Below are 57,671 nucleotides of genomic sequence, written 5' to 3'. Positions count from 1 at the left end.
TATCTGGTGGAAAATTATGACGGCTGGGTTTCGCGTGAGGTCGTCGGTTTCTTCACCAAATTCAGCGAGACGGTCTTCCGTGAGTACAAGGATCTGGTGACCTACTGGCTCTCCTTCAACGAAATCGACAGCGTCTTCCGCCACCCATTCACGACGGTCGGTGTGATCGAAGAAAAATACGCCGACAAAAAAGCCGCTGAAGAAGCCATCTACCAAGCGCTGCACCACCAGTTCGTGGCCAGTGCGCAAGCGACCAAGCTGTTGCGCGAAATCATCCCGGGTGCGCAGATGGGCGCGATGCTGACGAAGACGATGACCTATGCGGAAACCTGCGATCCGGATGAGGTGCTGATGGCGCAAAAAGCCAACCGCGACAACCATTTCTATGCGGATGTGCAGATTTTCGGGGAATATCCGAAGCATGTATTGAATTACTTCGAAGAGAACGGCTTCCAGATCGCTTGGACCGATGAAGACCTGCAGCTGTTGAAGGATTACACTGTCGACTTCCTTTCCTTCAGCTACTACATGTCGATGGTCGTGTCAAAAAACGCGGCCCAGCGCGAAAAAGTCGGAGGAAACCTGATGACCGGCGTGAAGAATCCGTATCTGAACACCTCCGAGTGGGGCTGGCAAGTCGATCCGGTCGGGTTGCGCATTTCCCTGATCGACCTCTATGACACGTACCGCATTCCGCTGTTCGTCGTCGAGAACGGCATCGGCTCGACCGATATGCTGACCGCAGACGGCACCGTCGAGGACGATTACCGGATCGCTTATTTCCGCGACCATTTCGAACAGATGAACTTGGCCATCAAGGACGGCGTCGAGCTGATGGGGTACACAAGCTGGGGCTGCATCGACATCGTCAGCGCTTCGACTTCCCAGATGACGAAACGCTACGGCTTCATCTATGTGGATGCCGACGATCTAGGCAACGGCACCTACAACCGCTTCAAAAAGAAATCCTTCCATTGGTACAAGGATGTCATCGAAACGAACGGAGCCAGCCTGTACACTGAACTGCAGCCTGCAACAAAATAATCACGAGAACCATATCGTGTGGTTCGACATGCCATCCGATATGGTTTTTGTACGTTTGGAAAAATTGTACAGCCGCTCGGATGGGCGTATAATCGAGTTGAGGAAACTATCTGATAACACAATTGTGATGTGCGTCTGTTCTGGTACAGAAAAGAGGGAAAACAGTATGAAGAATCGATTTCTTCCGCAAACGTCCAAAGGCAAATGGTCCGTGAGTCTATTTGCTGCTTTCCTTGTGCTGGGGATTGCAGGGAACCGGATTTCCAACGCGACAGTAAATGCCATCGAATATCCCAATCCGATCAACAGCCCCTTGTTGGGGAGCGTGATCTATCTTGCTTTTACGGCTGCGATATTGGCTTCGCTGATGGGAATCCTGGCCGTAAAGAAGGATCATGAGCGCTCGCTTCTGGTGTTCCTGTTGATACTGCTCGGCCTGTTCTTTTTTATCGCCCTAGTGGGGTTTATGATTGCCAATCTTATCGGCCCGCCGGACTGATAAGACGGGTAAGGCGCTCTTAACAGGGGCGTCTTTTTGTTTGGGGATGTGGCTGCGCTTCGGACATTCGGAAATACCAACTTGAACCGAGTTGCTCAACTCCGGTCAGCGGATGCTGGCCGGAGTTGGATGTCTTGCGGGCGTCTGTCTTCCGGCGAAGCCGCAGTGGTCGGAGGTGATGATCTTTTTGGAACTCCTCCTCCGGCAGTGGGGGTTCTCACCGGAGAAAAAGATAATATGCTTTTTAAAGAAAGACAATCGTGCTTTCGTTTTTGACTGTGAGTCCACAATAATTTGATTCCTTGTCTAACAATATTTACATTGTCCATCCAAAAGTGTTAGTATTATTAATGTAACCGATACCGGGAATGTTCAATGGAATGGTAGCGGTTGCTGAAAGCTTTTGCATGAGCGGAAGCGATGAAACTGTATGTAACGTTTATGTATAAAAGATCGAGGAGGATGGCAAATGGCTTTAAGAGAAGACTTTTTATGGGGCGGCGCTACTGCTGCCAATCAATGTGAAGGTGGATACAACGAAGGTGGCCGTGGCTTAGCGAACGTTGACGTTGTTCCCGTCGGCAAGGACAGAGGGGCCGTCATCACAGGCAAAATGAAAATGTTCGATTTTGACGATGAGCATTTCTATCCTGCATTGGAAGCTATCGATATGTACCACCGCTATAAAGAAGACATCGCACTATTCGGCGAAATGGGCTTCAAAACCTACCGTTTATCGATCGCATGGACACGCATCTTCCCTAACGGCGACGAAACGGAGCCGAACGAAGAAGGTCTGAAATTCTATGAAGACCTGTTCAAAGAGTGCCATAAATACGGCATCGAGCCATTAGTGACAATCACCCATTTCGATTGCCCGATGCACTTGATCAAAGAATACGGCGGCTGGCGCAACCGCAAAATGGTCGGATTCTATGAGAATCTGTGCCATGCAATCTTCAATCGCTATAAAGGACTTGTTAAATATTGGTTGACTTTCAATGAAATCAACATGATCCTGCATGCACCATTCATGGGTGCCGGTCTGTACTTCGAAGAAGGCGAAAATGAAGAACAAGTCAAATTCCAATCTGCGCACCATGAGTTGGTGGCCAGCGCAATCGCTACGCGCATCGCGCATGAAGTCGATCCTGAAAACCAAGTGGGCTGTATGTTGGCTGCCGGGAACTACTATCCATATACTTGCGACCCTAAAGACGTATTCAAAGCGCAAGAAGAAGACCGTGAAAACTACTTCTTCATCGATGTGCAATCACGCGGCGAATACCCTGCTTACGCACTGAAAAAATTGGAACGCGAAGGCATCAAAATCGAGATGGAGGAAGGCGACAAAGAAATCCTGAAAGCAAACACAGTCGATTTCATTTCCTTCTCCTACTATTCTTCACGCGTAGCTTCTGCTGATCCTGAAGTGAACGCAAAAACAGGCGGCAACATTTTTGAATCCGTCAAAAATCCTTATTTGGATGCGAGCGAATGGGGCTGGCAGATCGATCCATTGGGACTGCGCATCACGATGAATGCGATGTACGATCGCTACCAAAAACCATTGTTCATCGTTGAAAATGGCTTGGGAGCTGTCGATGTACCTGATGAAAACGGCTACGTCGAAGACGATTACCGCATTGCTTACATGGCTGCGCATATCGAAGCCATGAAAGATGCCGTGAACTTGGATGGCGTCGACCTGTTGGGCTACACCAGCTGGGGCTGTATCGACCTTGTCAGCGCGGGAACGGGCGAAATGAAGAAACGTTACGGTTTCATCTACGTCGACCGCGACAACGAAGGCAACGGCACGCTGAAACGTACGAAGAAAAAATCCTTCGACTGGTACAAACAAGTCATCGCCAGCAACGGAGAAGATTTGTCGTTCTAAGGGCCAATTGGTTCGCTTGCGGACGCAAGCGGAAATTGCATAAGACACAAAAATAGCAGCAGCGAGGCATCTTTTGCCTCGCTGCTGCTATTTTTGTGGTTTGCTCGTTGCCGGGCGTTGTCATCTCCGGCGAGGGCCGGATCCCCGGAGTTCGCGGAGAAATCCGATCATTACCTCCGACGAGGGATTGCCCCCCGGAGATAACCGACTAATCCGACTGTCACCACCGGCGTAGACCCGCTCACCGGTGGTGACAACCGAAACCGACCATCAAACTCCGGCCAAGCCACTCCAATTATTTTTTCCGGTAAAACGCGGTCGGTCTTCCGACCGTTCCGTATTCCAGCCTCATTTCAATGACCTGTTTGTCCTCCAGATAGCGCAGATATTTCCTGACCGATACATGCGACAGGTTCGCCAGACTGGTGATGTCGTTTACGGTGAAATCGCCTTTCTGTTGGTCGATGCAAGCCATAATCATAGTCAACGTCGAAGGGGTCAACCCCTTGTCGATTGCATCATTATCCTTCTCTTCAGGCTGCTTATCAAGCGATCGGAACTGATCCAGCTGTTTTTGAGTGATTGGCTTCCGAGAGTTGAGCAGTTCCTGGCGCTGCACGAAAGCTTCGATGCTCTTTTCGAAGCGTTTGAACTGGAACGGCTTGAGGATGTAGTCGACGATGCCGCACTGCAGGCCGATCCGGATGGCTTCCTGTTCGCCGGCCGCAGTGATCATGATCAGGTCGGCCGGGTAATCCCTTTTCCGCAGTGCCCGGATCAGATCCAAACCGCTCTTGCCCTGGATGTTGACATCGACCAGCAGCAAATCGTAGGTATGCTTGCTGGTCAAACGGATGGCCTCATCGAAGCTGCCGCAAGTCCCGGATACGATAAAGCCGGGTATTTTCTCGAGATAGCGACGATTGATGGACAATACCATCGGATCGTCCTCCACAATCAATACGTGATAGACCATCAGTTACCTTCCTTTCGGTACGCCGTCTTCAGAGAAATCTTAACCCGGCGCTCATTGCTTTCGATTTCCAGTTGCCCGTCCACTCTTTTCAGCAGTTGGGTAATGACCGGCGCATGCAGTTCTTCCGTCAGCTGCTCTTTCATGGCGGGCTCCAACTGCAATTCGTAAACGGTCTCCAACCGGTCGTTCCAGAAGCCAAAATGGATCTGCAGATCGTCCGCCAACCGGTTCTCCAAAATGAATTGGTCCAGGAAACGGATGATGTTGATCCAGCATTGGACAGCCGTATGATCGGTGGTCGGCGGCACATCCGGGTAGACTTCAATCATGAACGGATAGTTCTGCTCCGTGAATTTGCTGCGTTCGCCGATCAGGAAGCCGGCGATGACCGGATTTTTGACCAGGAAAATCATGCGGTGCGAAAATTCCTGCTCCGGTTCGAGTATTTTGCCTAAGTAGTCGTTCAATTCCTCATATTCCTCCAAGTCCGCCAAGCCGTAGATGACATGCAGCTTGTTCAGGAAATCATGCGATTGCGTCTGCAGGGTGGTGGTGTAGGTGGCCGCGTTGAACAGCTGATCCGTCAGCAGATAGAGCTCCGTGGCATCACGCATCAGGATGATTTGGCCGATGACCTTCCTGGCGACGGTGATCGGGGCTGTCGAAAGCAAGTAGTCCACGCCGTCCTGATGATAGATCCGGTCAGTCGTTTTGTCTTTCCCGGCCAACAGCTGCAAGTCCTGCGCTACAGGCAAAAGCGATTGGACGGGCAGGCCAACGATGGCCTGCCCATCCAACTCGTCCCGTTGGAACAGTTTTTTGGCCTCCAGATTGGACAGGACGACCCGGTTGTCCTTGTCGGTGACGAGGATGGCGTCTTTCGTGTTCTCCAGCATCGCATTGCGTTCTTCCAATAATCGGGCTATTTCGATTGGCTCCAGATTGTACATTTGGTTTTTCAGCTGGAATGCCGTGAAGATTGCGGCACCGATGCCGAACAGCAGGCTGACGGCAAAGCTGACGGAGAAGGGCTGCATCGTTTTCTTAGCGATCGAAGCGAGCGTGGTCGTCTTGATGCCGATCGCGACGACGCCGATTTCCACGTTTTCAGCATTGAAGACAGGGACGAAGGCGCGCAGCGATTGCCCCAACGTACCTTGCGCAATCGAAGTTGTCTCCTGGCCCGAAAGCGCGTCCTCTTCATCGCCGCCCTGGAAGGGGGCATTGATCTTTTCCGGATCGGGATGGGTGAGGCGGATGCGGTCCATCGTCATGACCACGACGAAGTCCAGCTGATAGGTTTCGGTTATCTGATTGGCATAGGTTTGCACTTCCGGATTGGTGGCGCCGTTGCTCAGCGTTTGGATCACCAAAGGCTGAGCGGCCACGATTTCGGCGATGGACAGGAGCTGTTCCTCTTCCTGCGTCTGCGTCGCTTCATAGATGCGGTTCGTCAGCGAGAGGTAGAGGACGCTGACCGTCAGTGCCACCGTGATCAATACCATGAAGGTCAACTTCACCCATAAGCGCTGGTTTTTCCATTTTTGCTTCAGTTTGATCATTCCTCCATGTTCCCCTCCTATTACACAGCCATTATACCAAATGAAAAGTAGGCGTTCTCAATTTAATTAATTGAATAACGCTTAAATTAATTAAATAATCTATTTTAAATCTGTAAGCGGTAGCATAATGAAACCAGGTTAAAGAAAGCGCTTTATGAATTGCGGTTAATCAAAAGGAGGAGAAGGAAAGTGAGAGACACGACAAAAGAATTGGAGCTTGAACAGCTCCCGGGCATTTCCGAGTTGACGGTTTTCGACAGATTCAAGAACGCGAAGGTAGGCGCGATTCCGCTGCCGACTTATCTCGTGATGTCAGCCATTATAATAGCTTCTGCGTATCTGGGCGAATTGCCCGTCAACATGCTGGGCGGTTTCGCAGTCATCTTGAGTTTGGGTTGGCTTCTGGGTGGAATCGGTGCTAGCATCCCGGGATTGAAAAATTTCGGGGGATCGGCCATCCTGTCGCTGATGGTGCCATCGATCATGGTATTCATGAATGTATTCAACCAAAATACGCTGGATGCAGCGAACATGCTGATGAGGGAAGCGAACTTCCTGTATTTCTACATCGCCTGTCTTGTCTGCGGAAGTATCCTGGGGATGCACCGCAAGATTCTGGTGCAAGGCTTGATTCGGATGATCATTCCGATGGCAGTGGCGATGATCGCTGCATTGATTGTCGGAACTTCAGTTGGAACTTTGTTGGGATTGGGTTTTGAGCATACGCTCTTCTACATCGTGACACCGATCATCGCCGGTGGAATCGGCGAAGGCATCCTGCCGTTATCATTAGGCTACAGCGCCATCACCGGCATCCCGAGTGGGGAATTGGTTGGTCAACTGATTCCAGCAACCATCATCGGAAACTTCTTCGCAATCATCTGCTCCGGTATTTTGAATCGCCTAGGCGAAAAATATCCTGAGAAAAGTGGCAAGGGCCAATTGATCAAATTCGGCGGCGACGACGATATGGCTGATGCCATGCAGGAAGACAAGAGCCCGCTGGACATCAAATTGATGGGCGCCGGCGTGTTGACGGCCTGCACACTCTTCATCGCAGGCGGACTTTTGGAAAGACTTACGGGCTTCCCGGGACCAGTCCTGATGATCCTGATCGCTGCAAGCATCAAATACTTGAGCCTGTTGCCTAAAGATGTTGAAAAAGGCTCAAAACAATTGTACAAATTCGTTTCCGGTAACTTCACTTTCCCGTTGATGGTCGGCTTGGGCTTGCTGTACATCCCGCTTAAAGACGTCGTCGGCATGCTTTCTTGGCAGTATTTCGTGGTCGTGATCTCAGTCGTATTGACCGTTGTCCTGACCGGTTTCTTCGTCGGTGGGAAAATGAACATGAACCCGATCGAAGCAGCAATCGTAACGGCTTGCCAAAGCGGCATGGGCGGAACCGGGGATGTTGCTATCCTATCGGCTTCCAACCGTATGAACCTGATGCCGTTTGCCCAAGTAGCTACACGTTTGGGTGGAGCCATCACCGTCATTTCCATGACATCCTTGTTGCGTTTCCTGTTCTAACAACATAAAAAAACTAAAACGAGAAGAAAGAGAGTGTGTTCATTATGACAAATGTAAATGAAAAAGCATTGGCTATCAGCAAAAAATTCGGCGGTAAATTGGAGGTCATCTCAAAAGTGCCGATCGAAACAATGGAAGATCTGAGCATCGCCTATACACCGGGCGTCGCAGCCGTCTGCATGGAAATCGCGAACAACAAAGAATCCGTCTATACTTATACCACTAAAAAGAACCTGGTTGCCGTCGTAACGGATGGATCGGCTGTCCTGGGCTTGGGCAATATCGGACCGGAAGCAGCCATTCCGGTTATGGAAGGCAAAGCGGCCTTGTTCAAACGCTTCGGGAATGTGGATGCCGTTCCTATTTCCTTGAATACGCAGGATGTTGAAGAAATCATCTCGCACGTTGCTGCTATCGCACCTTCTTTCGGCGGGATCAACCTGGAAGACATCAGCGCGCCTCGCTGCTTCGAAATCGAACGCCGCTTGAAAGAGATGTTGGACATTCCGGTCTTCCATGATGACCAACACGGGACCGCGATTATTGTTCTGGCTGCCCTTTACAATTCCTTGCGCCTGACAGGCAAAAAAATCGATGAGATTCAAGTGGTCGTCAATGGCGGCGGTGCTGCAGGGATCGCCATCAGCCAAATGTTCCTTTCCGCTGGCATCAAGAACCTGATGGTCGTGGACCGCACCGGCATCATTTCCGAAAACGATCCTGAATTGGCCGAACGCCATGTAGAAATCTCAAAAGTTACGAACCGCAGTTTCAGAACCGGAACTTTGGAGGATGCAGTTGTCGGAATGGACGTATTCGTCGGCGTATCCGCGCCAGGCGTCCTGAAGAAGGAATGGATCGCAACCATGAACGAAAAACCGGTCATCTTCGCGATGGCGAACCCGACACCGGAAATCTTCCCGGATGAAGCAAAAGCAGGCGGCGCCTACATCGTCGGCACCGGCCGCAGCGACTTCCCGAACCAAATCAACAATGTGCTCGCATTCCCGGGAATCTTCCGCGGAGCCTTGGATGCCCGTGCCAAAGACATCACTATCGAAATGCAACTTGCCGCAGCGCGCGGTATCGCCAGCATCGTCAGTGATGAGGAACTGAACGTGGACTACATTATGCCGGATGTTTTCACTCCGGGCGTAGCCGCCATCGTAGCCGCCAGCGTTATGAACGCAGTCAAAAAAGAGGAAGTACTTGTTTAAAAAGTAGAGAACGAAGAAGCTGCCTCCAGAGTGAGGCAGCTTCTTCTGCCGCGTCCGCTAATCGGAGGAGAGCAACAGATTACGTGCTCAAATTCGATGAAGGACCCACTCGCCGGAGTACGACGCTAACAATCAGCCTTACTTCCGATAAAGCCGACCTTATCGGAGGACACCAATTAAATGCTTGCTCAACTTCGGCGAAGCCTGCGTTCGCCGGAGAAGGAGCTAAAATTCGACAATCTGATTGCGCACGGGTCCAACGGATTATTGTTTCGTCTGTCTGATTTGTCGGAAAAGTGTTTTTCCTTTGTTTTTCATGTCTCTAGCATATATACAAAAAAACGTCTATTCTGATATGGTTGAGTCAACAGTATGCTTTTTTGGGAAAAATCAAAAAAATGGAGGCATAAACATGAGCGAGAACAAGCAAAGAATGGGCTTCAGAATCTACAAGGACATCCCCAGACCGACACCGGAACTGTTGGAAAGGTTGAACAAATTCACCGTGCCGGAACTGTGCGACGGGATGGACGTCTTCCGCGCAATGGATTACCAGATCAAGCCAATGGTAACGACGCAAAAAATTATCGGGCCTGCCGTCACGCTGCAGTTACTGCTCGGCGACAGCCTGATTGTGCCGAAAGCTTTGGAGGTAGCGCAACCGGGTGACATCATCGTCATCGATGCGAAAGGCAGCTGCAACAATGGCGTTTGGGGCGATAACCGCAGCCGCGTGGCCAAAGCGATTGGCTTAGCCGGCGTCGTGATCGACGGTGCCTTCCGCGATATCGAAGAAAATGAAGCACTCGGCTTCCCAATCTATGCCCGGGCGAACACCTGCGGCAGAAGCACAAGGGGCGCGAAGGGGGAAGTCAATGTACCGATTTCCTGCGGCGGCGTGTCGGTGCGCCCCGGGGACATCATAGTTGGGGACCGCAACGGGGTCGTCGTGATTCCGTTGGAGCATGCCGAGGAAATCATCCAAGCAGCCCAAGAGCAGGTGGATAAGATGGAGGCGCAGATTGCCAAATTCGAGGCGACCGGACAGATCGTCCCGGACAGCCTGGAAGCGGAATTGAAAAGATTAGGCTACTAAAAAGAGACAACAACTCAAAATACAAAGACAAAACCACCTGTGCAGGGAGCGCGGGTGGTTTTGTCTTAGTTTTCGGTATTCATTTTCAGGTTTTGGATGTTCAGGAAATTTTGTGTGGACTTGGCCACACCCCCGAACAAGGTCGCTTTCCGCTTGAGCGAGCTGCTGATGACACGCGTATCGCACGAAAATTTACCTTTGAGGTCCCCTTTAAGGATGCTGATCAACTCAGGGATTTGCGAATAAATGGAACTGTTGATCACCACCAGATCGGGCTCGTAGATCACCGCCAGATTATTGACGGCGATGCTCAAATAATGCGCATTGGTCCGCAGGGTTTTTTGGATAACGGGATCGCCTTTTTTGTAGCGTTCGATCACCAAGGACGAATTAATGTCCGGCAACGCAAGCATCTGTTCCAGTTCGCTGTAGATGGCTTGATGGGAAGCGTATTGTTCCAAGCAGCCTTCATTTCCGCAAGGACACTTCCGGCCATCCGGGTAGAGGATGCTGTGGCCGATTTCACCCGCTTTTCCGGTTTTGCCGGTCCGCAGTTTCCCATTTTCGACGATGCCCGCGCCGATGCCCGTGTGGATGCTCAGGCTGACGACACTGTCCGAACTGGATCCGAACGTATATTCACCGAGCGCTGCCAGATTCGCTTCATTTTCCAAATGCACGTAGAAGGGATACACATCCTCCAGCTGAACTTTAAGGTCGCTCTGCAACGTATAGTTAGGCGTGAAAACAATTTCTTCCTGATCGACGAGGCCGTGGATCGCAACGCAGAGTCCGATGATGCCGTGCGGGGTTTCCTCCGCATGCTGCATCAGCTTCTCGACCAGTTCCGTGATATGGGAGAGGGCGTTTTCTGCAGAAACTTTGATGCCTTTGATTTCGGCTTCATACAGGACTTTTCCGTCGACATAAGCGATGAGTCCTTCTACATAATTGGGTGCGATGTCCACCGAAAGGGTGAGCGCGGCTTTCCCGTTGAAAGTGAGCATGATCGGCTTTCTGCCGCCGATTCTGGCTGCGTCACCAATCCGGTCTTCGTGGATCAGCTCGTCTTCCAACAGTTTCTTGGTGATTGAGGACATCGAGGCTTTGTTCAGGCCGGTGTGTACGGATAATTCAGCGCGGGAAATTTCTTTCTGGCTGATGATGGCATTCAAAACGGTCGCTTCGTTATTTTCGCGGATTGTGTATTTGCTGTGAATCAAAAAAACCACTCCTTCTTCCTTCGTTATCTATCATATATCTTCTGAAAGCGCTTGACAACTAAAAATTTATCGTTTATATTATGTTCATGAGTTAGTTGAGCGAACTAACCCAAAGGGAAGTTAACAATAAGATACCATTTTTGAGGAGGAAAAGAAATGAGTTATTTTTCAACAGTAGACAAAATCAAATATGAAGGCGTTACCACGGAGAATCCGTTGGCGTTCCGCCATTACAATCCGTCAGAAGTGGTGATGGGCAAAACGATGAAGGAACATTTGCGTTTCGGTGTCGCATACTGGCACACAATGACGCAGGACGGCTCCGATCCTTTCGGAAGCCCTACGAACATCCGCACATGGGAAGGGTCCACTCCAATGGAAACCGCAAAGAACCGCGTGGAAGCTTTCTTTGAAATTTTGGAAAAATTGGATGTTGAATTCTTCTGCTTCCACGATGTCGACATCGCCCCTGAAGGAGATTCGCTGGAAGAATTCTTCAATAATATCGATGAAATCACGGATCTGATCAAAGCGAAGATGGATCAAACCGGCATCAAACTGTTGTGGAATACAGCAAACATGTTCTCCCACCCACGTTATGTGAACGGGGCAGCTTCCTCCAATAGCGCTGAAGTTTTTGCCTATGCGGCAGCACAAGTCAAAAAAGGCTTGGACATCAGCAAGAAATTGGGCGGCGCAAACTACGTCTTCTGGGGCGGCCGTGAAGGCTACGAGTCCTTGTTGAATACGGACATGAAATTCGAGCAAGACAACATCGCGCGTTTGTTCAAAATGGCAGTTGCTTACGGCGAGAAGATCGGCCATAAACCACAATTCCTGATCGAACCAAAACCGATGGAGCCATCCAAGCACCAATATGATTTCGATGCGGCAACAACAATGGCCTTTATTCAAAAATATGGTTTGGAAGGCGACTTCAAGCTGAACCTGGAAGCGAACCATGCGACCTTGGCTGGACATACATTTGAGCATGAAATGAATGTGGCCCGTTGCTACGATGCGCTGGGATCGATCGATGCCAACCAAGGCGACATGCTGTTGGGCTGGGATACAGACGAATTCCCGACAAACATCTATGATACGACATTGGCTATGTATGAAATCCTTGAAAACGGTGGAATTGCGCCGGGCGGAATCAACTTCGATTCCAAAGTACGCCGCTCCTCATTCGAGATGGAAGATCTGTTATTGGCACACATTGCTGGGATGGACACTTTTGCCCGCGGATTGAAAGCTGCTGCTAAGTTGAAAGAGGAACGTTTCTTCGATGATCTGAAAGACAAACGCTATGCCAGCTACAATGAAGGTATCGGCGCAAGAATCTTGTCTGACGAAGAAACTTTAGAATCGTTGACAGAGTATTCCATGCAAAACGGAGACATCAAATTGGAGTCAAGCCATCTTGAATTCGTCAAATCCCGCTTGAACGATTACCTAGTATAATCCATTCCAAAGTCGTTCGGCTGATGGATGCAACAGAAGAGGAGCAGAAGTTATGGCGTATGTGTTAGGAATAGACTTGGGAACAAGTTCATTGAAGGGGTTGCTGCTGGATGAGCACGGTAAAGCAGTAGCTTCCGTCCAAAAAGAGTATCCGCTGATCCATCCGAAATCCGGTTACAGCGAGCAGGATCCGGGACAATGGATCCTGGCCTGCGAGTATGTACTGGACAGGCTGAAGGATGAAGTTGCGGACTTCACCGAAAAATTGGAGGGAATCAGCTTCTCCGGCCAAATGCACAGCTTGGTTGTGCTGGATGAAGAGAATAATGTCCTCCGCAATGCGATCCTGTGGAATGATGTCAGGACAACCAAACAGTGCAAGGCGATCACGGATGCCTTTGGGGAAGAACTGCTTGCGATCACGAAAAACATCGCGTTGGAAGGGTTCACTTTGCCGAAAATTCTATGGATCCAGGAAAACGAGCCGGAAATCTGGGACAAGGTACGGCATATGCTGCTGCCGAAAGATTATCTGGGATATTGGATGACCGGCACCATGCATATGGATTACTCGGATGCAGCCGGCACGCTGCTTCTGGATGTGGAAAAGAAAGAATGGTCCGAAGCTATTCTCGAAAAATTCCTCATCCCGGCTGCTTATCTTCCGGAATTGATCGGATCTTCGGGCACGACAGGAAACCTGCGGCCGGAACTGGCGAACCGCTTCGGCTTTGAAAAGGAAGTAAAAATATTTGCGGGTGGGGCGGATAACGCCTGCGCTGCGATCGGCGCCGGTATCGTGAATGCTGAGACAGGCATGGCCAGCATCGGAACATCCGGTGTATTCCTCGCATTTGAGCATTCGGCTGAGCAGGATTACCAAGGCAAATTGCATCTGTTCAATCACACCATTGAGAATGGCTACTACTCGATGGGCGTCACCTTGGCGGCGGGCCACAGCCTCAACTGGTTCAAGGATACATTCGCGCCGGACAGCACGTTCGAAGAACTACTTGAAGGTATGGATGCGATCAAACCCGGTGCGGATGGTTTGTTGTTCACCCCTTATATCGTCGGGGAACGCACGCCGCATGTCGACAGCAAAATCCGCGGCAGTTTTATCGGGATGGACACGAATCATACGATCAAACATTTTGCGCGAGCGGTCCTGGAAGGGATCACCTTCTCCTTGAAGGATTCGCAAGTATTGATGGAAAAAGTGGCGGGCAAATCCTTTAAGCGGGTTGTTTCCGTTGGCGGAGGCGCCAAAAATCCGGATTGGCTGCAGATTCAAGCAGATGTTTTCGATGCCGAAATCACTTGTCTGGAAGTCGAACAGGGACCTGGTTTGGGTGCTGCAATGCTGGCTGCGGTCGGACTCGGGTGGTTCCCGACAGTGACTGCTTGCGCGGACGTGTTTGTTGCCTACAAGGATGTCGTCCGGCCGATTCCGGAAAACGTTGCAGCCTACCAAAAAATATATGCACTGTACACGCAAGTATACGGAGCAACAAAAGAATTGTGTCATGCATTGGCGAAAGAATAACAGTCTGTTTGTGCAGAAGCTTGAGTGTGAAACGTTAAGATTTTGGGTTTGAATCATGGGAACGAATCGTGGCTGGATGGGTTGCATACCATCCAGCCACGATTCGCGAAGTGATGCCAAGGAACCGATAACCCATTTAATGTAAGCGTTATCCTCGGTGGGTGTGGTAAAGATGTAAAATTAATCAGCAGTGGAGGAATTCGGAATGAAATTCAGTTTGAAAAAAGGTATCCTTGCAACAGCAACTTTGTTATCTGCAGTGGTCTTGGGAGCTTGCGGAAGTGGCAACGCTTCTACCGGAGAAAGTGGTTATGTCGGGATTGCGATGCCAACGAAATCGATGGAACGATGGATTTCGGACGGCAACAATATGGTGACGGAATTGGAGAAGCTGGGTTATAAAACGGACTTGCAATACGGAGAAGACAAAGTCGAAAATCAGATTGCGCAAATCGAGAACATGATCACGAAAGGTGTAGATCTTTTGGTTATAGCCCCGATCGATGGTTCTGCTTTAACAAACGTTTTGGAAAAAGCTGCGAACGAGGATATTGAAGTCATCGCTTACGACCGTCTGTTGATGAATTCCGAGCATGTGGATTATTATGCCACATTCGATAACTTCGGCGTTGGCGTTCTACAGGCTTCATATATCGAAGATGCACTGAACTTGAGTGAAGGTGAAGGCCCTTATAATATTGAATTATTCAGTGGATCTCCAGATGACAATAATGCACTAATCAATTATGCAGGCGTGATGTCCGTGTTTCAACAGTACCTTGACAGTGGACAACTGGTCGTTCCTTCCGAGCAAACAAAATTCAACCAAATCGCCACACTGCGCTGGGATGGATCGACTGCTCAGGGACGGATGGATAATCTGTTGAGTGCAAACTACGCGGACAAGCAATTGGATGCCGTCTTGTCTCCTAATGATACAATCAGTTTAGGGATCATCTCTTCTCTGAAGGGGGTGGGCTACGGGTCTGCGGATAAACCGATGCCGGTTATCACAGGGCAGGATGCTGACCAGGCTGGTGTGAAATCGATCATTGCAGGCGAACAAACACAGACGGTATTCAAAGATACGCGTGTTCTGGCTAAAAATACAATCGAGATGATCGAAGCCATCTTCAAGGGTGAAGAAGTACCGGTAAATGATACCGAAACCTACGACAACAGCGTTAAAGTGGTGCCGACCTATTTGGCAAACCCGATCTCTGTCGATAAAGAGAACTATAAGGCAGAACTGATCGATACGGAATATTACACTGAAGAAGATTTAGCGCAGTAAACGATAGGAACGAACACAGGCTGTCTCATTTCGAGGCGGCCTTTCGCCGTTCTCCTCCGGCGAACGGAGGCTTCGCCGGAGGACGCCTTACCTTTGGGGTCTGTGCTCCGATGAGTGCAGGCTCGCAGGAGAAGAGCCCGCAAGTTACCGCTGAACTCCGGTGTGGGGATCCTCGTCGGAGGTTGGCGTCGATGCAGACGCGCAACTCCGGCCAGCGATACTTTGGAGATGATTGTACAGCAGCGAATGGCTGATGTATGATGATGTTATACAACATTATCCAGGGAATCAGAATATGGCAGCCCGCTTTCGGGGTCGGCGAAGGAAGTCCGACAACTGCAACGAATTTCCAATGATCCCTATACTTATCGGAGGACGATACTATGACGGTCAGTTATGAAAAATTTGATTTGAAGGAAGTCATCAATGCTTCCGGTCGGATGACGATTTTAGGTGTCTCGAAAGTATCAAAAGCTGTTCTGGCTGCCCAACAGTATGGGGGAGAACACTTTTTTGAGATGGAAGATTTGTCGGTGAAAGTCGGTGCTTATTTGGCTGATTTGCTCAAAGCAGAAGACGCTCAAGTTGTGTCTTCTGCTTCGGCGGGCATCGCCCAATCCGTGGCAGGCGTCATCGGCAAAGGCAGTTTATTTCATGCCTACCATCCTTATGCAGAAACAATCACGCAACGGGAAATCATTTTGCCCAAAGGCCATAATGTGGATTACGGTACGCCGGTTGAAGTCATGGTTCAGCAAGGGGGAGGCAAAGTCATTGAAGCGGGATACGCAAACATGTGCACCCCGGAACACGTGGAAATGCTGATTACCGAGGATACGGCGGCCCTCCTTTATGTCAAAAGCCATCACACCGTGCAAAAGAGCATGCTGACGGTGGAAGAAATGGTGACCGTAGCCCGAAAATACGGCTTGCCGGTGATCGTCGACGCCGCAGCGGAAGAAGATTTGTTCGGCTATTATGCAATGGGAGCGGACTTGGTGATCTATTCAGGAACCAAAGCGATTGAAGGCCCGAGTGCCGGACTGGTTGTCGGGAAAAAAAGCGCAATCGGGTGGGTGCGACTCCAAGGCAAGGGGATTGGCCGGGCCATGAAGATCGGCAAAGACAATATTCTTGGGTTTGCCCAAGCCGTGGAAGATTATCTGGCTAACGGCAGCGAAAGCGGCGAATCGATGAAGGCGCGCTTAGTGCCCTTTATCGAAGCGGTCAATCAAATACCCGCTTTGCAAGCTACTGTTGTGCAGGACAGCGCCGGCCGGGAAATCTATCGGGGCAGTGTCAAAGTGACTGGGACAATCAGCGCCAAAGAAGCCATCCGACAGTTAAAAACGCAAAATCCGGCGATCTATACGCGCGAATACCAAGCCAACAATGGTATCATCGAGTTTGATGTCCGGGCCGTCAATCAGACCGAAATGACGAAAATTGTGCAGCGGTTGCGGGAAATTTTGGGAGAATGACAGAAGGGATTCCCGCCACCTATCATCAAAAAGAAGCGAAGGTAATGTATGTTGAAGAACCAGAAAAACAAAACAAACAGCGAATGGAAAGCCAATTTTAGGCGGTCCATTCGCTGTTTGTTTTAGCTGTATGCAATCATTCTCCTCCGGCGAACGGAGGCTACGCCGGAGGATGCCCCACATTTGAGATCTGTGCTCCGATGAGGCCAGGCTCGCAGGAGAAGAGCCCGCAAGATACCGCTGTCTGCCGGCCGAAGCAGCCTCGCCGGAGGAGGTAATCAATCTGGTCACTCAACTCCGGTCAGCGGGCACCTAAATAATTTCCTCAAATACCCAAGCATCGTATGGCTGCATCTGCAGCCGCTTTGCAACAGCAGGCACGTCCGCTGTATTCGTCGACAGCAACTGCCATTTTTTGTTGGCAACCCGTGTCGGTAGGTCGATTTGGCAAGGTTTCCGGCTCAGATTCGTGAGGACGAGTACCTGTTTCGTGTCCGATTTGCGCAGATAGGCAAACACTTGCGGATGATTTTTCAGAATCAGTTCGAAGGCGCTCTCGGAAAATAAGGACTGCTTCTTCCGCAAGCGGATCAGCTGCTTGTAATGGCTCAGAACGGATTGCTCGTCCTTTTCCTGTTCGGCGATATTCAGATGTGAAGCATTACTGTTCACTGCCATCCATGGCAGCAGCTCGGAAAATCCGCCGAACATGCCGCCTTCCCACTGCAGCGGCGTGCGCGAATGGTCCCGCGTCCAATGGGTGACGTTGCGCAACGCTTCTTCCGGGGAAGAGCCGCTATCCAAGAGAATGCGGTAGAGATTGTGCGAATCCTGGGCGTCGACTTGATCCATCGACTCGAAAGCGAAATTGGTCATGCCGATTTCCTGGCCTTGGTAAATGAAGGGCGTCCCTTTCAGCAGCATGTACATCGTCGCGATTGCTTTGGCGGATTTCGGTGATTCATCCCCCAGAATCGAAGCGATCCGCGGATTGTCATGGTTCTCCACGTACAGGGCGTTCCATCCGTTCGACCCCAAGTCCTTCTGCCAACGGGAAAGCACCTTTTTGAACCCCAACAGATTGAGCTGTTCCGCACCCGGCTGGCCTTCGCGCACGTTATGCTCCAGCTCGAAGATCATATTCAAATAGCCATCCTCTTTGGTCCAATGCACCGCTTTTTTGCTGGAAACACCGCTTGCTTCCCCGACCGTCATGATGGGATAAGCATCAAAAATCTCCTTCAGTTCCTGCATATAGACTTCAATCCCCGTGACATTCATGAAGGGTGCCCAAGGATTGTCGGTGATTCTGAAATCCCAGGGTTCTTTCTGGATATGGCTGATTGCATCCAAACGGAAGCCGTCGATCCCCAAGTCCAGCCACCAGCGGATCATCCGGTAGATTTCTTCCCGCACTTGCGGGTTTTTCCAGTTCAGATCGGGCTGTTCCGGCGCAAAGACATGGAAATAGGCCTGGCCCGAGTTGTCATCGTAAGTCCAGGTCGAGCCGCCGAAGAAGCTTTGCCAAGCGTTCGGCAGCTTGTTTTCCGTGGCATCCGCCCACAAATAATAGTCGCGGTAAGGATTGTCTTTGCCTTTTTTTGCTTCCAGAAACCAAGGATGCTGGTCGCTCGTATGGTTCACGACCAGATCCATGATGATTTTGATGCCTGCAGCATGGGCTTTGCCCAACAGTTCCTCGAAATCGGCCATCGTCCCGAAATCGGGATGGATGTCCTGGTAGTCGGAAATGTCATAGCCGTTGTCGACATTCGGCGAAGCATAGACTGGGTTCAGCCAAATGAAATCCACGCCCAATGATTGCAGATAAGGCAGTTTTTCGATGATCCCCTGCAGGTCGCCGATGCCGTCGTGGTTGGCGTCCCGGAAACTCCGGGGGTAAATCTGATAACCTACCGCATTTTTCCACCATCTGCTCATGCTTTCACCTTCACGACAAAAGCTTGCCAAGGCTTCAGCTGCAGGTCCTGCAAACCGGTAATCTCATCCTCGTCATTCTGGATGATCACTTCGACTATTTCATCCTCAACCGAGAACGGTTGCGCGGCATCAGAGAAGTTGGCCACGACCAGCCAGCGTTCGCCTTCGTATTCACGGTAATAGCTGATGACTTCGTCGACCGTATCGACCAGCTCGAAATCGCCCCAAATTATAATTGGGTTTTCTTTGCGCAATCGGATCAGTTTTTGGTAGGTATAAAAAATCGAATCCGGGTCCGCCAACGCCGCTTCCGCATTGATGTCCGGATAATTTTTGTTCACGGCAATCCAAGGGGTGCCTGTCGTAAATCCGCCGTGCGAAGAAGCGTCCCACTGCATCGGGCGGCGGGCATTGTCGCGGCCTTTGGCATTGATGGAAGCCAGTATATCCGCTTCGGAATAGCCTTTCGCCAAGCGCGCGTTGTACATATTGAGCGTTTCGATGTCCCTTGCTTCGGCAATGGACGTGATCGGCGTGTTGGTCATGCCGATTTCTTCGCCTTGATAGATGTAGGGCGTTCCTTTCATCATGTGCAGCAAGATCGCCAGCATTTTGGCGCTTTCCGAACGGTATTCCTGGTCATTTCCCCAGCGCGAAAGCATCCGCGGCAAATCGTGGTTGTTCCAGAACAGGGAATTCCAGCCGTCGTGCCCGAGTTCGGTCTGCCATTTCGCCAGAATCCGTTTCAGTTCGGCGACTTTCATCGGCTGCAGATCCCATTTCTCGCCGTCCGATTTTTGGTCCAGGCCGATATGCTCGAATTGGAAAACCATCGACAATTCGTTGCGCTCAGGAGCGGAATACAGTTTAGCGATTTCCGGAGTCGCTCCCCAGGTTTCGCCGACGGTCAGCAGGTCATGGTCACCGAAAGTCGCTTGCTGCATTTCCTGCAGGAGTTCATGCAGCTGCGGTCCGTTTCCCGTGATTCCTTTTTCGGGGATTTTTCCGATCAGGTCGATGACATCCATGCGGAAGCCGCCGATCCCTTTGGCGATCCAGCGGTTCATCATCGCGTAGATTTCCTGGCGCATTTTTGGGTTCTGCCAGTTCAGATCCGGCTGTTTTTTGCTGAAAAGATGCAAGTAATATTGGCCACTCGCCGCATCCCATTCCCAGGCCGGCCCGGAGAAGGCGGAGCCCAATCCGTTCGGCACGCCGCCGTCCGCGGCAGGGTCTGCCCAGACATAATAGTCGCGGTACGGATTGTCTTTGCCTTTTTTGGCTTCGACGAACCAGGCGTGCTCATCCGAAGTATGGTTGACCACCAGATCCATCACCACTTTGATGTTGCGCTGGTCGGCTTCCGCGATGAAACGCTCCATCTCCTCCATCGTGCCGAATTCGTCAAGAATGGCTTCGTAGTCAGCAATGTCATACCCGTTGTCGTCGTTAGGCGATTGGTAGACAGGCGAAAGCCAAATCGCTCCGATACCCAATTTTTTCAGATAGTCCAATTTTTCTGTCATGCCGGCGATATCACCGATGCCGTCGCCGTTGCTGTCCCTGAAGCTCCGCGGATAGATCTGATAAACGACAACCTCTTGCCACCAATGTTTTTCCATGCTGCAACCTCATCTCTTATTTATTCTAAATAGGCAGTGACTATTCTTTCATCAACACAAAACCTTTGCGCGCCAATTCGACAGCCCCGTCCGATACGTCCGCAAGGTTCGAGAACAAAGCCTCTCCGATCAGCTCGACCCGTGCCGTGTGCTCGCCGGTATTGAAGGCGCCGCGGATGACCTCGCCGCCCAGCATGCGCTCAAAGATGACTACGCCGGATTCTTCGGATACCTGGCGCCAATAAACAGTGCCTTCCGAAAGGATTTTTTGTTGCTCTTTGCGAATCCCGTTCAGTTCTTTCACGAAACGGTGCAGATCGCGATCCTGTTTTTCTTCTTCCCAGACCATGCACTTTCGGCAATCCGGGTCCATCCCGCCGGTCAAGCCGATTTCATCCCCGTAGTACAGGCATGGAACGCCAGGCTGGATATAAGTAAATGCCATCGCTTGTTTCATGACGTCTTTGTCCTCGTTGGCTTCCGTCAATAGACGCGGTGTATCGTGGGAATCGAGGATATTGAATTGCATCTGGTTTGTCTGATTGCGGTAGAGCATCAGTTGGTTGTTCATTTCCGAAACCATTTTACTCAATGATAATTCATTCTTCACGAAATAGCCCATAATCGCATCAGTGAAGGCGTAGTTCATGACGGCATGGAATTCGTCGCCCTGCAGCCAGTTTTGGGAAGAATGCCAAATTTCGCCGAGAATGTAGAAATCTTTTTTGGCTTCATCGCAGACAATCCGGAATTTTTTCCAAAAAGCGTGGTCGACTTCGTTCGCGACATCCAAACGCCAGGCGTCGATATCGAAAGCCTCGATCCAATAGCGGGCGATGTTCAGCAGATAATCCTGCACTTCCGGATTGGCCGTGTTCAGCTTCGGCATATGCGGGTTGGCGGCAAAGACATCGTAAGTGATGTCGTAGGCATCTTCGAAATTTTCACCGCGTTTGTAGGAAGCCGGAAATTCATTGATGTGGAACCAGTCGACGTATTGCGAATCTTCCCCATGCGCAAGTACGTCCTGCCATTGCGGCGAAGAATCACCGATATGATTGAAGACGGCATCCAGCATGACTTTCATGCCGCGCTTGTGGCATTCTTCCACGAGTTTTTTGAAAGTTTCTGCATCGCCGAAAGCCGGGTCGATCTTCAGGTAATCGATCGTATCGTACTTATGGTTGGAAGAAGCTTCAAAAATCGGGCAGAAATAGATGCCGTTGATACCCAGGTCCTCCAAATAATCAAGGTGATCGATGACCCCCTGCAGGTCGCCGCCGAAGAAGTTCTCGCGGCTTGGATCTGCCGAACCCCAAGCCAGCGTGCCTTCCGGATCGTTGCTCGGATCCCCATTGGCAAAACGTTCCGGGAAAATCTGATACCAAACTGTTTTTTTGACCCATTCCGGTGTTTTGTAGCGATCGACTTCATGGAAGAAGGGCATCCGAAAGTAGTTGTTCGGCATCCGCAAATAGTCTTCTTCTAATGGATAAACGCCGTGATCGCCGTAAAATACGGAAATCCCATCATGACCCTTCAAGGCAAATGCATAAGACAGGCGCTTTAAGGGGGCCGTGACTTCGACGAACCAGTAATCGTAAAGATCAGTGGAAAGGGTTTTGATCATCTGAAGCGGTTTGCGGAACCACTCTTCTTTGTCCAAAAAATAAGGATCCCCGTAAAGCAAACCCATCTCGCGGACGTCTCCACGAGCAGTACGCAGACGGACGTGCATCGTTTCTGGGTCATATAGGTAGGCAAATTCGCTTTCAGGGCGATGGTAAAGTGCGGAAGTGTTCATAGTAGTATCGGCTCCTTTTCATTCTTTGTTTTCCCACATTGTGTCACATCGCATAGTAGGATGCAAGAACTTTTAGCAATCGGTTGCATTTTGTTTTTTAGTTAGGGAATGGCGTCCGATGGGTTATTGTTCACCGGAAAAGCCTTATATAACTATATAAGTAAGCTTTTTGGGACGAATCAAACACTGTCGGAAAATGAACCATTTTCTTTTTTTAAGAAATAAAGCTTGACTATTGAAGCAATCGGTTGCATAATCAAACGTGTAAAGGAAATTCATTTCAAGGGGGACAAGTAAGTGAAAACGAATTGGAAAAAGTATTTTGGAAGCGGTTTAATCTTGGGGGCATCTGCTTTAATCTTGGGCGCATGCGGCGGCACAGCTGATACAAGCGATACAGGCTCAGCTGAAAACACATCCGGAGAAGTCGTTGTGGAAGGCGACGTCAAATTGTGGGTGGATACGGACCACGTGGAAGTCTTCAAAGGGATCGTAGCAGAGTTCGAAAAAGAATTCCCTGAAGTTACGGTTGAAGTGGCGGCAGGAAGCTCAGCTGATGCAAAGAAAGATGTCTCGAAAGATCCAAAAGCAGCGGCTGACGTTTTCATGATGCCGCACGACCAAGTCGGTCAAATGGCTGAAGCAGGTCTGTTATATCCGAACACAAAATATGCAGATGAAGTAAAAGCAAATAACGTGGAATCGGCTGTCGAAGGCGTAACGTGGAACGATGAGCTTTACGGCTACCCATACGGCGTTGAATCGCAAGTTCTCTACTATAACAAAGCGAAACTGACTGAAGATGATGTGAAGAGCTGGACGACATTGTCTGAAAAAGGCAAAATCGGCACAAACTTTGCTGAAGCAGGAGCCAACTATATCTTCGGACCGCTGTTCATGAGTAACGGTCTTTACTTGTACGGTGAAACCGGCGAAGATCCAAGCGGAACCAACTTTAATGACGAAAAAGGTGCTGAAGTCCTTGCATGGATCGCAGCTCAAAAGAACAATCCAGGCGTGATCCAGTCCGGTGCTGAAGCCTTAGCCAACTTGGAAGCAGGCGTTTCGGACGCATTCCTTTCCGGACCTTGGTCGAAAAATGATGTCACCAAAGCATTGGGTGAAAATATGGGCGTTGCGGCTTACCCGACAGTCGATTTCGGCAGCGGCGAAGTTCAGATGAAAGCTTTCTTGGGCGTCAAATTATTTGCGGTAAACCAACAGACAGATGCGCCTTTAGCATCCATGGCTTTGGCGAACTACCTGTCCAATGAAACTTCCCAATTGATTGAATTCCAGGAAATGGGCGTTATCCCATCGAACAAAGTCGTTCAGGCAAATGCGGAAGTGCAAGAAGATGTCGTGGCGAAAGCAGTCATGGAAATGTCCCAATCCACTCATTCAGTCGTCATGCCTAAAGTTCCGGAAATCGTTTCGTTCTGGCCAGCGATGGATGCCATCATCAATGATGCATACAAAGGCAACATCACCGCAGACGAATACATGGAAAAACTGGACAAATTGGTAGAAGACACATCCAAAGTAACAGAACCTGAAGAAGAAAAAGAATAAAAGAAACTAAAAAGGGAGGGCGAAAGATCACGCATCTTTCGTCCCTCCTATTTAAAATGATGAAAGTGAGTGGGGAAGCCATGTTCAAGAAAAAAAGTTACGGCCAGCAGATGACCTTTCGGGAATTGTTCAAAGAAGGGGACGTCGCAACAAAACTTTCCTTTGTTGTCATGGGAGCTGCCAATCTTGCCAATAAACAATACCTAAAAGGTTTGATTTTCCTGTTTTCGCAGATCGCCTTCTTCTATTGGCTGATCCGCAACGGACTGCGGGCGCTATCCATGTTGGCGACGTTGGGTACCCAATCGCAAGGGCTCGTTTTTGACGAACGCCTAGGGATTGAAGTGCTGCAAGAGGGCGACAACTCGATGTTACTGCTATTATTCGGGATTGCTGCCATTGTGATTTGTTTGCTCCTTGTTGGTTTGTACGTCATCAATCTGAAAAGCGCAAGGAATATCCATGAACTGAAGAAAGCAGGAAAAAAAATCCCGAGCACGATGGATGATTTGGCGAGTTTGTTGAATGAACGATTCCATGCCACCTTGATGACGATTCCGTTGTTGGGCGTACTTTTGTTCACGGTCCTGCCGCTGCTCTACATGATTTCGATCGCCTTCACGAACTATGACCACACGCATCTGCCGCCGAAAAACCTTTTTACCTGGGTCGGCTTTGTAAACTTCGGTAACGTCATTTCCGGAAATATGGCAGACACCTTCTTCCCGGTCTTGGGCTGGACGCTGATTTGGGCGACGCTGGCAACAGTCACTTGCTTTTTCTTCGGCATCCTGCTGGCACTTTTGATCAATACCAAAGGCCTGAAATTCAAAGGCGTTTGGCGCACAATTTTCGTCACCACGATGGCCGTTCCGCAGTTCATTTCACTGTTGGTGATGCGTAATCTCTTGAATGGCGCGGGTCCCATCAACGCGACATTGTTGAACTTGGGCCTGATCGATTCAGCCATTCCATTTTTGACGGATCCGATTTGGGCAAAAATTACCGTCATTGTCGTCAATATGTGGATCGGTATTCCGGCAACGATGCTGGTTTCGACGGGGATCATCCAAAATCTGCCGACTGATCAGATCGAAGCGGCCCGGATCGATGGCGCCAACAAGCTGCAGATTTTCAGGAACATCACTTTCCCGCAAATCTTATTCGTCATGATGCCGGCGTTGATCCAACAGTTCATCGGCAACATCAACAACTTCAACGTCATTTTCCTGTTGACCGGAGGCGGACCTTCGAACTCCGACTTTTACGGCGCGGGTTCGACGGATTTGCTGGTTACGTGGCTGTACAACTTGACGGTCAATACGATGGACTACAACTTGGCTTCCGTCATCGGTATCCTGATCTTCATCCTGTCCGCAGCGTTCAGTCTGCTGGCTTACACAAGAACGAATTCATTCAAGGAGGGCTAAACAATGGCAAAAGCAAAGAAAACAACAGGATACAAAGCGCAGCGGCGCTATTCGCTGGCTGCAGTCTACGCCATCCTGGCTGTCCTGTCGGTCGTTTGGCTATTCCCTATCGTATGGATCGTTTTGACCAGCTTCCGAGCAGAAGGCGGCGCGTTCGTTCCGTACATCATTCCAAAATCATTCACGTTAGAAAACTACAGGATCCTACTGCAGAACACAACCGGCAATTATCCGTTTGTGCGCTGGTTCCTGAACACGCTGTTTGTTTCCGTGATCAGCTGCATCCTGTCGACTTTCATCACAATCGCAATGGCGTACGCACTGTCGCGCTTGCGCTTCAAGATGCGGAAACCGTTCCTGAAAGTTGCGCTGGTGCTGAACATGTTCCCCGGATTCATGAGCATGATCGCCGTGTACTACATCCTGAAAGCCCTGAACCTGACGGAAAGTCTGCTTGCTTTGATTCTGGTCTATTCTGCGGGCTCGGCGCTGGGCTTCTACATCGCCAAAGGATTCTTTGATACGATCCCGATGGCATTGGACGAATCGGCCATGATCGACGGCGCCAACAAGTGGGAAATCTTCACGAAAATCACGCTGCCATTGTCCAAGCCGATCATCGTGTACACGTCTTTGCTGGCCTTCATGGGACCATGGATGGACTTCATCTTCGCAAAAATCATCATGGGCGATAACATCCCGAACTACACGATAGCGATCGGGCTGTTCACGATGATGACCCGCACAACCGCCAACTCGCTGTTCATGGCGTTCACCGCAGGTTGCGTACTGATCGCCATCCCGATCACGATCCTGTTCATCTTCATGCAACGTTTCTATGTAGAAGGCGTGACTTCCGGATCAGTCAAAGGATAAGAATATATAGTGAAAAAGCCCAAAAGGCGCTCTTGCCGGAGCGCCTTTTGGGCTTTTTGGGTTTTGTGGGGTTGGGCGATTTTGTCGTGTGAACATGGATAATGCTTGGTTATCCATGTTCTGGTCGGCATTCGGGCTCGAAAAGATGAATACTTTAGAGTTATTCATGTTTTCGAACTATATTCAGTCCCAAAAAGATGAATAACTCGCAGATATACATTCTATCAACATCAACAGGTGTTGTGCTAAAATCTATCTATATAACAATCATGATGAATAAACAGACAACAGAGGATACCCCATGAGCGAAAAACTATTAAAAGATCTATTTTTTAAGGAATATTATTTCTCGGATTTTTATTTTTTTAATGTAGGATACGAGAAATGCCAGAGCAGTCATCGATTTGGCCCTTCGTTGCGGGACAACTACATCGTGCATTTTGTGATCAGCGGAAAAGGGCGGTATACCGTGAACGATACAACGCATTACTTGGGTGCGGGTGATTTTTTTCTGATCCGTCCGAATGAACTGGTCGATTACGAAGCGGATGCGCAAGATCCATGGGAATACTATTGGATCGGCTTTTCGGGCACCAAAGTGAAAGAAATCCTGCATACGAACGGCATCGGGGCTAAAGACTATATAGGCCAAGTTGGCGCACAAAAAGAGTTGCAGGAGAAATTCGAGCGTTTCATGCAATCCGATTTTTTTGATGATTCTCAAAAACTGGCGAATCAAGCGCACTTCTGTGATATTTTTTCGTCCTTCAAAATCCCTGGTGAGAATAGGGGAATGGGGGTCCACGTCAGCCGAACGAAAAAATACAGTGAAGCCTTTTTGTTGTATGTGGAAAATAATTATTATCGCGAAGATTTGACGATCGAAGAAATTGCGAAATCGATGTACCTCCACCCAGCCTATTTCAGCCAGGTAATCAAGGAGGAGTTAGGCTTGACCGCCCTCAAATATTTGAATCTATACCGCATGAACAAAGCTAGCCAGTTGTTGAAAACAACGGAATTGTCGGTGGAGCAAATAGCAAGCGCGGTAGGATACCAGAACCGGCACTCTTTTACACGGGCCTTCAAAAACAGATTCCAAAGTTCCCCGACCCGGTATAAGCTCGAAAAATAAGACCTGAAAAATTGTACCCTGAAGCTAAAACCATGCCCTTCTTATTCAGTGAGAATAGCCTATACTGAAGACATCAAAAGGAAAAGGAGCATGAACATGGTCAAAATTTGTTTTATCGGTGCAGGCAGCACAATCTTCGCAAAAAACGTTTTAGGGGATGCGATGTTGACGTCTAGTCTCCAGGATGCAGAAATTGCATTGTACGATATTGATGAAAACCGCTTGAAAGAATCCGAACTGATGCTTCAGACCATCAACAAAAACTCGAATCAAAGCCGCGCAAAAATACAATCTTTCAGCGACAGAAAAGAAGCTTTGAAAGATGCGAATTTTGTCATCAATGCGATCCAAGTGGGCGGCTACAAGCCGAGCACTGTGATTGATTTTGAGATTCCTAAAAAATACGGCTTGCAGCAGACAATCGGGGACACTACCGGTATCGGCGGTATTTTCAGAGGATTGCGCACACTTCCGGTGATGTTCGACATCGCCAAAGACATGGAAGAGGTTTGTCCGGATGCCTGGTTATTGAACTACACCAATCCGATGGCTATTTTGACGATGGGCATGCTGAAAGCGACGAAGATCAAAACAGTTGGCTTATGTCATAGTGTCCAAGTCTGTGTGCCGGAATTATTCGAACACTTGGGGATAAAAGATCAATACAATCTGGATGAATTCCAATGGAAAATCGCCGGCATCAACCACATGGCTTGGCTGCTGGAAATCAACCGGAACGGAAAAGATTTCTACCCTGAAATCCGCAGACTGGCTTCAGAAATAGCCAATCCGCATAAGGATTCTGTGCGCTTTGAATTGATGAAACACTTCGGCTACTACATCACAGAATCCAGCGAGCATAACGCAGAGTACCATCCTTACTTCATCAAAAAGAATTATCCGGAATTGATAGAGCAGCTGCAGATCCCGATCGATGAATACTTGAGAAGATGCGTTGATCAAATCGCAGGCTGGGAAACGCAAAGAGACGAGATCGTCAATGACGGTTCGTTGGAACACACAAGAAGTCGCGAATATGCGTCTTATATCATGGATGCGATTACAACTGGAACGCCAACGATGATTGCCGGGAATGTCCTGAACAAAGGCCTGATCACCAACTTACCGGAAGATTGCTGTGTGGAAGTTCCGTGTTTGGTGGACAAAAATGGCGTTCAACCTACCTATGTAGGCAAACTCCCTACGCAATTGGCTGCATTGAACCGGACAAACATCAATGTCCAGGAGTTGACGGTTGAGGCCGCAATGACACTTGAAAAAGACAAGATCTATCAAGCGGCGTTGATGGACCCGCACGCGAACGCGGAACTGTCCATTTCCGAAATAAAAGCAATGGTGGATGAATTGATCGCTGCCCATGGCGATTATCTGCCGGCTTATAAATAAAATAGTGCCTGCGAATCGCTCTTCTGCTTCAGGATGTCCGATATTTTGAGATTATCGGACAAGCAGGACAGCATAGTCTGCGTAAATGTCCGATTCTGTGGACTTATCGGACAACTGTGCCAGTATCGTCATCCTGGATGTCCGATTCTATGAAGTTATCGGACATCCGCGTCACAATAAGCTACCTAAATGTCCGATTCTTCGCAATTATCGGACACCCCCCAAAAAGAATAACGCCCAACCAAAGCTGCCTCGTCAATGAGACAGCTTTTTCTCTGTACTCATCCACACTAAAAATTATACAGCCATATTTTGTTAGTGGGATGCTTATTTTGTGAAATAATTGAACAGTCAAAATGGTTACTAAGTCCAAGGTCCAATAGGCTGACGGCAATTAATCCTGTATAGTAGAAGCAACGAATGAAAGATAAGTAGGTGAATAGGTTGATGAAAATTATGATTATTGAAGATGATTTAGTCATTGCCTCAAGTTTGCAGGAAGAGTTGCTGAAGTGGCAATACAGTGCCTTTTATGTCACCGATTTTAATGACGTCATGAACACATTTACGCAAGAAGCACCTCAATTGGTCTTAATAGACATCAAACTTCCGTACTTTAACGGGTATTATTGGTGTACGGAAATTCGTAAAATCTCTCAAGTACCCATTATTTTTGTTTCTTCACAGAGCGAACGAATGGATATTGTAATGGCGATACAAATGGGAGCAGATGATTTTATCAGTAAGCCCTTTGATTTAACTGTTGCTTTAGCAAAAATACAGGCATTGTTGCGGAGAACCTATGACTTTACCGGCAATGACATTTATTTGAGTCATCGGCAGGTACATCTGAAGACAAGTGAATTAAAGGTTCAATACCAGGATCAGGAAGTAGAATTAACCAAAAATGAAATGAAAATTTTAGAAGTACTCTTTCTGCAAAAAGGGGCCTTTGTTTCCCGAGAGGCCATCATGATGAAACTATGGGAAAATGATTCCTTTATTGATGACAATACATTAGCTGTCAACATCAATCGCTTACGCAAAAAACTTGCAGAAATAAATGTAACTTCCTTTATTGTCACGAAAAAAGGATTTGGATATGGACTTCAGAAGGACGAGCATGATGAAACAAAATAAGAAATGGGCAGACATTTTGATAGCTTTTATTAAAGCCGAACGCTCTTTGATGATCCTATATATGCTTAACGTCATGGTGTTCAGTCTCGTCTATATATTGGGACGATTGCCACTCTATTTTTTGCTATTCGCTATCGAGCTTTCTTTGTTTTTAGGCAGTTGTTTTTTCGCATTTCAATTTTCGAGGTATTACAAGCGGTTTCGATTACTGGAACGCCTGGATAAAGATCCAATCCATGCGCTGAAACAATTAGCTGCTAGCCAAGACCCAAGTGAAGCTTTTCTTCGTCTTAAAATCGTAGACTTAATCAAAGAGATCCAACAAATCGAAAGAAATAATGTGCAGAGAAGCAATTCTCAGATGGATTATTTTACCTTGTGGCTGCATCAGATCAAAACACCCATTTCAGCCATCAGCTTATTGATGCAACGAGATAGTCAAATGAATTATCGGAACCAAATGGAACAAGAGCTGCTACGGATTGAAAATTATACATATATGGCATTGAATTATGTGAGAATTGAACAAAGTGGTACAGATTTGGATTTTGCAGATGTTTCGCTCGATCGCGTAATCAAAGAGACGGTAAAAAAATTTTCTATTTTGTTTATTTACAATCATATCCAATTAGACTATCAAGAGACAGCAGCAATTATCTTGTCAGATGAGAAATGGCTGCGTGTTCTGGTTGAACAAATTCTTTCCAATAGTTTGAAATATACGCCCGAAGGTGGCACCATCAAGATTTACATGAGCCCCACACAAGAGCAGCAGCTCATTATTGAAGATACAGGTATTGGTATCCGTTCTGAAGACTTACCGCGCATATTTGAACGTGGTTATTCAGGATTTAATGGAAGGATACATGAGAAGTCAACGGGTCTGGGATTGTTTCTGAGTCAGGAAATTACAAAACGTTTGGGACATGACCTAAGGATCGAATCAACTTTAGGAAAAGGCACCAAAGTCACGATTGATTTAGCCAGAGAACCGTTACTGAGGGACCATTGATGGGTAATCTTACAAAACTGTAAGGTTAAGCAACCCTTTGTAAGAAAAGATAAAGGCAGCCGATGTTCATTTTCATTAAACTAGTGATAGGGACAAAGAAATGAACAGGAGACAACAAACATGACATTGTTAGAAGTGACGCATTTAAAAAAGACCTATACGGGAATATTTTCAACACAGGCAGTCCAAGCCTTAAAAGACATAAATTTTTCAGTTGAAAGAGGAGAATTTGTCTCGATTATGGGAGAATCGGGTTCAGGAAAAACAAGCTTGTTGAATATTTTGGCAACACTTGATACAGCTACTGCGGGTGAAGTAATGCTGGAAGGAAAAGACCTGACACAGATCAAAGATAGTGAGATTTCTAACTTCCGTAGAGATTACCTAGGGTTTGTTTTCCAAGATTTCAACTTATTGGATAATTTTTCGATGAAAGACAATATTTTATTGCCGCTTGTCTTATCCAATACGCCAATAACTGAAATGGAGAATCGTTTGATGCCCATCATTCAAAAATTGAAAATTGATGGGGTGATCAATCATTATCCGTATGAGGTTTCTGGGGGACAAAAACAGCGCGCAGCGGTAGCCCGAGCGTTGATCACAAATCCAAAATTATTGCTTGCAGATGAGCCCACTGGAGCATTGGATTCGAAATCCAGCCAAAGTCTATTGGAGACTTTCGAATCAATAAATGATGTGGGGCAGACGATTATCATGGTTACCCACAGTACAAGGGCTGCAGCTTACTCTAACCGTGTATTGTTTATTCAAGATGGCGAAGTGTATCATGAAATTTACCGTGGCGAACAGACACCGGATCAGTTTATGGACAAAATCTCGCAAGCGTTGGTTGTCTTGGCAAACAGAGGTGAGCAACATGAATAAATTTTTTTTTTCAAAGCTGGCCCTGCGTAACCTTAAATCCAACAAGCAAATTTATTTTCCTTATATTTTTGCTTCAATTGCAACGGTAGCGATGTTTTACATGATGGTCGCGTTAAGGGGAAATAAATTTATTCAAACCAGATCGGATACGTTGTCTTTGCTTTTCGCTTTAGGGGCTATAGTCGTTGGGGTGTTTTCCTTTATCTTTATTTTGTATACCAACAGTTTCCTGATCAAACGTCGAAAAAAAGAAATTGGCCTATATGCCATATTGGGAATGAAGAAGAGCCACGTTTCCAAAATATTGACGATTGAATCAATGGTAACAAGCTGTTTTAGTATTGTTGTAGGTGTGGTAGTGGGGCATCTATTGGGGGAACTTGCTTTTCTTGTTTTGAACTATGCTTTAAAGTTCGGGATAGAAATGTCTTTTCCTTTTACGATACAGGCAATGCTGGTTACGATCGGACTGTTTGCCCTCATCTTTTTAACAACGTTGGGTTACAATATCACTCAAGTTACGTTTTCTAATCCTATCCAACTGATTAAAGGCAAGCAGACAGGAGAACGGGAGCCGAAAAGTTCGCTTATACTGTTTATTCTTTCATTGTTATTGATTGGATCAGGATACTGGATGTCGCTGACCATTGATAACCCGCTTGATGCCATGATTTATTTTTTTCTTGCAGTACTGTTGGTTATTGCGGGTACGTATTTCTTATTCATTTCCGGCTCTATTTTCATCCTGAAAAAACTGAAGAAAAATAAGCCGTTCTATTATCGCCCGAGTCCATTTATTTCAATCTCCGGGATGCTTTATCGGATGAAACAAAATGCAGTAGGGTTAGCCAATATCACTATTTTAGCAACCATGGTCATTGTTGCGGTATCAACGACAGCAGCTATTTTTATTGGGACCGAAGATACTTTGACGGTTCGTCTGCCTTATGAGAACCAAAGAACCTATTATGAAACCGTCGATTTGGCAGAGCAACTTGAAGCCATCGAAAAGGAAACAGAAGCGAACGGATTAAACGTTACGGGGACAGAAATGTATGTGTACTATAATCTGTTCAGTATCATTGAAGATAACAAAATTATGATTGGTGCGGCTGATTTTGCTAAAGAGATACCGGATACTATTCAGCTGCTTATCAGAGAAGATTATGAACGGATAGTTGGCGAAACCGTCCCGTTAAGTTCTGATGAAGTATTACTGTTTGATTCAAAAAATACATTTGGTTTTTCCACAGTGATAATCGGAAATACAACGTATCAAGTCAAATCAAAAATCGATAACCCCTTGAAAATGGATAAATCACAGAGTCCTAATATGATTATGATAGTGGATTCTAGAGAGACCTTAGAATCCATTATGGAAACTGATTTTAGATTAAGAGAGATTGACCTTCCGATTGTTGCAGATGCAGTTATTTCTTGGAACACGAATGGAACGCAAGCGCAGAAGAAGGACTATTCTGAAAAAACGGCTGCTGTCGTTAGTGACAGTGGAAACTCATATTTTCAGTCAAGGGAACTTCTACGTGAAGAATGGTACAGTATGAATGGCGGCTTCTTGTTCTTGGGGATTTTTCTTGGGTTATTGTTTACTTTTGGAGCAGCGCTGATTACATATTTCAAACAAGTTTCAGAAGGCTATGATGACCGAGACAAATTTCAAATCATGCAAAAAGTTGGCTTGGATAAGCAAATGATTCGTAAAACGACCCGGCTGCAAATTGTATGGATGTTTCTCCTGCCGCTCATCATTGCTGTGATTCATGTAGCCTTTGCCTTTCCGATTATTCAAAAACTATTGCTCTTGTTCAGTGTGGTCAATACAACATTAGTCTTCTGGTGCTTTATCGGCGTAATAACCGGATTTAGTGTGATTTATTGGCTCATTTATCAAGTAACGTCAAAAGTTTACTATGGCATTGTTGAATAGTATGCATCAGTAAAAACAGGAGCCGTTCCCGTGTGGGGCGACTCCTGTTTTCGGATATCTGGCTTGGCTGTCCGATACTGTGGAGTTATCGGACAACAACCCCCACAAAAATCGAGCCCAACCAAAAAAAGCTGCCTCATGAGACAGCTTTTTCTCTTTATTCATCAATGAAGATGTAGTCGCTGCGGAGCGGGGGTTCGTTTCCTTCCCAGCCGTTGATTGTTGGGGATGCTTTTGAAAGTTGAGTTACTTGATTCCAAAAACAAAAGCTAAGATTAAAAAAATAGCGAGAATGACGATGGAATCTATTTCAATCTTATTTTCTCTTTTCTTTGTATAGAATATTTCCAGAATCAACAATCCTAAAAATACTGCTCCTAAAAGGTATTGTACCAACCGACTGTAAGGCATATCAACAAACTCACAAAGAATTAAGCTTATAAATATAAGCCCATAGAAGCGATTAAATTTCCTTTTCAATAGTATCAATCCATTCCGTTATCTGAATAGGTTCTTAAAGATGTCCCCTGACCAATATATCCAGTATAGTTGCTGTATTTCCAGACTGTGGTCTTCACTTCAACATAAGTTATACCATTCGTCCTCCAAGTTGTTTGATATACAGTGTAATAAACGGAGGGGAGGTTCTATTTCTGCTGCAGTCACTATAAGGTATTAAACCTAATAGTTTCGTAATCGATTACAATGTAATTATATCAATATGAATAAAAACTATGACAAAATATGCCAATATGAATATTTGTATTGACGATCCTAGAGTTCCGGGAGAAACGAGGATTTCACAAGAATCACTAATATCAAGGATTTGATGATGTTAGATTATAATCCGCCTCGTTATATATCCGGGTAAATTCTGATTGTTTTCCAGTATTTTCGGTAGTTGGGATCGGACTCCGAGTATTCCGCGATCAATTCTCCAGTAGATTAGTTTTCTGCTTTGGCTTGTCCGATTCATTGGAGTTATCGGACAACTAGGTCAGTATCGTCATCCTGGATGTCCGATTCTTTGGAGTTATCGGACAATTAGGACAGTACCGTCGTCATGGATGTCCGATTCTGTTGAGTTATCGGACAACTAGGTCAGCATCATCAGACTAAATGTCCGATTCTTTGCAATTATCGGACAACATCCCCCAAAAAATCGATCCCAACCAAAAAAGCTGCCTCATTATCACCTGAGACAGCTTTTTCTTTTTATTCATCAAGATTCATAATCACAAATATGTAACCGCAACCCCATAATGATCAGAAATGCAAGGGAATTTCTTTCCATCGAACTTGACTTCGGACGTTTCAACCACTTGCGGTTGGTCCGAGAAGATGTAGTCGCTGCGGGACGGCACATCGTTTCCTTCCCAGCCGGCGAGTACGATAAACAGAGCCACCCAATGCGAAAGAAAAAGCCGCTGATATTGGGCAGTCCCTGCTTTTTGACTTTCATACTACATTGATATATAGTTTGTTGTATATAAATCAAAATAGGTGGTGATTACCGTGTCGGAAAATCAAAATAAATTAATGGAACTCGTAGCGCGCGAGGTAGAAAAAAATCACGGCGTTGTGTTCTTGGCCACGTTGAAAGAGGAAGGCTATCCGAATCAAGCATCGTTAAATTATCTGAAAAAAGAGGGATTCGAAAAAATCAGCGGGGGAATCTATTTGTCACCACTTTATTACGAGGATGAGATGTATATTTATCAAAAACGGTTTGCGAAAGGCGTATATTCCCATGAAACGGCTCTTTACTTGCATGGATTGTCCGACACAACGCCTTTTATCTACACGATGACCTTCCCGCGCGGTTATCATTCGAAAAAAATTAAAGAGCAACCCGTTTCGTTGGTATGGAAGGAACGGTCAGTTTGGCAGGAGGACCAAATGACAGTGAAAAGCAGCAATGGGAACGATATTGTGATCTATTCAATGGAACGGACCTTGTGCGATATGTTTAGTACACGGTATGAAGCGGATAAAGATACACTTTTACAAGCAATCATAAAATATATGCGAAGACCCGATAAAAATATCCCAAAATTACTTAACCTGGCTGAAAAATATAACGTTTTGGACAAAATAAAAACTTATGTGGAGGTATTGTTGTGATAACCCCAACTCAAATGAAACAAAAAATCAAAAACATACAAACCAAAACGGGTATCCCTGCACAATTACTGCAGCGTAACTTCATTATGGAACGATTTCTTTTTCGTTTAAGTCAATCGGCTTATAAAGAAAACTTTATTCTGAAGGGTGGATATTTGGTCGGTAATTTTATTGGAAGTGAAAAGCGAACTACTATGGATCTGGATGCAACGGTTAAAGGATTCACCCTAAGCCTATCAAAAATTAAGCAAGTTCTCACTGAAATCGGGCAAATAGAAACTGATGACGGCATCACTTATGATGTTTTGCAAATGCAAGATATCCGTGAAGAAGATGATTACCCGGGTATTCGTATTGCTCTGCAAGGGTGTGTTGGTGGTACAGAGTATCGTAAAGGCTACCTGGAAAGGAATGGAGAAAAAGATGGAAAATAAATTACAGAAATACTTCGATACCCAAATGGAAACACCGGAGTTTGCTGAAGCATGGAAAGAAACCGAAGCCAGCTATCAAGCTGCAAATATTCTTTTAAAAATTAGAGCAGAAAAACAGTTAAGTCAATCTGAGTTAGCTAACCTAACTGGGAAAAAACAATCTTACATTGCTCGAGTAGAAAAAGGTACGCAGAATATTAATGTACAAACATTGAGTGACATTGTGGAATCTGCAGGCGGAAAGTTAAAAATAGAAGTAGTCGTTTAAAATTGTGTGAATTCTGCAACCGCACATGCGAAAACACAAAAAGGTGGGGCTGTCTCGTTTACAGACAACTACGCCTTTTTGGCTTGTGTTGTTCAACATTTTTGGTAATCGCCTCCACTCAGGTGTGCCCTGTAAAGTTTGTGTATGGTAAACTAGAGGTACATAAAAAAGCAGTGACAATAACCTATATCATTGGTGAGGTGTTAGTGATGGTGAGCAGAGAATTGAAAGAAACCGTGTTGGAAGCAGTGGATAATCAATTAAACGGCAATGATCCAAAATGCACGACAGGTACTTTTGGCCATTCCGAAAAGACGATGGCTGAACTAATTGATCGCATCAAATGTGATCCCGACAGGATTTTCCCTGAGGAAGAGTTGGCGGAAATTATTGCCAGAAAAGAAGAAGCGATTCCTTTATTGATGGCTTTCCTTGAAGAGGTGAGGGATAATGCGGAACAATTCAGCAACAACTTTGATTATTTAGGGCATATTTATGCGGTTCTTCTGTTGGCTCAGTTCAGAGTCAAGGAAGCTTATCCTATTGTGCTGGAACTGTTCAGTCTGCCGAATGGGCTGACGGACAAGTTGTTTGGAGACGCGATGACAGATTATGCCGGAAGGATAATGGCATCCATTTGCGGAAATGATGTGACATCCATAAAGCAACTGGTTGAGGACGAGGAAGTCGATAAGTATATCAAAGTTGAAGCGCTAACCGCCTTGGCTATTTTGACATTGAACGGGGAGCTCGAACGGCAGGAGCTTATGGCTTATTACAAAGAACTGCTTCCCACGATCGATAATCCAACCATTCTCACGTTGCTGATAAATCTCTGTACGGATATCTACCCGGGCGAGGTGTATGATGAAATAAAGGAAGCCTATAAGAATGATAAGGTGGATTCTTTCCTGATTGGTATGGGATCCGTAGATCAGGCCATGGTGGAAGGCCAGTCGATGGTACTGTACAGAGCCGAGAGAGATAGAAACTTACAAAAAATCGATGATACGATCGGTGAAATGAGGAACTGGGCGTATTTTGAAAATGAAGAAGATTCTGCCGAAGAGAACTATTTTGAGCAGCTGACCAACAACAATCTGAATTTCGTGCACCAACCGAAGGTGACGCCAATCGTCAATGAACCAAAAATCGGCCGCAATGACCCTTGTCCTTGCGGGAGCGGCAAGAAATACAAGAAATGCTGCGGGAAGTAAGTGGAAAAACGATATAAGAATGTAGGTGACGAAGTGAATTAGCCCGTCAAAACGCTTTTGGCGGGCTAATTCCGCATTTCGCGGCACCCCCGCCACTGGGTCCAACAAAACTAAATGTAAAAAGAAGATCTACCTCGCGCGAGGTAGATCTTCTTTCTTTCAAATGTATCAATCTCAGGCGTATGTCACCGCAACCCCATAATGATCGGACACGCAAGGCAATTTCTTCCCGTCGAATTTGACTTCGTACGTTTCGACTGCTTGCGGTTGATCCGAGAAGATGTAGTCGATGCGCAGCGGGACTTCGTTTCCTTCCCAACCGTCGATCGCCGGCGGAACAGTCGCAGATCCAATACGCGTTGCAGCGACGGCGTAGGCATCCTGCCAGCCGGCGTTCGTGATCAGGTCGTAGCCTTCGTTGCGGACGTCGGCTGGGTTGTTGACGTCACCCATGACATAGATGGGCTTGATGCCGCGCAGTTTTTTGACAGCCGTCTCAACGGAAGTCCACTCCAACAAGAACGGATTTTCTTCTTCCGTTTTCCACCAGGACAGGTGGACGGAGACGAAAGCGGCCGCTTCGGTCTCGAGGACCAAGGCGCGGCGGGTGTGGATGCTTTCGAAATCATTGACTACGGAAAGTTGGACTTGTTCGACTGACTGAATCGGCGCTTTGCTGAGGATGGCGACTCCTTCATCGAAACGGAAGTAGCCTTCATGGCATGGCACCCAGGACCAATGGTAGGAAAGTCCTTTCTCCGCCAAGGCCTTCACCAAGAAGTAGGCGAAGTTATCCGATTTGATCGGGATTTCGTTCTGGGTGGGCAGATAGCCCTCCGGTTCGTTGACGCTTGTGCCGCTGGAAAGCTGGTTCACTTCCTGCAGGGCGATGGCGTCGTAATCATTTTCCAGAATGTCCGCAATCAGGGCGGCGTAAGTTTCAGGGTCTGCTGTTTGAACCCAACTGTACGTATTCAATGTCAGTAGTTTCATGAGGTCCTCTCCTTTCTAAATATATAGTTATTAAGATAATCTTTTAAAATAGAAAGTGCATCATTTGGGATGTTTTACAGACTTTTAAAGTGTTTCGTGCATCCAAAATGATGGCTAGCTACACGGGTAAGCCCTTCGGAAATTAGATAAATCGTACCTATTGCGCTCTTCGATGCTCAGTCGACACGATTTCCTAAATTTCTTTCAGGGCTGAACGAACCCGTTCCGCTTTTCCTATCTTCCTAATAAATCTATTATATCAGATTTTAGGACATCTGCTTGGGGACCGTACACGACTTGGATGCCTTTGCCTTTGCGGATGACGCCGCGTGCACCCAATGTGGACCATTTTTTATCTTCTGCAACTTGGGTTTCATCTTTGACCGTGACGCGCAGACGGGTCATGCAAGCATCGACTTCAGTGATGTTTTCTTGGCCGCCGAATGCGTCGATGATGTTCCAAACTAGTTTATCGTTATCGGATGCACCAGCGTTGCCTTCCGGTGTTGCAGTGGCAGGAGCAGCTTCTTCCGCTTCGCCGTCGAAGTCCGTGTAGTTGCCCAAACGGCCTGGCGTTGCGAATTTGAAGCGTTTGATCATGAAGTTGGCAACGAAGTACATGATTACGGCAAAAGCGAGCGTCACCCAGATATAGTTGACGACATCCAACCACAAGCCGGCTTTCAAAGACATCGGGATGCGTGTCAGGAATTCCAGTGTACCGAAGGAGTGGACGCGTAGGCTGATGATATCGGCCATGGCAAAAGCGGCCCCTTGCAGGACTGCATAAACGCCGTAAAGCAGCGGTGCAGCGAACATGAACATGTACTCAAGCGGTTCGGTTACCCCTGTCAGGAAAACAGCGATGGCTGCGGAGAAGAACATGGATTTGTATTTCGGACGTTTGTCGACATCGACGTTGCGGTACATAGCATAAGCCAAGCCCATCAAGCTGCCGGCTGCGCCGATCATTTGACCAACTTTAAAGCGGGCAGGAGTGAATGCGTTAAGCAACTCATTGTAGGCTGCTGTATCGCCGGTGTTGTTCAAGTTCACCAAATCGCTGGCCCAAGCCAACCAAAGCGGATCTTGACCGAACACTTGAGAACCTGCAGCAGCGCCTGTCAAAATGGTGTAAGTTCCACCCAAAGAAGTGTAGTTCATCGGAATCGTCAGCATATGGTGCAGACCGAACGGCAACAACAGACGCTCCAGCGTACCGTAGACGAACGGTGCCAAAATCGGTGCGGTATCCGCGGAGTCCGCGATCCAAATCCCGAAATTATTGATGCCGGTCTGAACGACTGGCCAGATGATTGCCAAAACAAGGGAAATTAGAACGGACCAACCAATGACGACGAAAGGCACGAAACGTTTGCCGTTGAAGAAGGACAACGCATCAGGAAGCTTACGGTAGTTATAGTATTTATTGAAGATAACAGCGCCGACAAAACCGGCGATGATCCCAACGAAGACACCCATATTCAAAGCGGGCGCGCCCAAAACATTGGTAAAGTAACCATTCACCAGAATGTCCTGGCCGAACAACGTTTTGGTTGTCGCGCCTTCAGTAGCCAGCATATCTCCGGTCACTGCGAAAAGTTTGCCGGTCGTGCGGTTGATCAGGATGAAGGCAAGCAGTGCTGCGAAGGCTCCGCCGGCACGTTCTTTCGCCCAAGATCCCCCGATGGCGACAGCGAACAGGATATGCAGGTTGACGATGACAGCCCAGCCCAGGTCTTCGATGACCCCAGCCGTTGTCAGTAACAATTGGACATCTCCAGAGAACATAGCGATCATCTTGCCGATACTGATCATCAAACCAGCTGCCGGCATGACCGCAATAACGACCATCAAAGCCTTGCCAAATTTTTGCCAAAAATCAAATGTAAATATTTTCTTCATTTTTAAAACTCCTCTCAAATTTATCGGTGCAATCGATTGCAACGTTTACGATTCGAAGTATAGACCATATCCAGAAATTTTGCAAGCGGTCTATTTCAGAATAAATTGGTTTTTAAACGGATAGATGAAGAAAACATTTCAATGCCAAGGAAATCATGCGTCGGAAATAATAATGCAACTTTTGCATTGACAATGCAACCGATTGCACGTAAACTAAGGGGGAAGAACAAATAAGGGGGAACCAATAATGACGCAACAAATTTTTGAAATCAATCCTTGGAAAGTAACAACCAAACAATTAGACAAAGAAAATCGCCGCCTGCAGGAAAGTCTGACCAGTCTCGGCAACGGCTACATGGGCATGCGTGGAAACTTCGAGGAAGCCTATTCGGGCGATCACCATCAAGGCACGTATCTGGCGGGCGTCTGGTATCCCGACAAAACACGCGTCGGCTGGTGGAAAAACGGCTACCCGGAATATTTCGGAAAAGTGATCAATGCGATGAATTTTCTGTATATGCACATCTTTGTGGACGGAGAAGAAATCGATCTTTACACCGATGAAGTGAAAGACTTTGACTTGACGTTGGATATGGAAAAAGGCCGCTTGGAACGCTTCTTTACGGTAGTGAAGAACGGTAAAGAAGTCACCGTCCATTTCACCCGCTTCCTGAGCATCGACATCAAGGAACTTTGCGCTATCAAAGTGGAAATCACAGCCTCGGAAAAGGCCGCGATCCGTATCGAAAGTGCTCTGGACGGGAATGTCCAAAACGAAGATGCCAACTATGATGAAATGTTCTGGGAATGGGTCGAACAAACGGACGATACGCTGGTCGTCGAAACGATCCCGAACAACTTCGGCATTGAACGTTTCAGTGTGGCTGCAACGATGCACCACAAAGCGACAGGCTTCAATCAAAAAGGCAACAACAGCAAAGAATTGTTCGTCTCCCAAGTGTTCGAAGGGGAAGCTGGAAACGGCCAAGTCCTTTCATTGGAGAAATACGTAACGCTGACGACGAGCCGCGATCATGCGAAGGACCAGCTGGCAGCAACCGCTGAAGAAATCTACGCTACAAAAGTCGCTGGCCAAAGTTTCGAGGAATTGGAAGCGAAACAAGCGAATCTGTGGACAAAACGCTGGGAATTGGCGGATGTTGAAATCGGCGGCGATGACGAAGCGCAACAAGGCATTCGTTTCAACCTGTTCCAACTATTCTCCACTTATTATGGAGAAGATGAACGCTTGAACATCGGACCGAAAGGCTTCACCGGTGAAAAATACGGCGGCGCTACTTACTGGGATACGGAAGCTTACGGCGTACCGTTCTACTTGGCGGTAACCGAGCCGGAAGTTACCCGCAACTTATTGAAATACCGCCACAATCAATTGCCGGGAGCTTTCCACAATGCTGCGCAACAAGGATTGAAGGGCGCGTTATATCCGATGGTTACCTTCACCGGCGTGGAATGCCACAATGAATGGGAAATCACTTTCGAGGAAATCCACCGCAACGGTGCGATCCCTTACGCAATCTACAATTACACAGCCTATACGGGCGATGAAAGCTACTTGGCCGAAGAAGGTCTGGAAGTGCTCAGCGCCGTCAGCCGTTTCTGGGCGGACCGCGTGCACTTCTCACAGAACAAGCAATGCTACATGATCCATGGCGTAACCGGCCCTAATGAGTACGAAAACAACATCAACAACAACTGGTACACAAACCGCTTGGCTGTCTGGGTGCTGCGTTATACCTTGGAAAGCCTGGAGAAATATCCGGAACGCGCAGAAGCGTTGGGCATCACTGCAACTGAAAAAGAACAATGGCAGGATATCATCGACAACATGTACTTCCCGTACGATGAAGAGCGCCAAGTTTTCGTGCAGCATGACACTTTCCTTGATAAGGATCTGAAACCGGTCAGCGCGCTGGACAAAGCCGATTTGCCGTTGAACCAACACTGGTCATGGGACAAGATTTTACGTTCTTGCTTCATCAAGCAAGCGGATGTCCTGCAAGGGATCTACCTGTTCGGTGACGAATTCACGATGGAAGAGAAAGAACGCAACTTCGACTTCTACGAGCCGATGACTGTGCATGAATCAAGCTTGTCGCCATGCATCCATGCGATCCTTGCGGCCGAACTGCACAAGGAAGAAAAAGCTGTCGATCTTTACCGCCGCACCGCACGCTTGGATTTGGACAACTACAACAACGATACCGAAGACGGCCTGCACATCACCTCGATGACCGGCAGCTGGTTGACGATCGCGGAAGGGTTCGCCGGTATGCGCGCCAAAGACGGCCTACGTTTTGCGCCGTTCTTGCCGAAAGACTGGACGCACTACCAATTCCACATCAACTACCGCGGCCGCTTGATCCTGATCGCAGTGAACGAAGAGACTGTCAGCCTGACCTTGGTGAAAGGCGAAGCGTTGCCTGTTCGCATCTACGATGAAGAGCTGCAGCTGAAAGATGAAATCAAAGTTGCACTGAAAAAGACTGTGTCCGTGTGAGCGACACTAAAGGAGAGAAAGAAATGTTGAAAGCAGTATTGTTCGATTTGGACGGCGTCATTACCGACACCGCCAAGTTCCATTTTTTGGCCTGGCGTGACCTCGGTGCGGAATTGGGGATCACCGTCGACGAAGCCTTCAATGAAGAACTGAAAGGCGTCAGCCGGATTGATTCGTTGGAACGCATCCTTGCGCACGGCGGCGTGGCTGATAAATATTCGTCGGCTGAAAAAGAAGCCTTCTGCACAAAGAAAAATGACCATTATCTGGAATTGATCCAGGAAATGACACCGGCTGATATCCTGCCGGGGATCCTGCCGTTGTTGAAAGAATTGCGCGAAGCTGGTCTGAAAACGATCGTGACTTCTGCCAGCAAGAACGCACCCGGCATCCTGGCGTTGCTGCAGGTGAAGGACTACTTCGACGGCATCGTCGATCCGGCCTCAGTGGCTGCAGGCAAACCGGCACCGGATATCTTCCTGGCCGGTGCGGAACTGGCAGGGGCAAAACCAGCCGAGTGCATCGGCGTGGAAGATGCCGCTTCAGGCGTGGATGCCATAAAGGCCGCCAATATCACCGCGGTGGCGATCGGCGATGCCACCGTGTTGGGGCATGCCGACCGCGTGTTGGCGGACACGAGCGCATTGTCGCTGGCTGTTCTGCGCGATACCTGGGAGCAGGCGATTTAACATGGGCAGCATAATGATCCGCGAATGGGGCAGCATCGGAACGGAAAAAGTGTGGCGCATCGATTTGAGCCAGCCGAACGGGATGTCCGTCAGCTGCATCAACTACGGCGCCCGGCTGATCCGCTTGCTGGTCCCGGACCGGGAAGGCCGGAGAGAAAATGTCGTGCTGGGCTTGGCCGATGCCGAAGCTTACGGAAACGACAGGGCTTCCTTCGGCGCGACCGTCGGACCGGTTGCCGGCCGGATTACTGGAGGTAAATGGGGCACGGAGCAACTGGAGCAGAACAATGGTGTGCACCATATCCATGGCGGCAGCCGCGGCTGGGGCCAACAGTTCTGGGACTTCAAAACCGAAGAGACTGCAGCAGCAGTGACTGTCACGTTCACATTGGATTCGACGCCGGAAACGGTCGGCTATCCCGGCCGGCTGCAGGCGAAAACCAGCTATACGCTGGATGCAGAAGGTTGCTTGACGATCACGATGGAAGGGATCAGCCAGGACAATGAGGAAACGCTGTTCAATCCGACCAGCCATATCTATTTCAACTTGAGCGGCGACGCCAAACGTCCGATAACCGAGCATACTTTGCAGCTGGCCTGCGAGGAAGTGCTGGAGTTGGATGCCGACAAGTTGCCAACCGGAACGAAGCAAAACGTTGCGGGGACGGCTTTCGATTTCCGCGAAGCGACTGTTCTCGGCGATGCCATCCGCCAGCGGCCAGAAGGATTCGATGATGTTTTCCTGATGAAGCCGGACCAACAGCCGCAACTGATTCTTAAGGATGAAACGAGCGGCCGGCAAATGGAACTATCCAGCAACCGCAGCAGTATCGTGCTCTTTTCGACGACAGGCATGAACGAGCCGTACCTTGTGAACGGCCGTCCGATGCGGAGCCAACTGGGTTTGGCGATCGAGGCGCAGGAAGTACCGGATGCCATCCACCATCCTGGCTGGGACAATATCGTCCTGGCGCCAAATACTTTGGCGGCAAGGGTTCAAAATTACACTTTTAAATGGTAATCTAGAGATACAAAAATGAACCTGAGGAAAATGCCTATGACCGTTACGATAAAAGATGTCGCCAGAGAAGCGGGCGTCGCGACTTCAACCGTTTCACGCACGTTGAAGGACAGTCCGCTGATCAGCGAAAACACAAAAGTGAAAGTGCGCCAAGCGATGCAGAAACTGGGCTACACGCCCAACTTCGCCGCCCAGAACCTGGCCAACAAGTCCACCCAGACGATCGGCGTGATCCTGCCGGTGGGGACGATGGGGAATCCAGCGCAGAATCCGCTCTTCTTGGAGATGATCCAGGAAATCGGCGTCGTCTGCAACGAACAGAAATACATGATTTCCCTGGCGACCGGGAAAACAATGGCGGAACTGAAGGACAGCGTGCGCCTGATGCACCAACGCAAACTGGTCGATGGCTTCATCCTGTTGTATTCGGAGGCGAAAGATCCGATCCGCAAGTTCCTGCATGACGAAAAGATCCCCTACGCACTGCTGGGGAAACCGGATGTCTACGAGAACGAAACGATCTATATCGACAACGACAACCGCCTGTCCGGCAAATCGGCGACCGACTGCCTGATTCAACATGGGCATCAGCGGATCGGTTATGTCGGTCTGACGCCTTCCCAAGTTGTCGACAAGGAACGCTACAAAGGCTATTCCGATGCCTTGCGCGACGCCAATCTGACCGTCCATCCGGAACTCTACTTCGAAACGCCGGATGATTTCATGGCTTTCCAGGAGTTCCTCGAAGAGACAAAACCGACCGGACTTGTCGTCGGTGATGACCGTCTGGCCTTGCGCGTCCTGCAGTATCTGCAGCTGGACCAGTACAAAGTGCCGGACGACATCTCCCTGATCAGCTTCAACAATTCCGTCTTTGCGACATTGTCCCATCCATTCCTGACGACCATCGACATCCATGTCCAGGAACTGGCCAGACAAGCCGCCGCCCTCCTGATCCGCCAACTCCACGAACCGAGCGCCTTGCTGCCGAAGATGATCGTGCCGCATGAAGTTATTGAGAGGGAGACGGTTATGCGGGTGCGGGGAGAATAAAGCCACGTATACAAAAAAAGTAATTGATGCCCTTAACCTCCAGATTTCGGATGATACCGAGTCTGGAGGCTTTTTTGTGCCGTTCTTTATTTCGTATCACGGTTAAAGTCTCCTCGCCGGGAAATCTAATCATTACCGCAGTTTATGTGGGTTTTGAATGAAATTTATTGTCTATAAAAAATAAATATAAACTCTGTAGACAATAACTAAGTAAAACTATTTGACACATCATTTGGTTGCGTGGTATTATAAACCCATGAAGTCGAGAAGAAGGAGTGAGTGAAGTGGTTAAAATGGAATCCAAATTCGCGGGAAAAATTCTTGTTTTAGGAGATTGTCAATTGTCGGATGCTTGTATCCAAAAAATATGCAAAAATAATGGACTGAAAAAAGATGTGTTCAAATTTATTGAATACAGCAGAGTGAAGATGTTTGATTTTGAATCGCTGTTGGATACGGATAGATACAGTGATATCTTCGTTGCAGCAAGTCCGCATAAAGCAAAAAAGATTGAAGGGTCGACTAGTGTTTGTCAATTTTTGCTGGATTACCAGGAACGTCTTCCTAGAGTAACTCAGCTTCGACTAACTGGTGGGAGTCTTGGATTATCCAAAAATAACCTAGAAAATGCTCTTATCTCCTCAAAATTATTGGAACTTCGGCATGAACGTACAAAAGTGGAAATTATTTTCACACATCATAATTAGTTATACGGTTAAAGGTATAATAAAAAGCATAAGGAGTGAGTGTTTTGAATAAATTAAACACAAAGGAATTATTGTATAGATTGACTTCTGAATTAAGAGGAAAGATGAGTATGGATGACCTCTCGAAACTTGTCGTTGTCTGTATTTTTATATCTCACGATAATAGACGAACTTTGTCCGAATTAATGCAACTGCACAAAAATGAATTATACAATCGTCTCTATGAAAAGGAACAAGAAACAGGCATCGAATTGAATGCCCTCGGTTTTTCTGGCATATTATCGACTTTGAGTACTGAAACTGTTTTGGAAGTCTATAAGTTCCTTTTGTCGATCGATCCGCAAAATGATTCCGATCTCGTGATGGACATGACGGTATCATCTGCAGATTTTAGTGTGACTCCGAAATCAATCAATAAGCTAATGATTGCGTTGGCTGACATCAATGAAGAGTCGAGGATACTTGATCCGGCCTTTGGAATTGGAAGCACATATGAGGAGGTGCTGGAAAGAAATCCAGGACAGAAGATTGTGGGCCAAGAACTGAATCCTACCATTTATAGCTTTGCCCTGGTCTATCTCTATTGCCTAGGTGCTACTGGAACGGAAGTGTTTCAGGGGGATTCAATCAGTGCGCCTCGTTTCACAAATCAGAAATTTGACCGTGTCATCACGAATGCGCCTTTCGGTATTCGGGCGACAAACGAAACTTGGCATATGGTACAAAATGATCCATATAATCGTTTCCGTTATGGATTGCCACCTAAGTCAAGTTTGGACTGGGCATTTATCATGAATGGACTAGAGGCATTAGAGGGCGAAGGGAAGGCTGTTTTCTCCGTATCCAATTCTGCATTGTTCATGGGTGGCCAAGTCACAAAAATCAGAGAGAATTTTCTAGCCGCAGATTTGATTGAAGCGGTCATTGCTTTGCCGAGCGGCTTGTTCTCTCCCTATACTCAGATTCCTACCGCGATTTTGGTCATTAATAAGAATAAACAAAGGCTTATCAATAAAATCAGAATGATTAACGCAACAAGCGTACCTATTATAAAAACAAAGGCATCAGTAACTCTTGCGGAAGAATCGCTAAGAAAAATCATTGAAGCTTATGAAGGGAACGATGATGCGGAAGGATTTGTAAAATCTGTCGACTCCGATGAAATCCGAAAACAAGACTCCATATTATTGCCTGAGCAGTATGTGAAAGATACTGTTTATAAGATTGATGATGATATGGTCATCGAAATCGATGCTGCAAAATGGACCGAAGCGGATACCGTAAAATTAGCTGACATTGCAGAAATTTATCGAGGATTCAATGCAATATCCAGTGATGAGGCTGCTGATGGAAAATATGCATTCATCAAAATATCGGACTTGAACAATCAGGAAGTAGAATTCAGCAAATTGGCAAAAGGGAATGTAAAAGAGAATACAAAAGTTGAAAACTACCAGATTCAAAAAGGGGACATTCTGTTGTCTGCTAGAGGCACAACCGATAAATTTGCCCGGATCACAGAAGACAGAGCGCACACTCTCGTTACGCAGAATCTGGTAGGGATCCGTCCGAAGAAAAATATGGTGGATAGCCGTTGGTTGCTTGAATATCTGACTAGTCCTTTAGGATTGGCAGAGCTGGCATCGATCCGCGTAGGAACCACAATTGCGCAGTTGCCGATGAAAGGTTTGGCGACAGTGAAAGTACCGAAACTTCCATTAGAAGAACAGAAAAAAATGATGGATGCCTACCAAGGTGAAAGAAGCCTATTGGATAAGCAACTATCCGAAATCACGATGAAAATCCAACAACAAAAAGAGCAGTTATACCAAGAAATGGGCATCACGGATGTGTACACCCAACGTAAGGAGGAAAAATAGTGAACGAATCAAAACGCAACATGCAAACGACAGTCAACGTCCAACAACAAGCAAACCTTATCTGGAATGTGGCAGATATCTTAAGAGGGTTGTACAAACCCCATGAATACGGCAAAATCATTCTGCCCATGACAGTAATTAAACGGCTGCATGATACGCTTTTGCCTACTCGAGACAAAGTATTGAAGGCAGCTGAGCAGCATAAGGACATGAATGTGACGATGCGTAATCGCTTCTTGGAAAAAGCTTCCGGGTTTGCCTTCTATAATACAAGTCTATTTACATTCGAAACCTTATTGGCTGATCCGGATAATATCGAGGAAAATTTACGGGCTTATTTGAATGGCTTTTCCGATAATATGCAGGATATCCTGGCCAACTTCAAATTCGATATTGAAATTTCGACGATGGCAGCTAATGATGCGTTATTCTACGTCATCCAGGAATTCAACAAGAAAGAATCCTATTTGGGACCGGATAAAGTGACCAGCACGGACATGGGCTATATCTTCGAAGAACTGGTGCGCAGATTCTCTGAAAGCTACAATGAAGAAGCCGGAGCGCATTTCACCAGCCGCGACATCATTTATCTGATGACGGACCTTCTTCTGGCTGAAGACCGGGACCTGCTGGCGGGAACGGATGTGGTCAAGACGGTTTATGATCAGACGATGGGCACTTCACAAATGCTGTCCGCGATGATCGAGCGGATCCATAGTTTCAATGCGGATGCGGAAGTCCGGACGTTCGGCCAGGAGCTTAACCCGGAAACATATGCCATCGCTAAAGCCGATACGATGATCCGCGGCGGCGATCCGGATAATATGGTGCTAGGGAGCACCTTATCCAATGACGGTTTTCCTGGCTATACCTTTGATTATTGCATTTCCAATCCGCCGTTCGGAATCGATTGGAAAAAAGACAAAAATGCGGTGCAAGCTGAACATGAACTTGGAGATCAGGGCAGATTTGGCGTCGGCTTGCCGAAAATCAGCGATGGGCAGCTCCTGTTCCAACTGAACGGCATTTCCAAGTTGAAAGATAACGGCCGGATGGCGATCATCCACAACGGCTCAGCCTTGTTCAGCGGTGCGGCAGGAAGCGGTGAAAGTGAAATCCGCCGCCACGTCATCGAGAATGATTGGTTGGATGCGATCATCCAACTGCCGAACGATGTTTTCTATAATACGGGAATTTCGACCTATGTCTGGATTATCGACAAAGATAAAAAGCCGCACCGTCAAGGCCGCGTGCAATTGATTGATGCCTCTCTCATTTACGAAAGCCGCCGGAGAAATATCGGGAGCAAACGGGTGGATATCACCGAAGAGTGCCGGAACGTGATTGTTCAAGCCTATGGCGATTTTCTGAACAAGGAATACAAGTGGGGTGACCGTACGGCCGAATCCAAGGTGTTTGATAATCTGGACTTTGGTTTCAATAAAGTGACGGTAGAAAGCCCATTGAAGGACGAGGCGGGTAATCTTGTCCTGAAGAAAAAGAAACCCCAACCGGATACATCCTTGCGCGACACAGAAGACATCCCACTGACGGAAGACATCGATACGTACTTTGAACGTGAAATCAAACCCTTCAATCCGGATGCGTGGATTGATAAGGCCAAGACCAAAGTTGCCTATGAAATCCCGTTCACACGCCTGTTCTACAAGTATGTGGCACCAGAACGAACGGAAGATATCGCCTTAAAAATCAAGGCGTTGGAAGAAAGCATCGTCAGGAGCTTTGAGCAACTATCAGGACAGGATGTGAGAGTTGATGAGTAGAGCAATGAAGGATTCTGGAGTGGAATGGATTGGGGAAATTCCAGAAAATTGGGAAGTTATTCCAAGTAATCTTTTGTTTTATAATTCATCTATAAAAGCAGTCGGTGATGTAGAACAATTAACTGCTTCACAAAAGTATGGAGTAATTTCTCAAAAAAGATATATTCAATTAGAATCTCAAATGCCTGTGCAAAAAATAAATCTCAGTGATTTAAAGATAGTTGATGCGGGAGATTTCGTCATAAGCTTAAGAAGCTTTCAAGGTGGAATTGAGATTGCTCAAGAATCTGGTGGTATTACTCCGGCCTACACAGTTCTGAAAGAACGTACACGTAATACTTATACTGGATATTTCAAATATTTTTTCAAATCCGAGATGTATATCCAAGCATTACGCGGAACGGTATTAGACACTATTCGTGAGGGAAAAGCAATTCGTTTTAATAATTTTTCAATGGTTCCACTTGTTTTGCCGTCTCAAGTAGAACAAAAAAAAATCGCTGACTTCCTCGACGAGAAGACTACACATATCGACAGCATCATCTCGCAAACCAAGAAGTCCATTGAAGCCTTCAAAGCCTACAAGCAGGCCCTCATCACGGAAACCGTCACGAAAGGGCTGAATCCGGACGTGAAGATGAGGGATAGCGGGATAGAATGGATTGGGGAGATTCCAGAGTATTGGAAGATAAACAAATTAAAATACATGATTGAATTTGAACCACCAAAATCAGAGGTAACTGTCAAAAACATAGAATGTACTTTTCTACCTATGGAAAAACTAAAGAATGGGAAGATGAATACAGATACTCAAAAGATGGTTGAAGATGTGTACTCTGGATATTCGTATTTCAAGGAACATGACATTGTTTTAGCCAAAGTCACCCCCTGTTTTGAGAATGGAAATATTGCTATTGCCGAAGGTTTAACGAATGGTATTGGATTCGGCACCTCAGAAATATTTACTATTAGATCCAAAAAAATCAACACAAAATTTTTGTTCTATAGACTACAAGAACAAACTTTTAAAAATGAAGGAAAAAGCACGATGTATGGCACGGGTGGTTTAAAAAGAATACCTGGAAGCTTTATTTTAAACTATAAAATAGGGCTTCCTACTAATGAAGAACAACAACAAATTGCCGATTTCCTTGATGAAAAGACGACCCACATCGACTCTCTTATCGCGGATAAGCAGAAGATGGTGCAGGAATTGGAAAAATACAAAAAATCCCTTATCTATGAGTATGTAACTGGAAAAAAGGAGGTTTAAGATTTGGTTGAAAATCGAGAAATGCGCTTCGAACAGGATATTGAAACAAGTCTGACGAAAATCGGGGGATGGGAGAAGGAAGCTTTTCAAGATTCCCATTATGACGATTCTATTGGGATAGATATGGATAAGCTGATTGCTTTCATTGAGCAGACACAACCGAAGCAATGGAAAAGGTATCTTACTATCCATCAGGGTGATTTCAAGCGTAAACTTATGAAACGATTTGATGAAGAGGTTAATGCTCATGGAATGTTGTATGTTCTTCGGAACGGTATTCGTGATCGCGGCGTGACCTTAAAAGTTGCCTTTTTCAGACCTGTTTCGGGTTTGAATGAGGAGTTGCAGGAGAAGTACGAAGCGAACCGGTTTACGTGCACCCGTCAATTTGCATATAGTCCAAATAACCGCAACACCATTGATATGGTCCTGTCCGTGAACGGGATTCCTTTAGTGGCGCTAGAACTGAAGAACCAGTACACAGGGCAGTCGGTGGAAAATGCTTTGGTTCAGTACCAACAGGATCGGAACCCTAAAGAGTTGGTGTTCAATTTTAACCGCCGCTTCTTGGTATATTTTGCAGTGGACCATTATGAAGTCTATATGACGACAAAATTGGCGGGGAATAAAACCTATTTTTTGCCTTTCAACCAAGGTTCGAAGGGTCCAGGAAACAACGGTGGGAAAGGGAATCCGCAGAATCCGGATGGTTATCCTACAGCTTACCTTTGGGAACAATTGCTGCAGAGGGATCATCTGATGGATGTCTTCCAGCGCTTCATGAATTTGGAAGTGAAGAAAGAAAAGCAAGATGGCAAGGAAATAACGAAGCAGACCTTGATTTTCCCCCGATACCATCAGTTGGACGTGGTCCGTAAATTGATTGCCGATGTCAAAGTGAAGGGGAGCGGGGAGAACTACTTGATTCAGCACAGTGCGGGGTCAGGAAAGTCCAACAGTATCGCTTGGCTGGCTTATCATTTGGCATCTGCTCATGACAAAGAGGATCATCCTATTTTCGCATCGACGATTATCGTGACTGATCGCACGGTTTTGGATAGACAATTGCAAAACACGATCTTGAGCTTTGACCATACGACTGGCTTGGTCGAAACTATCGATCACAGTAAAAGCTCCCAGGATCTGAAGAATGCAATCAATGACGGCAAGAAAATCATTATTACCACTCTGCAGAAGTTCCCGGTCATTTACCAAGAAGTGGATGCCGCTGATGGTCGCAACTTTGCAGTCATTGTGGATGAGGCGCATTCTTCGCAAACCGGTAATAGTGCCCAAAAATTGAAAGCTGCTTTAGCTGATAAAGAAGCCACTTTAGAAGAGTACCAAGCAATCGAGGAGGGCATTGAAGCAACAACTCCTGATGATCAAGATGAGCTGGTGAATACTTTGCTGTCGCAGGGGCGTCATCACAATTTGAGTTTCTTTGCCTTTACTGCAACACCAAAAGAAAAGACGATTGAAATGTTCGGGACAAAGCAACCGGATGGCAGCTTTGCGCCATTCCATGTCTACAGCATGCGCCAAGCTATTGAAGAAGGTTTTATATTGGACGTCCTGAAGAACTATATGACCTACAAGACTTCTTATCGGATCGCCAAAGAAATCGAAGACAACCCGGAGCTACCGAAAACGGAAGCGGTCCGTGCAATCGCCAGGTACCAAGCGTTCCATCCTTGGGTCTTGCGTCAGAAGACGGAAGTCATGATTGAACAGTTCCGGTCGGTGACTAAAAAAGAAATCAGTGGCCAAGCGAAGGCTATGGTCGTGACGCCCTCCCGCTTGCATGCCGTTCGCTATATGCAGGAATTCAAAGCGTACATAAAAGAAAAGGGGTATACGGACCTGGATGTTCTGGTCGCCTTCTCCGGATCGGTAAATGTTGAGGGGACGGAATACACGGAACCAGGCTTGAATGTGACGAAAGCCGGAGACAGAATCAGTGAAAAACAGCTTAAAGAAGCTTTCCATACAGAGGACTTCAATATTCTGATCGTGGCTGAAAAATACCAGACAGGATTCGATGAACCCTTGTTGCATACTATGTTTGTCGACAAGAAGCTGCGCGGTGTGAAAGCTGTTCAAACACTGTCCCGATTGAATCGGACCACTCCCGGGAAAAAGGATACGTTCATACTGGATTTTGTGAATTCTGAGGAAGATATCCAAGCGGCTTTCCAGCCTTTCTACGAAGAAACCACTTTGAATGAGGAAATCAATATCAACTTGATCTACGATACACAAAGCAAGCTGCGGAAGTACAACGTCTACAATCAAGGGGACATTGACCAAGTGCTGAAGCTCGTTCGGCAAGCACAAAATCGCCAAGATGAAAAATTGTTGGGGCGTATTTCGAGTCTTTTTAAACCGGTTATTCAGCGTTATGAAGAATTGCCGAAAGACACGCAGTATCAATTCCGAGTGACGCTGCGGAACTTCGGAAAATGGTACAGCTATATTTCCCAGTTGGACCGCACGTTTGATATGCAACTTTTGGAAGAAAACATCTTCACGAATTACTTGCTGAAATTCATCCCGAGAGAGCAAAGAGAGAAAGTTGATGTTGCAGATAAGGTTAAGCTGGAGTACTACAAATTGCAAAAGGAATTTTCCGGAGACATTTTTTTGGTCTCTGAGGATCCCGAAAGTGGCAAGTTAACCAATAAGCAACAAATAGATGCAGGCATAAAGCCACCTGACGAACGGGATTCTTTGGATGAAATCATCCACCGCATGAATGAACGCTTCCCAGATGACTTTACCGAGAAGGATAAGGTACTGCTGGAGGCCTTGTATAGGTCATTTGAAAATAATCCGGACATGAAGGTAGTCAGCATGGCGAAAACAAACAGCCAAGAAATGTTTGTGGACAACCTTTTTAAAGATGTTTTCCAAGATAAAGTGATGGCCGAGTACGATCAAAATCAGCAGGCGTTCGAAAAGCTTGTTGGAGCTGACGATGCTTATTACAAGCTTGTTTACACCCTGCTTGCGAAAGATCTGTATAAATCCTATCGGTCGAAAGTTTAATGAATCAATTCCTTACCCAGTCAATCTTCTTAGTTAAAAAGAGCAGATTGATTGGGTAAAATGATATAAATTACTGGATTGGAGAGGGAAGTATGGCTGGGAATTTACGATTAAGTGAAATGAATTTGGATGAATTATTGACCGAAATGCATAAAATGGAATTGGTAAGGGAAGATGACTTCAACGTCAATGATGAGGGCTACGGACGTGAAATTCGAGTACAAAAGCTTGTTTTACGTGAATTGAAGAAATCCAGAGATACTGCATTAAAAGGCATTCGTTCCGATGTAGAACGTAAGTTATCCAAATTACTGTACAACCACGGTTCAGAAATGAAGTTTCGCGGACAGGGCAGCAGACCGGACGCGGAAAACTCATTGAAGGAAGCCCTCTATTTGGACCCGAAAAACGGAATGGCGGCATACCGGCTGGCGTTTATTCGTTATCGCAGAAATGACCATAAAGATGCGATTCGATATTTTAATTGTGCGTTGGAGAATACAATTCATGATGAACCTATCTTTTGCTTATCTGATCGAGAAATTTATTACGCTCGATTGTATTTGTTGGCGTCCTATCTGAATGAGGTCGACCAACTGAATGAGGAATTAGAGTTCTCGCCAGTTAAAAACAAATACACAAAACTTCCGGATTATGCTTCCTATGGCGTCAAGGATTTTATATCAGATTTGGGCGTAGGGCTTATGAACCAGGAGTACGAAGTGATAACCGATGAAGACAATCGTTATGTATCGTATGATGAAGCAGAGGGCTATTTCCAAAAAGGTGATCGTCCTGAAGGCACACTGATTATTTGGTTTGACGGTGTCAACAGTAAGGTGGCATTTAATAAATCAGAGATGCCTTTCGGAAGTGAAGTTAAGGCAAGGCAACTCGTATATTTGTTGCGCTTCACCTCGCATAATAATCCGGGAAACGAGAATAGCATGCGGAATTGCTTTGAGGAAATGAACAATACCTCTTTTGTGACGAATGAAAGGTTAAGAAAGGCTGTCAGCCAATTGAGGAGCCTGCTCAATAAGTTGGACCCAAGGTTGGATGTCATCACAACCAGCAGATCACCCAATCCTAGTGGCTATTACTATAACGGTAAAGTTCCCTATACGATCATTTGCCGTTCAGAAGAGTCATCATTGTTGGACCAATGAGTTAGCCTATATTATTTGTGACGCCCCCTTCACAACCGTTTATTATACTTATGTCATAACAAAGAGAGGTTGTGATTGTAGTGGTTAAAATAATGAGTGCATTATTAGTGGAACAAGGTTTTATTTTTTCTCAGGTGGACAGCCGCACGCTGGATTTTAGCAATGAATCTGAATTGAACGTGGAGTTTTTAAAGAAAATTCTTAATGAAAGTAACTGCTGTCATGAGTGGCAAGGAAGTCTTCTGATAGTTGAGGATACGCTATGGAACGAGTCAGAATGGCTCGCGCTATGTGCTGTCCCGGGCCGAGGCAGAACCGAAATGTGCGGCTATTTCGATGAAGAAGACAATGTTTCGTTGGCGATGTTGGATCTGTACATCAGCGGATTGGTAAGACAATTAAATCGCTTAGGCTGCATGACAATCATGAGCTGTGATGGAGAAGGCGAACGCAGACCGAATATCGTATTTGCAACAGAGAATGATACGGAAAGAGCTGCTTTGTTGATGGTGGAGGTTGAACTCAAACATAGAGTTAAGTTAGCGCGCAAGACAATTGTCATCCTAAAGGAAAGAAAAGAGCTTCTAAGCTTTGTCAGTTTACTGAATGAGCTGCCTGAAAATTTGAGTGCAATCTCCACTGAGCACCTTGAGAGAACAATGTTTGAAAATGTCGTTGAAGAACTGCTCGAAATCCCTGGTGTAAGTGGATATGAATCTATCATCCGCAACCATGTGATGAAGAAACTAGCGACATTAACGGATAAAATGACAGTTGACGATTATGGAAATATTTTGGCTGAAGTCACCTTCGGGAGAGCTTGCAGAGAACCTTCCTTGACGATTTTGTTAAATAGTCATTTGGATGTAGTGGATGAAATAGAGGCCGGGAGAGAAATACTGAAGTGCGGTCCTGTTTGGACTTCCAGCTCAGGTATTCTGGGTGCGGACGACAGAGCCGGAGTAGGCGTCATTCTTCATACATTGAAACAGTTGCAACAGATGGAATTTCGTGCTCCTGTAAAAGTAAAGATAGCCTTCACGGTAGAGGAAGAAGTCGGATTATGCGGTGCAAAATCGGTGTCTTCAGAATTTTTGGAGGACATCCATGCTGCCTTAGTAGTGGACCGCAGAGGAAGAGGCGATGTCGTTACTGGCACACGCGGAATCGATTTTTGCGATGAACTATTCGGAGAGATGCTCGCACTCATCGGTAATCTGGGTGATGATGAAAATCGTTGGGAACCAACATTAGGCGGGAGTAGTGACACACGCATTTGGGCACAACAAGGAATTCAAAGTGTAAATCTATCGGTAGGCTATCAATATGAGCACACGAGCAGAGAAGAACTGAATCTTGACGATGCTTTTGCGACAGCCAATCTGCTGAAGAAGGTATTCCTCCATCTTGACCTGCTAAAGAGCGCACTAAGCGGAATTCGCCGGGCAACACCAAATACGGATGAGCGCCTTCGTCGGAATGGGCGCAAATCGGTATCAGCTGCGAGTTAAAAACTATTAAGCATCAAACTAGGAGCGGTTATTCTGATTGCGGGAATAATTTTATAATCGGATGCAACAATCGGGTTGTAGAATTATTTCCCTTTTTTTGTAAAATAAATGTCGCATATTGAATTTGTTTATTTTATAACCTGCATTCCCGAATTGTGTAACGATAATCACTCGAAAAACCGCTGTAACGATTGATATATAGCGGTTTTTTTGTAGACTTATAACTCGTTATATAATATAATGTATAACGAGGAGTGTTGATATGGCAGTTATTTTTCAGACAAACAAGAAAACGGGCATTACTTATGCCTATCAGAATGAACCCTACTGGGATAAGGAAAAGCAACAATCACGCGCTAAGAGGACACTGATTGGAAAAGTCGATCCGATTACAGGTGAAATCATCCCAACACGTTCGTACAAAAAGAAACCGGCCCCGACTTCATCGGAAGTTAAGCCAGGGC

General features: G+C 46.8%; 42 protein-coding genes and 1 pseudogene (1 of these 43 running past the window's edge). 35 read left to right on the top strand and 8 right to left on the bottom strand.

The annotated features are described in order from the left end of the window. The 3 genes from BM184_RS12115 to BM184_RS12105 form a co-directional block, all read left to right on the top strand. Window positions 1-1,044: the 3' portion of a glycoside hydrolase family 1 protein gene (locus tag BM184_RS12115; RefSeq protein WP_086943544.1), read on the top strand. The gene continues 444 nt to the left of window position 1, outside the view; 1,044 of the gene's 1,488 nt are visible here — the last part of the coding sequence; its start codon lies off the left edge, out of view; the stop codon is at window positions 1,042-1,044. A 166-nt stretch (window positions 1,045-1,210) separates the two neighbouring features. Next, entirely contained in the window at window positions 1,211-1,543 is a 333-nt protein-coding gene (locus tag BM184_RS12110; RefSeq protein WP_086943543.1) for a hypothetical protein, read from the top strand. A 469-nt stretch (window positions 1,544-2,012) separates the two neighbouring features. Further along, complete coding sequence (locus BM184_RS12105; protein WP_086943541.1) at window positions 2,013-3,443, top strand: 6-phospho-beta-glucosidase; 1,431 nt, start codon at window positions 2,013-2,015, stop codon at window positions 3,441-3,443. 295 nt (window positions 3,444-3,738) lie between these two features. On the opposite strand, the gene BM184_RS12100 is transcribed toward BM184_RS12105, so the two are convergent. Together BM184_RS12100 and BM184_RS12095 are read right to left on the bottom strand one after the other, a co-directional pair. After that, window positions 3,739-4,419, bottom strand: a complete 681-nt coding sequence (locus BM184_RS12100) for a response regulator (RefSeq protein ID WP_086943540.1) — start codon at window positions 4,417-4,419, stop codon at window positions 3,739-3,741. Further along, on the bottom strand, window positions 4,419-5,981 hold the full coding sequence (locus BM184_RS12095; RefSeq protein WP_245830765.1) for a Spo0B domain-containing protein: 1,563 nt from the start codon (window positions 5,979-5,981) through the stop codon (window positions 4,419-4,421). Before BM184_RS12095 ends, BM184_RS12100 begins: the two co-directional genes overlap by 1 nt. 234 nt (window positions 5,982-6,215) lie before the next feature. Between BM184_RS12095 and BM184_RS12090 the strand changes: the two genes are divergently transcribed. The 3 genes from BM184_RS12090 to BM184_RS12080 all read left to right on the top strand — a co-directional run bounded on the left by BM184_RS12090 (window position 6,216) and on the right by BM184_RS12080 (window position 9,827). Next, window positions 6,216-7,514: a 2-hydroxycarboxylate transporter family protein gene (locus BM184_RS12090; RefSeq protein WP_245830772.1), complete on the top strand. Its 1,299-nt coding sequence runs from the start codon at window positions 6,216-6,218 to the stop codon at window positions 7,512-7,514. A gap of 44 nt (window positions 7,515-7,558) precedes the next feature. Beyond that, window positions 7,559-8,731 (top strand): NAD(P)-dependent malic enzyme, encoded by a 1,173-nt coding sequence (locus BM184_RS12085; RefSeq protein WP_086943539.1) that lies wholly within the window; start codon window positions 7,559-7,561, stop codon window positions 8,729-8,731. A gap of 412 nt (window positions 8,732-9,143) precedes the next feature. Continuing rightward, window positions 9,144-9,827 (top strand): RraA family protein, encoded by a 684-nt coding sequence (locus tag BM184_RS12080; RefSeq protein ID WP_177208652.1) that lies wholly within the window; start codon window positions 9,144-9,146, stop codon window positions 9,825-9,827. Between the two features lie 65 nt (window positions 9,828-9,892). On the opposite strand, the gene BM184_RS12075 is transcribed toward BM184_RS12080, so the two are convergent. Beyond that, on the bottom strand, window positions 9,893-11,050 hold the full coding sequence (locus BM184_RS12075; protein WP_086943658.1) for an ROK family transcriptional regulator: 1,158 nt from the start codon (window positions 11,048-11,050) through the stop codon (window positions 9,893-9,895). A gap of 156 nt (window positions 11,051-11,206) precedes the next feature. Here BM184_RS12075 and xylA point away from each other — a divergent pair, with 156 nt between their 5' ends. From xylA to BM184_RS12055, 4 genes are all read left to right on the top strand, one after another. Further along, a complete protein-coding gene (gene xylA / locus BM184_RS12070) occupies window positions 11,207-12,514 on the top strand; it encodes a xylose isomerase (protein ID WP_086943537.1) in 1,308 nt (435 codons plus the stop codon). A 52-nt stretch (window positions 12,515-12,566) separates the two neighbouring features. Next, window positions 12,567-14,060, top strand: coding sequence for a xylulokinase (xylB, locus tag BM184_RS12065; RefSeq protein WP_086943536.1), 1,494 nt, complete (start codon window positions 12,567-12,569; stop codon window positions 14,058-14,060). A 205-nt stretch (window positions 14,061-14,265) separates the two neighbouring features. Continuing rightward, a complete protein-coding gene (chvE, locus tag BM184_RS12060; RefSeq protein WP_086943535.1) occupies window positions 14,266-15,354 on the top strand; it encodes a multiple monosaccharide ABC transporter substrate-binding protein in 1,089 nt (362 codons plus the stop codon). Between the two features lie 383 nt (window positions 15,355-15,737). Then, on the top strand, window positions 15,738-16,835 hold the full coding sequence (locus BM184_RS12055; RefSeq protein WP_086943534.1) for a DgaE family pyridoxal phosphate-dependent ammonia lyase: 1,098 nt from the start codon (window positions 15,738-15,740) through the stop codon (window positions 16,833-16,835). Window positions 16,836-17,147: 312 nt separating this feature from the next. Here BM184_RS12055 and BM184_RS12050 read toward each other — a convergent pair whose 3' ends face one another. From BM184_RS12050 to BM184_RS12040, 3 genes are read right to left on the bottom strand one after another with little or no spacing between them, the layout of a single operon-like run. Continuing rightward, window positions 17,148-18,776 (bottom strand): glycoside hydrolase family 13 protein, encoded by a 1,629-nt coding sequence (locus BM184_RS12050; protein ID WP_086943533.1) that lies wholly within the window; start codon window positions 18,774-18,776, stop codon window positions 17,148-17,150. Beyond that, window positions 18,773-20,398: a glycoside hydrolase family 13 protein gene (locus BM184_RS12045; RefSeq protein ID WP_086943532.1), complete on the bottom strand. Its 1,626-nt coding sequence runs from the start codon at window positions 20,396-20,398 to the stop codon at window positions 18,773-18,775. The genes BM184_RS12050 and BM184_RS12045 overlap by 4 nt, the downstream gene beginning before the upstream one ends. 40 nt (window positions 20,399-20,438) lie before the next feature. Continuing rightward, entirely contained in the window at window positions 20,439-22,202 is a 1,764-nt protein-coding gene (locus tag BM184_RS12040; protein ID WP_086943531.1) for a glycoside hydrolase family 13 protein, read from the bottom strand. A 297-nt stretch (window positions 22,203-22,499) separates the two neighbouring features. Here BM184_RS12040 and BM184_RS12035 point away from each other — a divergent pair, with 297 nt between their 5' ends. From BM184_RS12035 to BM184_RS15590, 13 genes are all read left to right on the top strand, one after another. Further along, entirely contained in the window at window positions 22,500-23,774 is a 1,275-nt protein-coding gene (locus tag BM184_RS12035; RefSeq protein ID WP_086943530.1) for an extracellular solute-binding protein, read from the top strand. An 80-nt stretch (window positions 23,775-23,854) separates the two neighbouring features. After that, the gene (locus tag BM184_RS12030) at window positions 23,855-25,204 is read left to right on the top strand and encodes a carbohydrate ABC transporter permease (RefSeq protein ID WP_086943529.1); all 1,350 of its coding nucleotides are present in this window, start codon (window positions 23,855-23,857) and stop codon (window positions 25,202-25,204) included. Between the two features lie 3 nt (window positions 25,205-25,207). Beyond that, the gene (locus BM184_RS12025) at window positions 25,208-26,080 is read left to right on the top strand and encodes a sugar ABC transporter permease (protein ID WP_086943528.1); all 873 of its coding nucleotides are present in this window, start codon (window positions 25,208-25,210) and stop codon (window positions 26,078-26,080) included. A 301-nt stretch (window positions 26,081-26,381) separates the two neighbouring features. Beyond that, window positions 26,382-27,215: an AraC family transcriptional regulator gene (locus BM184_RS12020; protein ID WP_086943527.1), complete on the top strand. Its 834-nt coding sequence runs from the start codon at window positions 26,382-26,384 to the stop codon at window positions 27,213-27,215. Between the two features lie 96 nt (window positions 27,216-27,311). After that, the gene (gene melA / locus BM184_RS12015) at window positions 27,312-28,622 is read left to right on the top strand and encodes an alpha-glucosidase/alpha-galactosidase (RefSeq protein WP_086943526.1); all 1,311 of its coding nucleotides are present in this window, start codon (window positions 27,312-27,314) and stop codon (window positions 28,620-28,622) included. A gap of 444 nt (window positions 28,623-29,066) precedes the next feature. Next, window positions 29,067-29,762, top strand: coding sequence for a response regulator transcription factor (locus BM184_RS12010; protein ID WP_086943657.1), 696 nt, complete (start codon window positions 29,067-29,069; stop codon window positions 29,760-29,762). Beyond that, on the top strand, window positions 29,746-30,774 hold the full coding sequence (locus BM184_RS12005; protein WP_245830764.1) for a sensor histidine kinase: 1,029 nt from the start codon (window positions 29,746-29,748) through the stop codon (window positions 30,772-30,774). Before BM184_RS12010 ends, BM184_RS12005 begins: the two co-directional genes overlap by 17 nt. A 120-nt stretch (window positions 30,775-30,894) precedes the next feature. After that, window positions 30,895-31,662, top strand: coding sequence for an ABC transporter ATP-binding protein (locus tag BM184_RS12000; RefSeq protein WP_086943525.1), 768 nt, complete (start codon window positions 30,895-30,897; stop codon window positions 31,660-31,662). Further along, window positions 31,655-33,610 carry an FtsX-like permease family protein gene (locus BM184_RS11995; protein ID WP_086943524.1) on the top strand — a complete coding sequence of 652 codons (1,956 nt, stop codon included), beginning with the start codon at window positions 31,655-31,657 and terminating at the stop codon, window positions 33,608-33,610. The genes BM184_RS12000 and BM184_RS11995 overlap by 8 nt, the downstream gene beginning before the upstream one ends. A 1,515-nt stretch (window positions 33,611-35,125) precedes the next feature. Further along, window positions 35,126-35,734 carry a type IV toxin-antitoxin system AbiEi family antitoxin domain-containing protein gene (locus tag BM184_RS11985; protein ID WP_086943522.1) on the top strand — a complete coding sequence of 203 codons (609 nt, stop codon included), beginning with the start codon at window positions 35,126-35,128 and terminating at the stop codon, window positions 35,732-35,734. Then, entirely contained in the window at window positions 35,731-36,168 is a 438-nt protein-coding gene (locus BM184_RS11980; protein ID WP_086943521.1) for a nucleotidyl transferase AbiEii/AbiGii toxin family protein, read from the top strand. The genes BM184_RS11985 and BM184_RS11980 overlap by 4 nt, the downstream gene beginning before the upstream one ends. Beyond that, window positions 36,158-36,436: a helix-turn-helix domain-containing protein gene (locus BM184_RS11975; protein WP_233436870.1), complete on the top strand. Its 279-nt coding sequence runs from the start codon at window positions 36,158-36,160 to the stop codon at window positions 36,434-36,436. The genes BM184_RS11980 and BM184_RS11975 overlap by 11 nt, the downstream gene beginning before the upstream one ends. Before the next feature lie 209 nt (window positions 36,437-36,645). Next, complete coding sequence (locus BM184_RS15590) at window positions 36,646-37,653, top strand: DUF1186 domain-containing protein (protein ID WP_281252520.1); 1,008 nt, start codon at window positions 36,646-36,648, stop codon at window positions 37,651-37,653. A 174-nt stretch (window positions 37,654-37,827) separates the two neighbouring features. On the opposite strand, the gene BM184_RS11965 is transcribed toward BM184_RS15590, so the two are convergent. Both BM184_RS11965 and BM184_RS11960 read right to left on the bottom strand, forming a co-directional pair. Then, the gene (locus tag BM184_RS11965) at window positions 37,828-38,646 is read right to left on the bottom strand and encodes an endonuclease/exonuclease/phosphatase family protein (protein WP_086943520.1); all 819 of its coding nucleotides are present in this window, start codon (window positions 38,644-38,646) and stop codon (window positions 37,828-37,830) included. A 234-nt stretch (window positions 38,647-38,880) separates the two neighbouring features. After that, window positions 38,881-40,551: a PTS transporter subunit IIBC gene (locus BM184_RS11960; protein WP_086943519.1), complete on the bottom strand. Its 1,671-nt coding sequence runs from the start codon at window positions 40,549-40,551 to the stop codon at window positions 38,881-38,883. A 247-nt stretch (window positions 40,552-40,798) separates the two neighbouring features. On the opposite strand from BM184_RS11960, the gene BM184_RS11955 reads away from it, so the two are divergent. From BM184_RS11955 to BM184_RS11900, 12 genes and pseudogenes are all read left to right on the top strand, one after another. Next, complete coding sequence (locus tag BM184_RS11955) at window positions 40,799-43,072, top strand: glycoside hydrolase family 65 protein (protein ID WP_086943518.1); 2,274 nt, start codon at window positions 40,799-40,801, stop codon at window positions 43,070-43,072. Between the two features lie 23 nt (window positions 43,073-43,095). Further along, window positions 43,096-43,761 carry a beta-phosphoglucomutase gene (gene pgmB / locus BM184_RS11950; protein ID WP_086943517.1) on the top strand — a complete coding sequence of 222 codons (666 nt, stop codon included), beginning with the start codon at window positions 43,096-43,098 and terminating at the stop codon, window positions 43,759-43,761. Between the two features lies 1 nt (window position 43,762). Next, window positions 43,763-44,782 (top strand): aldose epimerase family protein, encoded by a 1,020-nt coding sequence (locus BM184_RS11945; RefSeq protein ID WP_177208650.1) that lies wholly within the window; start codon window positions 43,763-43,765, stop codon window positions 44,780-44,782. A 36-nt stretch (window positions 44,783-44,818) separates the two neighbouring features. After that, window positions 44,819-45,835 (top strand): LacI family DNA-binding transcriptional regulator, encoded by a 1,017-nt coding sequence (locus BM184_RS11940; RefSeq protein ID WP_086943515.1) that lies wholly within the window; start codon window positions 44,819-44,821, stop codon window positions 45,833-45,835. 284 nt (window positions 45,836-46,119) lie between these two features. After that, window positions 46,120-46,542 carry a hypothetical protein gene (locus BM184_RS11935; protein ID WP_086943514.1) on the top strand — a complete coding sequence of 141 codons (423 nt, stop codon included), beginning with the start codon at window positions 46,120-46,122 and terminating at the stop codon, window positions 46,540-46,542. Window positions 46,543-46,586: 44 nt separating this feature from the next. Continuing rightward, the gene (locus BM184_RS11930) at window positions 46,587-48,422 is read left to right on the top strand and encodes an N-6 DNA methylase (protein ID WP_143091139.1); all 1,836 of its coding nucleotides are present in this window, start codon (window positions 46,587-46,589) and stop codon (window positions 48,420-48,422) included. Then, on the top strand, window positions 48,422-50,206 hold the full coding sequence (locus BM184_RS11925; RefSeq protein WP_086943512.1) for a type I restriction-modification system subunit M: 1,785 nt from the start codon (window positions 48,422-48,424) through the stop codon (window positions 50,204-50,206). The genes BM184_RS11930 and BM184_RS11925 overlap by 1 nt, the downstream gene beginning before the upstream one ends. Beyond that, window positions 50,199-51,479, top strand: a complete 1,281-nt coding sequence (locus BM184_RS11920) for a restriction endonuclease subunit S (RefSeq protein ID WP_086943511.1) — start codon at window positions 50,199-50,201, stop codon at window positions 51,477-51,479. Before BM184_RS11925 ends, BM184_RS11920 begins: the two co-directional genes overlap by 8 nt. A 3-nt stretch (window positions 51,480-51,482) precedes the next feature. Beyond that, window positions 51,483-54,527: a type I restriction endonuclease subunit R gene (locus BM184_RS11915; RefSeq protein WP_086943510.1), complete on the top strand. Its 3,045-nt coding sequence runs from the start codon at window positions 51,483-51,485 to the stop codon at window positions 54,525-54,527. A gap of 92 nt (window positions 54,528-54,619) precedes the next feature. After that, complete coding sequence (locus BM184_RS11910) at window positions 54,620-55,696, top strand: tetratricopeptide repeat protein (RefSeq protein WP_086943509.1); 1,077 nt, start codon at window positions 54,620-54,622, stop codon at window positions 55,694-55,696. 92 nt (window positions 55,697-55,788) lie between these two features. Then, window positions 55,789-57,207 (top strand): M20/M25/M40 family metallo-hydrolase, encoded by a 1,419-nt coding sequence (locus BM184_RS11905; RefSeq protein ID WP_086943508.1) that lies wholly within the window; start codon window positions 55,789-55,791, stop codon window positions 57,205-57,207. Between the two features lie 262 nt (window positions 57,208-57,469). Further along, a pseudogene (locus BM184_RS11900) lies at window positions 57,470-57,671 on the top strand (IS1634 family transposase); the annotation flags it as partial.

Origin of the sequence: Trichococcus pasteurii, assembly GCF_900112935.1 — a bacterium.
Lineage (GTDB): Bacteria > Bacillota > Bacilli > Lactobacillales > Aerococcaceae > Trichococcus > Trichococcus pasteurii.
This window is presented reverse-complemented; position numbering and strand designations above follow the sequence as displayed.

Excerpts from the sequence above, each read along its gene's own strand:
- BM184_RS12110 (WP_086943543.1), top strand. The coding sequence starts at position 1,211 with ATGAAGAATCGATTTCTTCCGCAAACGTCCAAAGGCAAATGGTCCGTG.
- BM184_RS12105 (WP_086943541.1), top strand. The coding sequence starts at position 2,013 with ATGGCTTTAAGAGAAGACTTTTTATGGGGCGGCGCTACTGCTGCCAAT.
- BM184_RS12100 (WP_086943540.1), bottom strand. The coding sequence starts at position 4,419 with ATGGTCTATCACGTATTGATTGTGGAGGACGATCCGATGGTATTGTCC.
- BM184_RS12095 (WP_245830765.1), bottom strand. The coding sequence starts at position 5,981 with ATGATCAAACTGAAGCAAAAATGGAAAAACCAGCGCTTATGGGTGAAG.
- BM184_RS12085 (WP_086943539.1), top strand. The coding sequence starts at position 7,559 with ATGACAAATGTAAATGAAAAAGCATTGGCTATCAGCAAAAAATTCGGC.
- BM184_RS12080 (WP_177208652.1), top strand. The coding sequence starts at position 9,144 with ATGAGCGAGAACAAGCAAAGAATGGGCTTCAGAATCTACAAGGACATC.
- xylA (WP_086943537.1), top strand. The coding sequence starts at position 11,207 with ATGAGTTATTTTTCAACAGTAGACAAAATCAAATATGAAGGCGTTACC.
- xylB (WP_086943536.1), top strand. The coding sequence starts at position 12,567 with ATGGCGTATGTGTTAGGAATAGACTTGGGAACAAGTTCATTGAAGGGG.
- chvE (WP_086943535.1), top strand. The coding sequence starts at position 14,266 with ATGAAATTCAGTTTGAAAAAAGGTATCCTTGCAACAGCAACTTTGTTA.
- BM184_RS12055 (WP_086943534.1), top strand. The coding sequence starts at position 15,738 with ATGACGGTCAGTTATGAAAAATTTGATTTGAAGGAAGTCATCAATGCT.
- BM184_RS12050 (WP_086943533.1), bottom strand. The coding sequence starts at position 18,776 with ATGAGCAGATGGTGGAAAAATGCGGTAGGTTATCAGATTTACCCCCGG.
- BM184_RS12045 (WP_086943532.1), bottom strand. The coding sequence starts at position 20,398 with ATGGAAAAACATTGGTGGCAAGAGGTTGTCGTTTATCAGATCTATCCG.
- BM184_RS12040 (WP_086943531.1), bottom strand. The coding sequence starts at position 22,202 with ATGAACACTTCCGCACTTTACCATCGCCCTGAAAGCGAATTTGCCTAC.
- BM184_RS12030 (WP_086943529.1), top strand. The coding sequence starts at position 23,855 with ATGTTCAAGAAAAAAAGTTACGGCCAGCAGATGACCTTTCGGGAATTG.
- BM184_RS12025 (WP_086943528.1), top strand. The coding sequence starts at position 25,208 with ATGGCAAAAGCAAAGAAAACAACAGGATACAAAGCGCAGCGGCGCTAT.
- BM184_RS12020 (WP_086943527.1), top strand. The coding sequence starts at position 26,382 with ATGAGCGAAAAACTATTAAAAGATCTATTTTTTAAGGAATATTATTTC.
- melA (WP_086943526.1), top strand. The coding sequence starts at position 27,312 with ATGGTCAAAATTTGTTTTATCGGTGCAGGCAGCACAATCTTCGCAAAA.
- BM184_RS12005 (WP_245830764.1), top strand. The coding sequence starts at position 29,746 with ATGATGAAACAAAATAAGAAATGGGCAGACATTTTGATAGCTTTTATT.
- BM184_RS12000 (WP_086943525.1), top strand. The coding sequence starts at position 30,895 with ATGACATTGTTAGAAGTGACGCATTTAAAAAAGACCTATACGGGAATA.
- BM184_RS11995 (WP_086943524.1), top strand. The coding sequence starts at position 31,655 with ATGAATAAATTTTTTTTTTCAAAGCTGGCCCTGCGTAACCTTAAATCC.
- BM184_RS11975 (WP_233436870.1), top strand. The coding sequence starts at position 36,158 with ATGGAAAATAAATTACAGAAATACTTCGATACCCAAATGGAAACACCG.
- BM184_RS15590 (WP_281252520.1), top strand. The coding sequence starts at position 36,646 with ATGGTGAGCAGAGAATTGAAAGAAACCGTGTTGGAAGCAGTGGATAAT.
- BM184_RS11965 (WP_086943520.1), bottom strand. The coding sequence starts at position 38,646 with ATGAAACTACTGACATTGAATACGTACAGTTGGGTTCAAACAGCAGAC.
- BM184_RS11960 (WP_086943519.1), bottom strand. The coding sequence starts at position 40,551 with ATGAAGAAAATATTTACATTTGATTTTTGGCAAAAATTTGGCAAGGCT.
- BM184_RS11955 (WP_086943518.1), top strand. The coding sequence starts at position 40,799 with ATGACGCAACAAATTTTTGAAATCAATCCTTGGAAAGTAACAACCAAA.
- pgmB (WP_086943517.1), top strand. The coding sequence starts at position 43,096 with ATGTTGAAAGCAGTATTGTTCGATTTGGACGGCGTCATTACCGACACC.
- BM184_RS11945 (WP_177208650.1), top strand. The coding sequence starts at position 43,763 with ATGGGCAGCATAATGATCCGCGAATGGGGCAGCATCGGAACGGAAAAA.
- BM184_RS11940 (WP_086943515.1), top strand. The coding sequence starts at position 44,819 with ATGACCGTTACGATAAAAGATGTCGCCAGAGAAGCGGGCGTCGCGACT.
- BM184_RS11920 (WP_086943511.1), top strand. The coding sequence starts at position 50,199 with ATGAGTAGAGCAATGAAGGATTCTGGAGTGGAATGGATTGGGGAAATT.
- BM184_RS11910 (WP_086943509.1), top strand. The coding sequence starts at position 54,620 with ATGGCTGGGAATTTACGATTAAGTGAAATGAATTTGGATGAATTATTG.
- BM184_RS11905 (WP_086943508.1), top strand. The coding sequence starts at position 55,789 with ATGAGTGCATTATTAGTGGAACAAGGTTTTATTTTTTCTCAGGTGGAC.